Genomic DNA, 53,171 nt, shown 5'->3' on the forward strand with positions numbered 1-53,171 from the left:
CCCGTTCCCATTCCGAACACGGCAGTTAAGCTCTTCAGCGCCGATGGTAGTTGGGGGTTTCCCCCTGTGAGAGTAGGACGCCGCCAAGCCATTTCAAAGGTCAGCCATTAGGCTTGGCCTTTTTTTGTGTGCAGAAAGAACGAGTTGCATTATGGAATCTGATCATTGAACTTCAAATGAGAAATTGTTTTTTATGAAAACAATCTCGGAGACGGGGAATTTTTATATAGACATACACCTAATGTAAGCCATTATCATACATTATTAAAAGCAGCCCCGAGTTCTCTTAAACTATTTTAATTCTATGTATGCGGACAATGGTTTTTGGGGAGAATGCAGCTATGGAGGTGGAGATGTTGGGGAAAACAACAACCAAAACAACAGCAGGGGAATCGTGCGTGGTATGTGAACAAGTAAAAGGCATGGGGATACACCTATATACGACTTTCATCTGTGAAGAATGCGAAAGGGATATGATTGGGACGGATACGAATGACCCCAGGTATAAGTACTATTTGAAACAGTTAAGGAAAATTACGAATCCGGAAATTTGTTCATAATGTAAGTAGTTGTAGATAGTTGTAGAGTTAGAGAATAAAGAAATGGCGATTTCTTTATTCTCTAACTCTTTTTCCATGAGGAGGGAAATGAACCGCTTGATTGAACTTTTACCTTTTAGATAAGATAATCTTGGACAAATTTGATAAAATGAAGAACATTATGATGTTGAAGGAAGAGGGAAATGAATCAATTACATACGCCATTGTTCGATGCGATGAGCAATTTATATAAAAAGGGACCCATTTCATTACATGTCCCGGGCCATAAAAATGGTCAAGTGTTCAATGAAAAAGGTCGTGCACTCTATAAGCCCCTACTTGGAATAGACGCTACGGAAATAAGTGGCCTGGATGATTTACACGCTCCAGAAGGTGTCATATTGGAAGCTGAGAGACTACTTGCTGACTTATATGGAGTCCAGAAGAGTTATTTTTTGGTCAATGGAACAACTGTAGGTAACCTAGCCATGATCCTTGCGGCCTGTGGGGAGGGAGACAAGGTACTGGTTCAAAGGAATTGTCATAAATCCATCTTGCATGGCCTGATGTTGGCAAATGTACGGCCTGTTTTTTTACAACCTATATTTTATCGGGAATGGGAAGTAGCGGGTGGCATCAGTTCAGATCTATTGGGTGAGGCCTTGGATGTACATTCGGATGCCAAGGCTGTCATATTGACCAACCCGAATTACTATGGACTTGCTGAAAAAGGATTGTCTGGCCTTGTAAAAATGGCACATGAAAGAGGTATTCCCGTGTTGGTAGATGAGGCACATGGTGCTCACTTTCAATTGGGAAGCCTTTTTCCCGACTCCGCGATACTGGCGGGAGCCGATGCAGTTGTACACTCAGCCCATAAAACATTGCCAGCCATGACGATGGGGTCCTACCTTCATATTCATTCTGATTTGTTGGATTTGGACAAGATGACTTTCTATTTACAAATGCTACAATCGAGCAGTCCTTCTTATCCCATCATGGGGTCTCTTGACTTAGCGCGCGGATATCTAGCATCATTTACAATAGAAGACCAAAACCAGCTCATCAAAAGGATTTCAGACTTCAGAGGGGAGTTGGGCAAGCTCGGCACGATACGAGTGCTGGAGGCACCATTGGGAACGTCTGCCGACCCCTTGAAAGTCGTCATCCAGTCCACGACAGGCTTAAGTGGATTTCAGTTACAGAAGTTATTTGAAGGGGAAAACCTATATCCGGAACTTGCGGATCCCTACAATCTTTTGATGACTCTTCCTTTAGTAAAGGAAGAACAGGACTTTCCTTTTAAGGAAATCATCAAAAAAATCGAACGAGCATCAAGTGCGATGAAAGATAGATCAGGAGAACAAGATGAAGAAGTTGTTCCACAAAGTGCACTCGGTAAAAACGCCATGGCGAGCCTTGCCTATCCATACTCTGTCATGAAACAAAAAAGTACGGTCCAAGTTGAGTTTGGAAAAGCAATCGGTGCGGTATCTGCGGAAATGGTCATTCCTTATCCTCCTGGCATCCCCTTGATTATGACCGGGGAAATGATTACATCAGAGCATATCGATAATTTAGGGAGACTGTTAGCATTGGATTCAAGATTCCATGGAGGTTCTTTCCTTTCAAGCGGGAAGCTGATTGTTTATGAGGGCAGCCAGGTTGGATAAAATGATATACTACAAACAAAGAACCTTGGAGGTACACCAATGAATCGTGGGATTTTTATAACAATGGAAGGGCCTGAGGGAGCAGGGAAAACAACAATCATTCACATGCTCGGGTACGCCCTCCAACAAGAAGGTTATCAAGTTTTGCTAACACGGGAACCAGGTGGCATCCCGATATCCGAACAAATAAGAGAAGTTATCTTGAATAAAGACAATACAGCAATGGATTCAAGAACGGAGGCTTTACTATATGCTGCTGCAAGGCGGCAGCATTTGGTGGAAAAAGTCATCCCTGCACTAGAAAAGGGGACCATCGTCCTCTGTGACCGATTCATTGATAGCTCTTTGGCCTATCAAGGCTATGCAAGGGGCTTAGATATAGAAGATGTATACAATATTAATAAATTTGCAATTGGTGACATGATGCCTGATGCGACGTTCTTTTTCGATATAAAACCTGAAGAGGGTTTAAGACGGATACAGTCAAACGGGGACCGTGAAGTGAATCGACTGGATTTGGAGGCTCTGGAGTTTCATGAAAAGGTATATGAGGGTTATCAGCTAACCATTAGCAGATGGAAGGATCGTTACGTTATCATTGATGCCGATCAATCAATCGAGGAAGTTTTCCAAGAAGCGAAGAATCAATTAATGATAGCTTTGAAGAAGAGATAACGGTACGCTAGGATTTCCATATTATTCAACTGCACCCTATTCCATGTAAGCACAAATTGTTATAATGGGAGTAAGGTAGTGAAAATTCATAGTAAGCGGAGGATGATGAGAATGAAAATGATCATTGCTGTCGTTCAAGATAAGGATAGCCATCGGCTGCTTAATGAATTAGTGGATCATAATTTCAGGACAACCAAGCTCGCCAGTACGGGTGGGTTTTTAAAATCAGGGAATACAACCTTTATGATTGGCACGGAGGATACACGTGTCGATCAGGCGATTGAGATAATCAAGCGGAGTTGTCAGTCGCGTTCTCAATTAGTCTCCCCGGTCTCACCAATGGGTGGCAATGCCGAATCGTATGTACCATATCCGGTGGAAATTCAAGTAGGCGGTGCAACCATATTTGTCCTGCCGGTTGAAAATTTTCTGCAATTTTAACGGCTAGATATATGGAGGTTCTTTATGAAAATCAACCATGACATACCTATTAATTTGGATAAAGCCCGGCAGGATAATAAACAAATGCAATCAGGTAATGGAAGGTTTCAACAACTGGTTCAAACACAGGACCAGAAGATGCAGGTTCAAACTTTGAATCGTTTAATCGGGGACATTGAAGGGGCAGGTCAGCGCCTGGTCCGATCCCGGACCTTTAGGGAACTAGCCAAATATAAGGCATTAGTGAAGCGGTTTGTGCGCGAAGCTGTTGAGTATGGTCTTGAACTGAAGCAGTCCACGAGCTGGAATCAATACGGACAGAGTCGACCATTGAAGACCGTGGAAACGATTGATGCGAAACTGATCGAGTTAAGCGAGGAAATTTTAAATAAAGAGAAGAGTTCGCTTGAGATATTAGAAATGATAGGCGAAATTAAAGGACTGCTGATTAATTTATATACGTAAGTGAGTGATGATGTTGGATAAAACATGGCAGGAAATGAGACAAATTCAGCCGCAGGTTATGACGATGTTGCAAAATAGCATCACGAAGAACAGAGTGGCTCATGCGTATATATTTGAAGGGGATACAGGTACAGGTAAGAAAGAGGTAAGCAAAACTTTTGCAAAAAGCTTACTATGCGAGAACCCGGTCGAAGGCTTTGAGCCATGCGGACAGTGTAAGAACTGCAAACGAATTTCTAGTGGAAACCATCCGGATATCCATTTGATTGAAAAAGATGGACTGTCCATTAAAAAGGAACAAATTAAGAGTCTTCAAGAGGAATTCTCAAAGAAAAGTGTGGAAGCCAATCGGAAAGTGTACATGATTACCGATGCGGATAAGATGTCAGTCGGGGCAGCGAACAGTCTCTTGAAGTTTTTAGAAGAACCTGTAGGAGATACGGTAGCCATACTGATGACCGAACAAGTTCAGCGCATTCTACCGACCATTTTGTCGAGGTGCCAATTGATCTCGTTTAAACCGTTATCACCGGAGAATGTCAAACGAAAGCTGATGGAACAGGACGTGGACCCACAGATGGCCGCTGTCGTCGCTCATTTAACACAGAATGTGGTAGACGGAATTGACATGAGTCATGATGAATGGTTTGTACAAGGCCAAAAAATAGTGGTAAAATTGTATGAAGTGTTAAAACAGAATTCCCTGAAGGCCTTATTGTTCCTTCAGACGGATTGGTTTTCGCACTTTAAAGATAGAGAACAGGTAGACAGAGGCCTTGATTTGTTACTTCTTATTTATAAGGATTTATTATATATTCAGTTGGACAAGAAGGACCTGATTGTATTTCAAAATAAACTGAAGGAATTTGAAACTCACGCTCTTCATCTTTCTCCGAGACGACTCGCTGAACATATGGAGTTTATTTTGGAAGCGAAAAGGAAGTTGATGTCCAACACAAATCCACAGCTGTTGATGGAACAGCTTGTGCTGAATTTGCAGGAGGGATCATGATTTGTATGATGTTGTAGGTGTCCGTTTTAAAAAAGCGGGCAAAATATACTACTTTGATCCGGGCGAATTCGCCATTCCCAAGGACGATTTTGTTATAGTGGAGACTGTCCGCGGTGTTGAATTCGGTAAGGTTGTTACAGCCCGTAAACAAGTAGATGAAAATGATGTTGTCCTGCCATTGAAAAAAGTACTTCGGGTTGCAGATGCGAAAGATAAGCTAATTGTTGAGGAAAACAAGTCTGCTGCAGAAGAAGCTTATTATATATGTTGTCAAAAGGTCGATGAGCATAAGCTGGATATGAAGCTCGTTGACGTGTCCTATACCTTTGATAGAAATAAGGTAGTGTTTTACTTTACTGCGGATGGTCGCGTGGATTTCCGTGATTTAGTCAAAGATTTAGCAGCCATATTCAGAACCAGGATTGAACTTCGACAGATTGGAGTCAGGGATGAGGCTAAAATGCTTGGTGGCATTGGACCATGTGGCAGAATGCTTTGTTGCTCGACATTTCTGGGAGACTTTGAACCTGTTTCCATTAAAATGGCGAAAGATCAGAATTTATCACTAAATCCTACAAAAATCTCAGGATTATGTGGTCGATTGATGTGCTGTCTGAAATATGAAAATGACGAGTATGAGAGTGCGAAGGAAATGCTTCCTGATTTAGGTGAGATGATTGATACGCCTGGTGGCAAAGGCAAGGTAGTGGGGCTTAATATTCTAGAACGCGTACTTCAGATTGAACTAATCGAGCAGGAAAGAGTATTAGAGTATACTTTAGATGAGATTCTAAAAGAGGGAGCCGTTTCTATTCAAGCCACAGATTATTAAGGTGGTGGGAGAGCGTGGATAAGAAAGATATTTTTGAGTCGGTTACCAATATGGAAGCCCAGATAGGCCAATTATATAAACAGCTTGGAGAATTGAAGGAGAATCTTGCGGAAATCCTCGAAGGAAATCAATCGCTCAAGTTAGAAAATGAGCACTTGCGTCATCGATTGGGCCTTGCGGATGCCGAGAGTGAACCTGTTTCTATAAAAGAGAAACAAAAGACGAAGAACCGTACTGAGAGTACGAATAAGGTTATGGATATAGGGGAAGGCTATGATAATCTAGCCCGTATCTATCAAGAAGGCTTCCATATTTGTAATCTGCATTTTGGCAGTTTACGTAAAGAAGGAGATTGCCTGTTCTGTTTATCTTTTTTAAACAAGAAGTGAAAATGGAATAATATAAAAGAATGTTCCATCTCTTTTACGTGATAGATAGACCGTTTACAATATATAGTGATTCGGGGTCTGACGCATACTATGAGTCAGGCCCTTTTTGTTACGAGTGAGGGTTAAAGTAAGGGCTTAATCCTGCTTTTTCTACATATATAGGAGGGTTAATAGCAATGGTAGAACTAAAAGGGGATGAACGGCTGGATTACCTGTTGGCGGAGGATTTACGGATCATCCAGAGTCCATCGGTGTTTTCTTTTTCATTAGATGCCGTTTTATTATCCAGGTTTGTAAGCGTACCGATCCAAAAGGGAAGGCTAGTGGATCTTTGTTCAGGCAATGGCGTCATACCCTTGTTGCTAAGCACAAGGACTAAAGGGTCCATTACGGGCATCGAAATCCAGGATCGCCTATATGACATGGCTCAAAGAACCATGGAGTATAACGGGGTTTCCTCGCAGATTGAAATGGTCCATGCTGATATAAAAGAAATCCCAAAGCAAATAGGATACAGTAAATATGATGTGGTAACGTGTAACCCACCGTACTTCCCGACTCCGTCCATTGAGGAAATCAATAAAAATGAACACTTTGCGATTGCCCGTCATGAAATCATGTGCACATTGGAAGACGTCATGCGTGTTTCAAGTCAGTTACTTCGTCAGGGTGGAAAAGCGGCATTCGTCCATAGACCTGGTCGTTTGATGGATATCCTACGACTGATGAGGGAGTATCGGATTGAACCGAAGAGGTTGCAATTCGTTTATCCAAAAAGTACAAAAGAGGCCAATACGATTCTCATTGAAGGAATTAAAGACGGAAACCCGGATTTGAAAATCCTACCTCCACTCGTTGTGTACAATGAACAGAATGAATATAATCCTGAAATCAGAAAGATTTTATATGGAGACGAATAGGCACTATTTCTACGTCTTAAAATGCAGCGATGATAGTTATTACGCGGGATACACCAATAATTTAGAACGAAGGATCAATATGCATAATCAGGGGAAAGGCGCTAAATATACGCGTGGACGGACCCCTGTGGAACTGATTTATCATGAAACGTTTGAAAACCAGACTTTGGCCATGAAGGCAGAATACCAGTTCAAGCAACTAACCAGAAAACAAAAAGAAAAGTGGATGGCAAAGGAGGAGACATAATCTATGTGGCAGCAAAAGAGTTTTGAAAAAGAGGGGTTGGAACCGGCTTTATATCTAGTCCCTACTCCTATAGGCAATCTTGAAGATATGAGTTTCCGCGCTCTTAGGATTTTAAAGGAAGCAGATGTCATAGCTGCCGAGGATACGCGAAATACAAAAAAACTATGTAATTACTTTGAGATTTCTACACCTATCGTCAGTTATCATGAGCATAATAAGGAAAACAGCGGACGGCAAATGCTTGAGCGACTTCGTTCAGGCCAAGTGATCGCTCTCGTCAGTGATGCAGGTTTACCAACGATTTCCGATCCAGGCTATGAACTTGTGAGGGAAGCAATTGCTGAACAGTTTAAGGTTATCCCCTTGCCAGGAGCCAATGCGGCATTAACGGCGTTGATCGCCTCAGGGCTTTCCCCTCAACCCTTTTATTTCTATGGTTTCCTAAAGCGGGGAGCAAAAGAAAAGAAACAAGAGTTGGAAAAGTTAAAAAAAATGGAAGCTACTTGGATTGTATATGAATCGCCTCACCGCTTAAAGGAAACCTTGAAACATATGCATGAAATCCTAGGAGACCGACAAATAGTCCTATGTCGTGAATTAACCAAGAAGTTTGAAGAGTTTATTCGCGGTACATTAAGTGAGGCAATGAATTGGGCGGCTGAAAATGAGGTGCGCGGTGAGTTCTGTTTGATAATAGAGGGTGCTCAAGAACAGGAAGAAGACCCAGAAGAAGCATGGTGGTCAGCTTTCGACATTGTTGGGCATGTCAACTATTATATCGAAACGAAGAAAATGCCTTCAAAGGATGCCATAAAGCAAGTTGCAAAAGATCGAAATATGCAAAAACGCGACGTATACCAGGCATTTCATATAGATGCCAACTAAATGGACAAAAAAAAACTTCCGATATTCGGAAGTTTTTTATCTATATTAGTTAGAAGTTGCAAAGTTTTGTTGAATTTCTTTAATTAACATTTCTGCACCTTCACGGCTAAGAATTAACTTACCATTAGCAAGTGTAAGATTGTTATCAGAAACTTCACCAGTTACTTGACAAGTCATGTTAGGTTTATATTTTTTTAAGATAATGCGCTCATCATCCACATAGATTTCTAAAGCATCTTTCTCAGCGATGCCTAATGTACGGCGAAGCTCGATTGGAATAACTACCCGGCCTAACTCATCAACTTTACGAACGATTCCTGTAGATTTCATTGAAAATTCCCCTCTCAAAATACAATTTAGTACCTTTTTCTATTTTTTTCGTCATTATTCGACAATTTTTTTTATAAATTTATAATACCAGCCATTCCCATATTCGTCAATGATTTATTTTCATTTTTCTGTAAGAGCTCATTATCGCTTTTTATAAAGGATACGAAAAGTAATAAAGCAAAAAAGCCTTAGTCCTAGCTTGTCTGCGGAACCATTTACTTCACCAAGATTCGACAAACTATGATAATGGAGCTCTATCTCTTCCCTATTATAAGAGTAATGTTATTTTAGTTTCAAATCAAAAATTCGGAATATAGGATAATATTCCTGTAAAACGTCCAAATAGAATGGGAGATGTTGCGCAAAATATGAATAGTAAGGTATATTTTGTTGAGGTAAGAGGTAATGCTGAAAATAGGGTGAAGACAACCTTGCAAGCATTAAGCACTGATTAGAAATTCTTTGCCTTTCATTCGAATTTCAGGATGAAATGATTGTTGATTCTTGTCGCATAGAATGACAGATAGGGTTAAAATAGAGATAATAGTTTTACTGTGCTCTAATTGGCAGGGGCAAGTCCTTAGCCAGTTTTGCAAATGATGAGGAGGCAATAAAATGCAGGAAAAATCAAATACATTTTATATTACAACACCCATATATTATCCAAGTGGTAATTTACATATAGGGCATGCGTATACGACGGTGGCAGGAGATGCCATGGCTCGTTACAAAAGGATGCGTGGCTTTGACGTTATGTACTTAACGGGAACGGATGAACATGGTCAGAAAATCCAGCGCAAAGCAGCTGAACAGGGCATCACACCTAAACAGTATGTGGACAATATCGTGTCTGGAATAAAAGAGCTTTGGAATAAGCTTGATATATCTTATGATGACTTCATAAGGACGACAGAAGACCGCCATAAAGAGGTTGTGGCAAAAATATTCAAGAAGCTGCTGGATCAGGGCGACATATACTTGGATCAATATGAAGGATTATATTGTACACCATGTGAATCTTTCTTTACGGAACGCCAAGTCGAAGAAGGTAATGGGAAATGTCCAGATTGTGGCCGACCAGTCGAGAAGGTTAAGGAAGAGTCATATTTCTTCAAGATGAGTAAGTATGCTGACCGTTTATTGAAGTTCTATGAGGAAAACCCTGAGTTCATCCAGCCTGAATCAAGAAAAAATGAAATGATCAATAACTTTATCAAACCGGGATTAGAAGATTTGGCCGTTTCTCGTACAACTTTTGACTGGGGAATTAAAGTACCGGGAGATCCGAAGCATGTCATTTATGTCTGGATTGATGCGTTGACTAACTATATTACAGCTTTAGGGTATGGGACGGATGATGATTCTAAATACAGGAATTACTGGCCGGCGGACGTTCACCTAGTAGGGAAGGAAATCGTTCGTTTCCATACCATATACTGGCCGATCATGTTAATGGCTCTCGATATGCCGCTTCCGAAAAAGGTATTTGCCCACGGCTGGTTGCTTATGAAAGACGGCAAAATGTCGAAGTCAAAAGGGAACGTGGTCGATCCGGTTACATTGATTGATCGATACGGTTTGGATTCCTTACGTTATTACCTTCTTCGTGAAGTCCCATTCGGTTCTGACGGGGTATTTACTCCAGAGGGATTTGTAGAACGGGTTAACTTTGACTTAGCGAATGATCTAGGTAATTTATTGAACAGAACCGTAGCCATGGTCAATAAGTATTTCGACGGTGTGATTCCAAACTATCAAGGGTCGAATGGCGAATTTGAAACAAACTTGCTTGAAATGAATCAAGATACGGTACATAAATATGAAGAAGCCATGGAAAAAATGGAATTCTCCGTTGCCCTTACGTCCATTTGGCAGCTTGTGAGCAGGACCAATAAGTTCATCGATGAAACCCAACCGTGGATGTTGGCTAAAGATGAAGCCAAAAAAGGGGAACTTGCAAGTGTTATGGTCCATTTGGCTGAATCTTTACGCCGGACAGCCGTCCTATTGAAACCATTTTTAACGCAGGCACCGGAAAAAGTCTTTACTCAGCTAGGCATTCAGGATGAGAACTTGAAGACATGGGATAGTCTCAGCGAGTTTGGATTAATTCCTTCCGATACAAGAGTGTTAAAAGGGGACCCTATCTTCCCGCGTTTAGATATGGAAGAGGAAGTTCAATATATTAAAGAACAAATGCAGGGTGGCACGTCCAAAGAGGAAGAAAAGGAAGAAGTCGAAATTCCGGAAGTTGATGAAATCACAATCGATGATTTCACAAAGGTTGAGTTGCGTGTAGCGCAGGTAATGGAAGTCGAGCCCGTAAAAAAAGCCGACAAACTGCTTAAGCTACAGTTGGATCTTGGGTACGAGAAGCGGCAGGTCGTATCCGGGATTGCTCAGCACTACAAACCAGAAGAATTAGTAGGGAAAAAAGTGATATGCGTGACCAATCTTAAACCAGTGAAATTACGTGGGGAGCTTTCTCAAGGAATGATTTTGGCTGGCAGCCAAGATGGCGTCCTATCTGTTGCTACAATAGATGCTTCCATTCCTAATGGATCGAAAGTGAAATAACTCAAAAAAACATAAAAGTGTTTCATATGAAACACTTTTATGTTTTTTATTTATATGCCCCAGTGCAGCAGGCATCTACTGAGACCATTCTTTAGTCCCTGCCTTCAGGGAGGGACTATGTAATCTTTTTGTTACCTAATTGAGAAACATAAAACTCTCATTACGAAATAAAATAGTGCTAGAAAGGAAGAATAAACATGCTTTTCGATACACATGTACATGTAAATGCAGAGCAATTCAATGAAGATCTTGAAGAAGTCATAGAAAGAGCGCAGGAAGCGGGCGTAAAAAACATGGTTGTCGTCGGCTTTGACCGCCCTACCATCACTAGAGCAATGGAACTAGTGGAAATATATGATTTTATGTTTGCGGCAATCGGTTGGCATCCTGTTGATGCAATAGATATGACGGAAGAAGATCTCCAGTGGATTGAAGAACTCTCCGCACATCCTAAGATAGTTGCTATAGGGGAAATGGGCCTTGACTATCATTGGGACAAATCGCCGAAGGAAATTCAAAAGGAAGTTTTTAGAAAACAAATACGCCTAGCAAAAAAGGTAAAGTTGCCTATCATCATTCATAATCGTGAAGCAACCGCAGATATCGTGAGCATATTAAAGGAAGAAGGTGCTTCAGAAGTGGGAGGCATCATGCATTGCTTTAGTGGTAGTGCCGAAACAGCTTTGGAATGTATCGATATGAACTTTTATATTTCATTGGGGGGACCCGTTACCTTCAAGAATGCGAAGAAACCAAAAGAAGTAGCAGCAGCTGTGCCATTGGATCGTCTATTAATTGAGACGGATTGTCCTTACCTAGCACCCCATCCCTTTAGAGGAAAGCGTAATGAACCATCCTATGTGAAACTCGTCGCCGAGCAAATTGCAGACATCAAGCAACTTTCCGTGGAAGAAGTATCCCAGGCGACAACGAGTAATGCCAAGAAATTATTCGGCATTAATTGACATCATTTTGGGTCACGTTCTCCCGGGATTTGCTATTTAGAAAGCATTTTTTGAAGTTTCTACAAATCTCTCTCCCTACATAGGTGTTTTATGTCGAGAAGTCACCCTTTCCTTTTCTATGAGGAATATGCATAATAGGTAATAATTTCCTAAATGAGAAGTGGATGGGTTGACAGCTCGATAAGTATGTCTATATAATCACCGGGAGGAAGGAGGAGTTTTTCATTCTATCAAAAACTATGAAAAACCTTATTTCCAGACTTGTAGGTAAGAAGCGAATAGCGGTTGCGATATGCACGGCAATTCTCGTCACTACGGCGCTGGGAATACTGATCCATAAAGGAACAATGCATACAGTCACAATCATGCTTGACGGGAAAAAAGAGGTAGTGCGGACACACGCGGCTACTGTAAATGATATGTTAAAAGATTTAGAGATTACGGTTCAAGCCGCAGATTATGTACATCCTTCTGTTGACAGTGAAGTAGCTGATGATCTAGAGGTAGTGTACAAGCAGGCTCGAAAAATTGTCATGGTACAAGATGGTGAGCAAGAGGAAGTCTGGTCAACCGCCGATACCGTAGAGGAATTTATCAAGGAGCAGGAGCTCGGAGTAGATGAGAAGGATAAAGTTACTCCTTCAAAAGACACGAAGCTTAAAGCAGATATGGAAGTTAGCATCGATAGAGCCTTTTCACTGAACTTGGTGGTAGGTGGAAAAGAAAAGCAGGTTTGGTCAACTTCGACTACGGTCGCTGACTTTTTAAAGCAACAAGGTGTCAAACTCAATGATTTAGATCGAGTTGAATCAGGATTAGTGGAAAAAGTTGAAGCAAAGAATACGGTAAACGTTATTCGAATTGAAAAAGTCACCGATGTAGTGGAAGAACCTGTCGATTATGCTGTCATTACTAAAAATGATGATTCTTTATTAAAAGGGAAAGAAAAGATCGAAAAAGAAGGAAAAAAGGGTATCACTTCCAAGGAATACGAAGTGATCAAAGAAAATGGAAAAGAAGTCAAAAGGAAATTGCTTTCTGAAAAAGTTGTGAATAAAAAGCAGGATAAGGTTGTAGCGGTCGGAACTAAGAAGCTTGAAACCCAAGAATCACCGAGAGCAACGAATGTGAATTCTACCAGCGGAAAAGAAATTTACGTCTCATCAACGGCCTATACAGCAAGTTGCCACGGCTGTTCAGGTGTTACTTCAACAGGAGTCGATCTGAAAAGTAATCCTAATGCCAAAATCATAGCAGTCGATCCAAGCGTGATTCCCATGGGCTCGAAGGTCTATGTCGAGGGTTATGGCTATGCTACTGCTGCCGATAAGGGCGGAGCGATTAAGGGAAACAGAATAGATGTATTCTTTTCATCGAAAAACGACGCTTATCGTTGGGGTGTAAAGAAAGTGAAAATCCGAGTACTGGATTAATAAGTTTTCTCTCGCAGGAGATAAATTGTCTCCTGCTTTTTTGACGTTTTATTTTACCATTTGTTGAAACCAACAGTATAAACCTGCTTTAATAAAAGAGACGATTCAATAAGTCATAAAATTTCAGTGTAAACTAAAAGTGAATCGAGTGATGGCGTGAGAAGCCATCCCGATGGAAAAGTCGTGGCAAGGTCTGTTACATAGTAAGTCTTGCGCTTTTCTGTATGGAGGAAAACATGAAAAAGATTAAAGAAATCATTGTTGTTGAAGGTAAAGATGATACAGTAGCGATAAAAAGGGCGGTCAATGCGGATACCATAGAAACGAACGGTTCCGCCGTGAATCAATCCTGTATAGATCAGGTAAGGTTGGCACAAGTCACACGTGGTGTTATCATTTTTACGGATCCGGATTTTCCAGGACAAAAAATCAGAAATATCATTTCAGAACAAGTAAAGGGCTGTAAACATGCCTTTTTAACGAAGAAAGAGGCGTTGCCTAAGTCAGGCAGGGGAATAGGCGTGGAGCACGCTTCACCTGAAGCGATTCGTAATGCCTTGAAAGACGCACAACTCATGGATGAGGAAGCCCAAGAGGAAATATCCCAGCAGGATTTAATAGATGCAGGTTTAATCGGTGGTGCGGGAGCTAGAGAGCGAAGAGAAAGACTTGGTTCCATCTTAAAGATCGGTTTTACAAATGGTAAGCAATTATACAAGCGATTAAAAATGTTTCAAATATCAACTGAGGCTTTTAGCGAAGCGATTGTACAGATAAATCAGGAGGAAAATCATGAATAAAGATATAGCAACCCCTGTCAGAACGAAAGACATCCTAAAGAAGTACGGATTTTCGTTTAAAAAGAGCCTAGGGCAAAATTTCCTAATCGATACGAATATCCTGAAGCGGATTGTCGAGCATGCGGAGTTGACAGAGGAAAGTGGAGCGATTGAAATTGGGCCAGGTATAGGGGCGCTGACTGAACAATTAGCGAAAAGCAGCAAAAAGGTCACAGCCTTCGAAATAGATCAGCGCTTACTTCCGATACTAGCCGATACACTGTCTCCATACGACAATGTGAAAATCATCCATGGGGATGTCTTGAAAGCGGATGTCAAGCAGGCCATCGAGGAAGAGTTCAAGGATATCAAGGATATAATGGTCGTAGCCAACCTTCCTTACTATGTTACTACTCCCATCATTTTGAAGCTTTTGTCAGAGGACTTACCGATTAGAGGCATCGTATGTATGTTGCAAAAGGAAGTCGCCGATCGAATCGCAGCTAAGCCAGGCACGAAGGAATATGGTTCTTTATCGATTGCCATTCAATATTATACGGAAGCAGAGACGGTTATGATCGTTCCAAAAACGGTGTTCATGCCGCAACCGAATGTCGATTCGGCTGTTATTCGCCTCACAAGACGGGTTATACCGATTGTCGAAGTACAAGATGAGGACTTTTTGTTCGTCGTGACCCGGGCGAGCTTTGCACAGCGCCGAAAAACGATATTAAATAACTTAACAAGTCAGTTGCCGGAAGGAAAAGCGAAAAAGGAATTGATTCTTGCTGCTCTTAAGGCCGTAGAAGTCGACCCGACTAGGCGAGGGGAAACATTGAGCATTGAGGAATTTGGACGCTTGAGTGATGCATTACTGCCGAATTTTAAATAACCATTACCAATCTAACGTCGGAAAGGGGTTCTATTCTCCCTCATCCGGCTTTTTTTTTGGATTAGAGCGGGTAGTGAACTGATTCCCGCATATGAAATACCCCTATTTTCACTTTCACCATTCGTGGGGCGTTAGCATAACTTAAGAAAGAAAACAATCTAGGGTGGGCTTTAAAATAAGTCTTCTCATGGGGTGGAGCAATGAATGTTCAGATAAATGATATTGTCGGTCGGCTCTCTTATAAATGCGACGTACTATTTCGGGTAATTGATATCCGTGATAATTACGGCAAACGTGAAGCGGTTCTTTACGGGGAAGATATTCGGCTAATCGCAGATGCACCTTTTCAGGATTTGATGATCATAAACGATAATGAGCGAAGTGTCCGTCAAAAGTCCAATGAAGCACTCCAAGAACAATCCTACCGCCTATTAACGCAAGATTTAGAGCTTCAGCAGCAAAAAAGCGGATATCAATCAAGTAATGGGTACCGCTATAGCGGAGAATACTTTCAAATACCAGGCAGAGTGCTACATGTAGACGGGGATGCTTCCTATCTTCGAAAATGCCTGGACCTTTACCAGAAATTCGGCATACCGGTGAATGGCGTCTATTGTAACGAAAAAGAAATGCCCCAGAGAATTGGCAGCCTACTGGACCATTACCGTCCAGATATCCTTGTCGTCACGGGTCATGACGCCTATTCTAAATCAAATGGACCGATGTCCGATATCAACGCCTATCGTCACTCCAAGGATTTCGTGCAAACCGTCCGTGAGGCGAGAAAGAAGGTATCACATCTAGATCAACTAGTTATATTCGCTGGTGCTTGTCAATCCCACTTTGAATCGATCATCCAAGCAGGGGCTAATTATGCAAGTTCCCCTTCGCGCGTGAATATTCATGCGCTTGATCCCGTATATATTGTCGGTAAGGTAAGTTTCACGGCCTATATGGAGAATCTTCATGTTTGGGATGTTCTTCGCAATACGTTAACAGGCGAAAAAGGATTGGGCGGGATTGAAACAAAAGGCATGCTTCGAACAGGACTCCCCTTTAAACCTTTCCAGGAAGAATGATGAGCTGCATTTTGAAAGAATGCAGCTTAATTTATTGCTTGAAATTTCGGATATCAATAATTCTGAGGGGATTTTTTTAATCGAAAAAGGGAGCAGAGGACTCAGTAGCGAAAATTTTTCCTTTTTGATAATGAATAGTTCGCTTACATATATTTTCAATTACTAGGAGATAATAAAAATGTTAACGATTTTTGCGGAATTAAGGTAAAAATATATTGACTACATTTTTAACTGCTGATATAATTTATTATTTTGTTTGCGTATATTAACAATTTGTGATATACTATAATTAGTGAGGTGGACCGAAAATGCCAAAAACTCTAGCTGATATTAAAACTGCACTTGATTCAAACCTAGGTAAAAGATTGCTTTTGAAAGCAAACGGTGGAAGAAGAAAGACTGTAGAACGTTTTGGAATTTTGGCGGAAACTTATCCGGCTGTTTTTGTAATTGAACTCGACCAAGATGAAAATGCGTTTGAAAGAGTATCTTACAGCTATGCAGATGTATTAACGGAAGCCGTGGAACTAACCTTTTTAAACAAACAACAAGAGATTTAACTTAGAGGAAGTAGCAGACAATATGTTTGCTACTTTTTGATTTGTCCAAAATCCAGGTGTGACCAGTTCAGGGTGGAATAAGTAAGCATGAAATAGCGTATGTAACAAACAATAGGCATGTGACAGCATGTGAAAGGGGTTGTTTCGCTTGAGTAGAAAAAAAGGGATTATGTCCGAGGACTTTAAAGAGGAATTGGCAAAAGAACTTGGATTTTACGATGTTGTCCAAAAAGAGGGTTGGGGCGGAATTCGAGCCCGCGACGCAGGAAACATGGTAAAACTTGCAATCGAAAAAGCACAACGTCAAATGGTGGATAAAGAATAAAATCTCACTAAAATGAATCATGCTGTCCTTACGAAATGGGCCAGGCTCTTTCTTCAATGTATAGCGATATCCTTTTATGCTTACATTGTAGATACAGGAGTCTGGCCTTTTATTATAAAGAAACATAAGCGAATAACGGGCACTAAGTTGCATGGCAAGTCCTTCAAGAAGGAGCAACGGCCCCCTCTCCCCGCAGTCCTTTTCTCCCCTCTAAGGTATTCTCCACTTCAATACATTGTAAATACGATGAAAAAACCTTTAGAATAGAAACAAATATGATAGAATAGGACAAGAACTTTTAAGAACGTTAAAGTAGGTGGACATATTGAAGCTTATGGAAAAAGCCCCGGCTAAAATTAATTTAGCTTTGGATGTGCTTTTCAAACGGCCTGATGGGTATCACGAGGTGGAGATGATCATGACGACAGTCGATCTTGCCGATAGAATAGAGCTAAAAGAAATAAAAGGGAACCACATTCAAATTCTATCTCATAATCGATTCGTTCCGGATGATCATCGGAACTTGGCGTATCAAGCTGCATTCATTTTAAAGGAACGTTATGGAATTAATAAAGGTGTTTCTATTACAATAGAGAAAAATATTCCTGTAGCAGCCGGACTTGCAGGTGGAAGCAGTGATGCCGCTGCTACATTAAGAGGATTAAATAGACTATGGAAGTTAGGACTTTCCATGGATGAACTTGCTGAAATAGGGGCAGAAATCGGTTCTGATGTTTCGTTTTGTGTATATGGAGGGACGGCTTTGGCTACAGGACGTGGGGAAAAAATCATGCATCTTCCTACACCGCCCAAATGCTGGGTTATTTTAGCCAAACCGACTATTGGCGTCTCTACCGCTGATATATATAAACGATTGCAGGTTGCCAAAATGGATCATCCTGATATTCCCGGTATGATTTCGGCCATAAGGGATAATAGTTATGAACGTGTATGCGACGGTCTGGGAAATGTACTGGAGCAGGTTACATTGCAATTGTATCCAGAGGTGGCCAACATTAAAGACCAAATGAAGACGTTCGGCGCAGATGCTGTCTTGATGAGTGGAAGCGGACCGACAGTCTTTGGACTAGTGGAACATGACTCCCGTATGCAAAGGATCTATAACGGACTACGAGGATTTTGTGATCAAGTCTATGCTGTCCGCATGTTAGGTGACCGTAGCGACCTTGAATAAATGCGGACAATGATGTTATAGTTGCATTATAATATTCGGAAATGACAGAGGGTGTGTTACAAATGAAATTTCGTCGCAGCGAGAGGCTAGTCGATATGACCAATTATTTATTAGAACATCCAGGGGAACTCGTTTCACTGACCTATTTTGCTGAGAGGTACAGTTCTGCCAAGTCTTCAATAAGTGAGGATTTGACGATCATCAAGGATACCTTTGAGCAAAGAGGAATAGGTTCTTTGACGACCGTACCGGGTGCCGCGGGTGGCGTAAAGTATATCGTTTCCATTAAACGGGAGGAAGCCGATACCTTTATAGATGAGCTTTGTGAAACAATCGCTAGTCCTGAAAGACTATTACCGGGCGGCTACCTATATATGACCGATATCTTAGGTCACCCGCAAACTGTGAATAAGGTCGGCCGGATCATCGCTTCCATGTATGCCAAGAAAAATGTCTCGGTTATAATGACGATGGCTACTAAAGGGATATCATTAGCATACGCGGTGGCGAACTATTTGAATGTTCCCGTCGTCATAGTAAGAAGGAATAATAAGGTGACAGAAGGCTCTACCGTTAGTATCAACTATGTCTCTGGCTCGTCTAAAAGAATCCAGACAATGGTCCTTTCAAAGAGAAGCTTGGTTGAGGGATCGAATGTGCTGATTGTGGATGATTTCATGAAGGCAGGAGGGACAATCAACGGGATGGTAAGCCTTCTGGATGAATTTAAGGCGACTGTTGCCGGGATTGCTGTCCTCGTAGAGTCCGAACATACGGAAGAGTGTCTCGTGGAGGATTATGTGTCATTAATCAAGCTGACGCAGGTTGTTGAAAGAGATAAAAAGATAAACGTTAGTCGTGGAAACTATTTTACTAAAAGGGATTAAGGGGGATTTTTCATGAAAAAAGTACACACGAATGAAGCACCAGCAGCAATCGGTCCATATTCACAGGGTATCATTGTGGAAAGTTTATTCTATAGTTCGGGTCAAATTCCTCTTACTGCTTCCGGGGAAATGGTGAATGGAGACGTAAAAGAACAGACGCATCAGGTATTTAGGAATCTTCAGGCTGTATTGAAAGAGGCAGGTGCTACTTTAGACACAGTCATTAAAACGACGGTATTCATTAAAAGCATGGATGACTTCAGTTCGATTAATGAGGTATATGGAGAGTATTTTTCTACACATAAACCGGCGCGGTCTTGCGTAGAGGTCGCACGTTTGCCTAAGGATGCTCTTGTGGAAATAGAAGTGATTGCGCTCGTTAAATAAACGGGCTCTTTTTTTTTGCCTTTTCTAGGGGGATTGTAGTGGGTACTTTTCCAGTATTTTCAGGATGTTTTTAATGTTTTTTCAAAACTAGGCTTAATTTTCTAAAAAACTTACAGATAATAGAAGGATTTCCCGTTTATTTGTTGAATATGTACTTTAAGATTTAACAACTAAAAGGGATGGTGAGCTTAAATGGAAGTTACTGACGTAAGATTACGCCGTGTGAATACGGATGGTCGTATGAGAGCAATCGCATCAATTACACTCGATAATGAATTTGTGGTTCATGATATTCGAGTAATTGACGGAAATAATGGTTTATTTGTGGCTATGCCAAGTAAACGTACTCCAGATGGGGAATTCCGTGATATTGCGCATCCGATTAATTCTTCCACACGCGGGAAAATTCAAGAAGCTGTCTTGACAGAATATCATCGTTTAGGAGAACTTGAAACCGAATTAGAGGAAGCAGGAGCAGGAGCTTCTTAAGTGTTTTACATGGTCCATTATAAATAAGTGCAACCAGAGCCTACTTCTTAAGTAGTGCTCTTTTTTATTTTTATGACTTGTAAATATTGAATCTAGAAAAGTAACTGGTACTATCTTCAAAATTACAAATACCCCTTTTGTTTTATGTATAAACATTTTTTTTAGTAAATTTTATTTTTTATAAGAAAAATAATTACTTACCATTAAAGTAAAAATTGATCAATTGTGATTGATGGTCATTACAAGGGCATTCGCCGCATTGAAAGCATTACTTTTACATAGGGAAATAAGGAATGGAATCACTGTATAAACGCGGGTGTTATAGCATTTCAGGGAATGGACCTGCTACTTGATAGTCGCTTTTCACGTACATGGGTGAGAGAAATGCAGCTCATTTTGCAAAGGGGATTATAATGAATGGGGGAATTTTAATTAGTTTTTATTCCCATATTAAGGTCAAAGGTCTGATGGACAGAGGTTAACATTATCATCTACTTTCAAATGTTACCTTGAAAAGAATCCTTATTTAAGATAATATTTTTAATGGATAAAAAGGTGAAAATGGAGGCCTGTTATGAGTAATCGCTATGCAATAATTTTGGCCGCTGGGCAAGGCACTAGGATGAAATCTAAGCTTTACAAGGTTTTACACCCTGTTTGCGGAAAACCAATGGTACAACATGTTATCGATCAAGTCAATCAACTTCAAATAGAAGATATTGTAACAGTTATTGGGCATGGAGCAGAAAAAGTACAAGAACAACTTGGGGATTCATGCAAGTACGCCTTGCAAGAGCAACAATTAGGTACGGCACATGCTGTTATGCAGGCGGAAAGCGTATTAGCAGGTAAAAGTGGAATAACACTTGTTATTTGTGGGGATACGCCCTTAATCAAAGCAGAAACGATGGAAGCGCTTATCGCTTTACATGAAAAAAGCCAGGCGAAGGCAACCATTCTGACAGCGTATGCAGATCAGCCAGATGGATATGGCAGAGTCTTACGTAGTGAAAATGGACTTGTCGAAAAAATTGTCGAGCATAAGGATGCTTCTGTTGAAGAACGATATGTTAAGGAAATTAATACGGGAACATATTGTTTCGACAATCAGGCCTTATTTAGCGCACTGAAAAAAGTTTCAAATGAAAATGTCCAAGGTGAATACTATTTACCGGATGTTATTGAAATCTTAAAACAAGCAGGCGAAACAGTTACGGCCTTTCAATCAAGTAACTTCGACGAAACTTTAGGTGTAAACGACCGCGTCGCTTTATCACAGGCGGAACAAATATTACGGAAACGCATCAATGAGTTGCACATGAGAAATGGCGTCACAATCGTTGATCCGCTTACGACGTATATTGAATCCGATGTGAAAATTGGCCAGGATTCAATCATTTATCCTGGTACAATGATTAAAGGGCGAAGTGTTATCGGAACAGATTGCCAGGTTGGCCCACAATCGGAAATCATAAATTGTGTAATCGGGAATGGAACGGAAATTCGCCAATCGGTTGCACAGGATAGCCAAATTGGTAACACTGTGAAAGTCGGCCCGTTTGCGCATATCAGACCGGAATCGGATATACAAGATTCCGTGAAAATCGGAAATTTTGTCGAAATTAAAAAGTCCGTATTCGGAAAAGGAAGCAAAGCCTCTCATTTGAGTTATATAGGGGATGCTGAGGTTGGAGAGAATGTTAATATAGGCTGTGGATCTATTACCGTGAATTATGACGGTAAAAACAAATATTTGACGAAAATTGAAGACGATGTCTTTATTGGCTGCAATTCAAATCTCGTTGCGCCTGTAACGATTGCAAAAGGAGCATATGTTGCTGCGGGGTCAACAATCACCAAGGATGTACCGCAGGAAGCTCTGTCAGTTGCCCGGGCACGTCAAGTTAACAAAGAAGATTATGTGAAAAAATTAAAATTCAATAACTAACCCACGGAGGTCATCATGTCAAATCAGTATTTAGATCCTAATTTAAAAGTATTCTCTTTGAATTCAAACTTTGGTTTAGCCCAAGAAATTGCCGCAACAATTGGCGTTGAACTTGGAAAATGTACCGTAACGAGTTTCAGTGATGGTGAAGTTCAAATTAACATAGAAGAAAGTATTCGTGGGTGTGACGTTTATGTCATTCAATCAACGAGCCAGCCTGTAAATGAGAACTTGATGGAACTTTTAATCATGATTGATGCTTTAAAACGTGCTTCGGCAAAAACGATTAACATCGTTATGCCTTATTATGGATATGCACGCCAAGATCGTAAAGCACGCGCACGTGAGCCGATCACAGCTAAGCTAGTAGCAAATCTATTAGAAACAGCTGGCGCACACCGAGTTATTACATTAGATCTTCACGCACCGCAAATTCAAGGTTTCTTCGATATTTTAATTGATCACCTAGTAGCGGTTCCAATCTTGTCTGACTTCTTCAAAGAAAAAAATCTTGAAGATATCGTCATTGTTTCTCCTGACCATGGTGGTGTGACACGTGCCCGTAAAATGGCGGATCGTTTAAAAGCACCGATTGCTATTATCGATAAACGCCGTCCAAGACCAAATGTGGCTGAAGTAATGAACATCATCGGTAACATAGAAGGAAAAACAGCTATTCTGATTGATGACATCATCGATACAGCAGGAACCATTACACTTGCAGCGAATGCCCTTGTAGAGCATGGAGCTAAAGAAGTGTATGCATGTTGTACTCACCCGGTCCTTTCAGGTCCAGCTATTGAGCGCATTCAAAATTCATCAATCAAAGAATTAGTCATCACAAACTCAATTGTCCTTTCTGAAGAAAAGAAAATTGATAAAATTGTTGAATTGTCTGTGGCTCCATTGATTGCTGAGGCGATCATTCGTGTGCATGAAGAACAATCTGTTAGTACATTGTTCGATTAATAGTCAGTTTTAAAAAACATGGTGGGCCTTATGGTCCGCCATTTTTTTATTCTCTGGTTTTTAAAAAAGTTCTCCCTACTCCCCCTTATTCTTTTTTGGAGTCGTATTTCTAGCGTGCCAATATATGTTTAATCTTTCTCTGATAAGGGAAGATTTAAATATATAGTGAAACTGTAATATTTTATATTCAGGAAGGCGGAGGATGTATGAGTAATCTATTAGTAGCTAAAGAACGTAAGGGGACTAAACATTCTAATTTAAAGGACTTAAGGGAAAGCGGAGAAATTCCGGCCGTCGTATATGGGAATAAAAATGGCAGCACAGCCATTTCAGTCAACAACGCGGATTTCCAAAAAACAATAAAAGAAGTGGGCCGTAACGGAATTATTTCGTTAGATTTAGAAGGAACTAAACATCAGGTCATGCTTTCTGATTATCAGAAGGATCCGTTGAAAAACCATGTATTTCATGCCGATTTCTTAATCGTGGACATGAAAGCAGAACTACAAGCACAGGTACGCATCAATCTCGTAGGTACATCCAAAGGGGTTAAAGATGGTGGCGTCCTACAGCAGTCACTACATGAGGTAACTGTTTCAGCTAGACCTGATGATATCCCGGAATCAATCGACGTTGATGTCACAGAGCTTCAAGTAGGTGAAACAATCTACATATCTGACGTCCAATCAAACCAAAAAGTCACAATTGAAAACAGTGGGGAAGAAGTCATTGCTTCTGTATTACCACCTCGTCAAGAAGAGGAAATTAGTACAGGTGAACAGCAAGATGGTGGAATCCCAGAAAATGAGGAAGGCAGGGAGACTAAGCCTTCACCAGAGTCATGATGCCGGGATTATAGAAGTTAATCATGGTATAATAGGCGTAGCTCTTTATGAGTTGCGTCTTTTTTTGCTTCTCTGCATTCGTTAAGGAGTTATTGGTTTTAATTAGAAATAATTTCTAATTAGTTCTCCGGTCGCTTGCGGAAATACTTAAAATTAAGGTACTATTTTTCTAAGGTCACTTATGATTTTTAGAATCTTCGGTCAAACGTAACTCTCTAAATATCAGGAATGACGGAGTGTGAATCATGAAAATCTTTGTAGGGTTAGGAAACCCGGGTAAGCAATATGAAAAAACACGGCATAATGTCGGGTTTGAAGTGATAGATGAGTTAGCTAAAAATTGGTCCATTTCACTTGACCAAGCCAAGCATAAAGGCATTTATGGTGTGGGAATGGTGCGGGGCGAGAAGGTCTTACTACTTAAGCCTTTAACCTACATGAATTTGTCGGGAGAATCCATATCGGCCGTCATGCAATTTTTCAAAGTGGACGTATCGGATGTTATCATCATTTATGATGATCTTGACTTACCGCCCGGAAAAGTACGGCTTCGTCAAAAAGGAAGTGCAGGCGGACATAATGGGATTAAATCAACCATTGCCCATTTAGGTACCCAGGACTTCAATCGAATTAGAATAGGGATTGGCCGTCCAGTCGGTCGTATTCCAGTGCCTGATTATGTCTTGGGCCGTTTTTCTAAAGAAGATTGGGATCATGTCGGGGCTACAATCGAAAAAAGTGCAGCCGCCTGTGAAACATGGCTAGAAAAACCATTTACTCAGGTCATGAACGAATATAACCAATAAGGTTAGAGTAGATATAAGTTAAGGAGAAATTTCTTTCTGTTTCGCTGAATAAATCTCCCCTATTTTAGTACATACTAACGGTATTATTAAATAGGGGGTTATCGAATATGGCTCTCCATTATCGTTGCCGGCATTGCGGAACTAAATTAGGTTCACTTGAGCATGACGCATTGACCGCGGAGCAGTTGGGGTTTAATCAACTTACTGATGAAGACCGTCAAGAGATGATCGTTTATGATTCCGAAGGGGATATGCATGTGAAGGCAATATGTGAAGAATGTTATAATTCACTGCAAAATAACCCAGAATATTATGAAAGCGATTATATTATTCATTAGCGGGAGAGGGCTTTGGACAAAAATCCAAAGCATTTTTCCGTTCATTTTAGTATATATGGATTGAAAAATAGAGAATAGGTTTGATTCGGTTATAGAGAGAGTAAATACAATCAAAAGGATTTACGTATGATCAAGAGAGGAGGGACAGACTGTGGATGGATTACAACACTTGTTCTCTAAACAAGATGATGTTCATTCGTTAATAGCAGGCTTAGACGAAGGATTAAAAGAACAAATGGTATCTGGCTTGACAGGTTCTTCAAGATCACTTCTGCTGGCATCTGTATATGAGAAGACGAACAGACCAATCTTAGTAGTGACCCATAACCTACTACAAGCTCAAAAGTTCCAGGAGGATTTATCGAGTTTTATCCCGGAAGATGAGCTATTTATATATCCAGCCAATGAATTAATTGCTGCAGACATGAGTGTGGCCAGTCCTGAATTACGGGCACAACGCGTAGAAGCATTGAATTTCTGGGCAAAAGGTAAGAAAGGAATTGTCATTGCACCGATTCCAGGTGTCCGCAGAATACTTCCTCCGAAAGATGTTTGGAAGAAGCATCAGCTTTCCTTTACATTAGGTGAAGAAATCAATCTGGAATCCACATTGGGTAAATTCATCGCTATGGGGTACAATCGGGCTGAAATGGTGTCTTCCCCTGGGGAATTCAGCATCCGGGGCGGTATCATCGATATCTATCCGATAACGGACCCGGACCCTATTCGGATTGAGTTATTCGATACGGAGATTGATTCTATTAGAACGTTCTCATCAGAAGATCAGCGCTCCATTAAAAAGCTTCAGACCGTAACAATCGGCCCGGTTAGCGAAGCTCTATTGGAAACGATTCATATTGAATCCATTATTTCGAAACTTGAAAGCGGATTAAGTAAGAGCTTGAAAAAGGTAAAAGATGAAAAAACGAAAGAACAATTGGTCCAAACCATCAGCTATGAACTTGAGCAGCTTAAGGACGGTAATAAGCCTGATCAAATCTTCAAATACCTAAGTTTAGCATATGATAAACCAGCTAGTTTAATAGATTATCTTCCCGTAAATGGATTGGTGTTCCTGGATGAAATCAGTAGAATCCAAGAACTTAATGATTCTTTGGAAAAGGAAGAGGCAACATGGTATACAGACCTTATAAGTCGGGGGCAGATTATCCATGATATACAAATGGCCCATCCAATGCATGAATTAATTGCAAAATCAAATCGGCCGTTTGTGTACCTTTCATTGTTTTTACGTCATGTGCCGCATACGAACCCTCAAAACATCCTTAATTTTTCCAGTAAGCAAATGCAGAATTTCCATGGACAGATGAATGTATTCAAGGCAGAACTGGAACGTTGGAAAAAAGGGAATTTTACGGTGATCATTCTTGGGCAAGATGAGGAACGAGTAAAAAAGCTCCATTCCATATTAGCAGATTATGATATCGAAGCGGCAGAACTCCTGGATGCAAACAGCATCCTTCCTGGAAAGGTGCAGATATTACGCGGCAGCCTTAATAGCGGTTTTGAATTGCCAATGCAGAAATTCAGCATTATTACGGAAACTGAATTGTTTAATAAGAAGACAAAAAAGTCGATTCGCAGGCAAAAACTATCAAATGCGGAACGGATCAAAAGTTATTCCGAGTTGAAAATCGGTGATTACGTCGTTCATGTCAATCACGGGATTGGTAAATACTTAGGAATTGAAACGCTAACGATAAACGGGGTACATAAGGACTATCTGCATATCAAGTACCAAGCGGATGACAAATTATATGTTCCTGTTGATCAAATTAACCTTGTTCAAAAGTATGTTGGTTCAGAAGGTAAAGAACCGAAGCTTTATAAGTTAGGCGGAACAGAATGGAAACGTGTAAAAAGTAAGGTTCAGTCTTCTGTGGAGAACATTGCAGATGATCTAATTAAACTCTATGCAGAACGAGAAGCAGCAAAAGGCTATGCCTTTTCCCCTGACGGCGATATGCAGCGGCAATTCGAAACTTCATTCGCCTATAATGAAACGGAAGATCAACTGCGATCCATTACCGAGATTAAAAAGGATATGGAACGTGAAAGGCCGATGGACCGTTTGCTATGTGGTGATGTGGGTTATGGAAAAACGGAGGTGGCCATTCGTGCCGCTTTTAAAGCAATCATGGATGGTAAGCAGGTCGCTTTCCTTGTTCCGACCACGATTCTTGCTCAACAGCACTATGAAACATTGAGGGAGAGATTCCAGGAGTATCCAATATCCATAGGGCTAATGAGTCGCTTCCGTACAAAAAAACAGCAAACGGAAACGATAAAGGGAATAAAAGCTGGCACAGTGGACATCGTTGTCGGCACACACAGAATTCTATCTAAGGATTTGGTATATCGTGATTTAGGCTTGCTGGTGATTGATGAGGAACAACGCTTCGGTGTAACTCACAAAGAAAAAATAAAACGATTGAAAACCAATGTCGATGTATTGACTTTGACTGCTACGCCTATTCCAAGGACTCTTCATATGTCGATGCTGGGTGTTCGTGATTTATCCGTCATAGAGACACCTCCGGAAAATCGTTTTCCAATCCAGACCTATGTAATGGAGTATAACGGGGGCTTGGTCAAAGAAGCAATCGAACGTGAGTTAGCGAGAGATGGACAGGTTTATTTTTTATATAATAGGGTAGATGATATAGCAAGAAAAGCAGAAGAAATTTCCATGTTAGTACCGGATGCCCGCGTTACCTTTGCTCACGGACAAATGTCCGAGCAGGAGCTAGAAGCCGTCATGTTTGGTTTTCTAGAGGGAGAATATGATGTTTTAGTAAGCACAACCATCATAGAGACCGGTGTGGATATTCCCAATGTTAATACGCTCATCGTTAATGAAGCAGATAGAATGGGCCTTTCCCAGCTTTATCAGCTACGGGGACGAGTTGGACGTTCAAATCGGGTGGCCTATGCATTCTTTACTTATAGAAAAGATAAAGTGTTGACTGAAGTTGCCGAAAAACGTCTCCAATCTATTAAGGAATTCACCGAACTAGGATCAGGATTCAAAATTGCCATGCGGGATCTATCCATCAGGGGAGCAGGAAATATATTAGGTGCTCAACAGCATGGATTCATCGATTCAGTTGGTTTTGATTTATATTCTCAAATGTTACAAGAGGCTGTTGAGGCAAAACGTTCGGATAAACCAATCGAAGAAAAGTCTACACTTGAAATTGATGTTGAAATTGATGCATACATCCCAGATGCCTACATAATGGACGGACATCAGAAAATAGAAATGTATAAACGGTTCAGAGGCGTTGCTTCTCTAGAAGAAGTTGAGGAATTAAAAGAGGAGATGCTCGATCGATTTGGCGAGTACCCGGAAGAGGTTGCTTATCTATTTTTAATCGCTGAAATGAAGGTGTTTGCTAATACGGCTGGTATTGAGAGCATCAAACAGCTTAAACAGGAAATCACCATCCTCCTTAGGGAAGAAGTAAGCAGCATCGTGGACGGTCAAAAGGTCTTTGAGCTTGGCTCGAAATACGGCCGTATGGTTGGCTTCGGTATGGACGGTAATCGAATGAAACTTGTTCTGCACATAAAAGGTGTAGAACAAACCAAGTGGTTACCTATACTTTTCGAGATGACCAAAGGCCTCCAGTTCGTCAAAAAAGAAATACAAGCGACAAAAAATTAATGAGAAGATGGTTCTCTTGAAGAAGCCTTCTGGCACACTTATAAAAAATACATCAAAAAGAAATATTTTTTCAAAGTGTATAGAACTTACCATTAGAAAAATACTAAGTTCAATAGCTGGTGATGTTTTTGCTTTACAAAAGAGGATATATCAAATCAATTAGATGAAAGTGAGGCAACATTAGATGAAAGCAACTGGTATCGTTCGGCGAATTGATGATTTAGGTAGAGTTGTCATCCCAAAAGAAATTCGAAGGACTCTCCGCATCCGTGAAGGTGACCCATTAGAAATCTTCGTGGACAGAGATGGAGAAGTCATTCTAAAGAAATACTCCCCTATTAGTGAACTAGGTGATTTTGCAAGAGAATATGCAGAAGCAATATATGATAGCCTAGGAAATCCAGTTATGATATGTGATCGTGATACTTACATTGCTGTAGCGGGCGGGTCTAAAAAGGACTATTTAAATAAAAGCATCAGTGACTTGGTAGAAAAAATCATGGAGGAAAGAAATCCTGTCCTTGAATCACCGAATGGACAAATTTCCTTCGTGGATTCAAATGATGAAGAAGTTCAATCTTATGCAGCAGCTCCGATCATAGCCAGTGGTGACCCGATAGGTGCGGTTCTGATTTTCTCTAAAGATGGCGCATTAGGTGAAGTTGAACAGAAGTCGGTTGAAACAGCAGCTAGTTTCCTTGCAAGGCAAATGGAACAGTAAGTCAGGAAATGCAATTATATATATGGATGTGTAAAGGGCAGCGATCGCTGTCCTTTTTGTTCTTTTAAAAAAAGATCATAACAGGGAGTCCCATGAATAAATGGAGTCGTGCTTTTGCTGGAGGATCGTGTTAAGAGGAGGGGACCCTGTAAGTAAAATAACTTCTACAAATTGTGCTATAATAACAACCACATATAAGTGAAAAGGGGAAAAAGAATGGCTGAAAAGCCTTATAAAACTTCAAGGGACATCTTTCGAGGAGCCTTGATTTTAAGTGCTGCGGCCATTATCGTGAAAATTTTGAGTGCAGCCTATCGCATTCCATATCAAAATGTCGCCGGGGATATCGGGTTCTATATTTATCAACAGGTATATCCTTTTTACGGAGTGGCTTTGACACTCTCTACGCTTGGTTTTCCCGTTGTTATATCAAAACTCATTGCAGAACGGGGCTCTTCCGAAAATGACTACACGATAAAAGACATTCTGTCGACTGCTTTGGTTGTTTTAGGTTCCATCGGTTTATTGTTATTCATGGCTCTATTTCTCGGAGCGGATTGGATTGCGGGGATCATGAGAGACCCAGAGTTATCAGGGCTTTTGAAAATCATAGCATTTTCCTATTTACTCATGCCGTTTTCATCCGTTTTAAGAGGATTCTTTCAAGGGAAAAATGATATGATTCCAACGGCTGGCTCCCAGGTCGCTGAACAAAGTATCCGGGTTGTAACCATCCTTGTATTATCGACACTGTTTGTGCATATGGGCTATTCTCTGTATGATGTCGGTAAGGGCGCGGTCTTCGGTTCGATTACGGGAGGGATATCGGGGCTTGTTCTGTTGTTTGCCTTCGTGCTTTTGAGACGGGAGTGGAAGCTGTTTAAGCCAATGGGTGTTAAGAGGCCCCACTTCATTCGTATTTCCAGGAGCTTAATCTTTCAAGGTTTCGCCTTTTGTGTGACCGGGCTTATACTCATCCTGTTTCAATTTGTGGATTCCTTTCACCTCTACTCGCTATTGAGAGGGTCCGGGATGGGTGAAGGAGAAGCCAAAGGGTGGAAAGGGGTCTATGACCGGGGACAACCTTTGCTTCAGTTGGGGACCGTCGTGGCGAACTCTTTTGCATTGGCGCTTGTCCCTGTTATCTCCGGGTTTGTCCGGGACCGTAATGATCAAGAAATTCTAGGAAAGGTTAGATTGGTGTTGCGTGTGAGTGCAACGATTGGATTGGCTGCCGCCGTGGGTTTGATGGCAACGATGAGACCGGTCAATTACATGTTGTTCACAGACTCAAAAGGTACAGTCACCTTAGCCATCTATTCCATATCGATATTATTTACGTCACTAATCATGGCAAAAGCTGCGGTGATACAATGTCTGGGTCATTCGGTAGCCCCGGTAATCATCACGCTAATCGGGGTAGGGAGCAAGTGGCTATTAGATCTTGCCCTTATCCCTCGCTATCACATTGCAGGGGCGGCATGTGCTACCGTTCTGGCTTTCTTTATCATGACGATTTTGTTTTATATAGTAGTAAAGGTACATATCAAAAAGCCTTTATTTGAAAAGAGGCACCTGTATATTATTTTAGGAAGTACGGCTTGCATGGGATTGGCAGTCCTGCTATTCAATGAAGCATTCCGCTGGGTGATGCCACCTGAAGAAAGTAGGATGCTTGCTACATTCCAAGCATTAGGCGGAGTGGGCATGGGAGCGGTGATCTTCTTATTCATGATCATCCGTACTGGGTTGTTCACGGAAGAGGAGCTTGCCTTGATACCAGCAGGGTTAAAAGTTAAACGGCTTATTAAAAAGAAGAATCGAGGTACTGAAAATGTTGACGAATGAGATAACGATTATAGGTCTTGGTGCGGGCGATTTAGACCAGCTCCCATATGGAATCTATAAGAAACTGACTCAAACAAAGGAATGCTTCGTCCGGACAATGGACCACCCGGTCATCACGGATTTGACGGCGCTAGGAACTAAGTTCCTTTCTTTTGATTCAATATATGAAAAACATGACCAGTTCGAAGCTGTATACGAGGAAATATCAGAGACGTTATTAAGCGAAGCCATGAATGGTCCTGTTCTATACGCTGTACCAGGCCACCCGATGGTTGCCGAGAAGACGGTCCAGCTCTTACTGGAGAAAGGACCGGACCGTGGAGTTGCCATTAAGCTTGAAGGTGGTCAAAGCTTCCTTGATCCTCTATTCCAGGCCGTGAAGATTGACCCGATTGAAGGATTTCAACTTCTGGATGGAACGGATCTTTCCCCGGACGACTTACATATCCGGCAACACATGATCATCGGGCAGGTATACGATGCCTTCAGTGCTTCTAACGTGAAATTGACGCTGATGGAGAAGCTTCCTGATGACTATACAGTGTATATCGTAACAGCGGCAGGAAGTAGCGAGGAAAAGGTTACCCAATGTGCGCTTTATGAGTTAGATCGGCAAATGGAACTGAGCAACCTAACGAGTGTTTATGTACCGCCCGTTAAAGAAGAGGCCTTGCAGTACCGGGAATTTTCCAAGCTTCGTCAAATCATTGCGCAGCTTAGAGGACCTGATGGATGTCCGTGGGATAAGAAACAAACACATGATAGCCTAAAAAAATATTTAATAGAAGAGGCTTATGAACTGATAGACTCAATCGATGAAGAAGATGATGAAGGAATGATTGGGGAATTGGGGGACGTGCTGCTACAAGTGATGCTTCACGCGCAAATTGGTGAAGATGAAGGCATGTTCACTATAGATGATATAATTGGCGGGATTTCGGCTAAAATGGTCCGGCGCCATCCTCATGTGTTCGGAGATGTAGAAGTGAGTGGCGAGGAAGACGTTTTAGTGAACTGGCAGAAAATCAAAGAAGAAGAAAACGGACAAGACGCAGACAGGGATGTCTCCCTTTTAGATGGTGTGGAGAAATCACTGCCAAACTTGCTTCGTGCCGAGGATTATCAGAAAAGGGCAGCGAAGGTCGGGTTCGACTGGGGAGAGGTTTCCGAAGCATGGAAAAAGGTTATAGAAGAAGTGCAAGAATTTGAAGACGAAATGAAGGATCCTAACCCAAATAAAGATCGGATAAAGTCCGAATTGGGCGACCTCTTTTTTGCGCTTGTCAATGTTTCGCGCTATTATGACATACAAGCGGAAGAAGCTGTCCATAAGGCAAATCTTAAGTTTTATAAACGGTTTACATATATAGAAGAATGTATCAAAAAGGAGGAAAAGAATTTCTCTGATTATACACTGGAGGAATTGGATTCCTATTGGAATGAAGCCAAAGCAAAAGGACTTTAAATTATAAGGGGATGTAAACATGCCAATGAGATTAGATAAATTCCTTAAGGTATCAAGATTAATCAAGCGAAGGACCCTTGCGAAAGAAGTTGCGGATAAAGGTCGTATCACCATCAATGGGCAACAGGCAAAGGCGAGTTCAAATGTAAAAGAGGGTGACGAATTAACGGTGCGTTTTGGTCAAAAGTTGGTTACCGTCCGCGTAGAGAAAATCCAGGAAACGACGAAGAAAGAAGCAGCCGCCGAGATGTTTTCAATCATTAAGGAAGAAAAGCTGGCAGAAGAGTAGGGACAGGCTTGTTCTAATTCATCCCATCTGCACATACACTTGTACAAAATCAATGGTATTGTGAGGGATGGAAATGAGCCAATATATTGATCCAAATGCTGGTTATACAAAAGGAACGATTCAGGAACATGATGTCACGATGAAGGGCCGTCGTTTATTGGATATTACCGGGGTGAAACAAGTGGAAAGTTTCGATAACGAAGAGTTTCTGCTTGAAACATCCATGGGCTTCTTATCTATTCGTGGACAAAATTTACAAATGAAGAATCTAGATGTGGATAAAGGGATTGTTTCAATCAAGGGGAAGGTATTTGACCTCGTATACTTAGATGAACAATCTGGGGAGAAAGCTAAAGGCTTCTTTGGCAAATTGTTCAAATGACCCTGACGATTCAATTTTATACGTTGCTTGCGATGATTGGAATGGGCAGTTTGTTTGGTGCTGCCCTAGATACGTATAACCATTTCTTGAAGCGTTCAGAGAGGAATAAGTGGATTGTTTTCCTCCATGACTTTCTTTTCTGGATCATTCAAGGCCTAGTCATTTTTTATGTCCTGTTTTTAGTGAATGAGGGTGAGCTACGCCTCTATTTATTTTTGGCCTTATTATGCGGATTTTCTGCCTACCAAGCTCTTTTTAAAGATTTGTATCTTCGATTATTGTCATTTGTCATTTCTTTGGTGGTCAAGCTGTTTAGATTTCTAACAGAACTGGTCCGCCTGGTACTATTTGAGCCAATTAAATGGATCATCATGACCATATTTGTATTCATCATGGGGATAGGCAAGGGTGTCGGAACGCTTTTAAAAGGGATAGGTAAAGTGATTCTCTTTGTATTAAATATATTCTGGAAGCCTCTAAAATGGATATTTTTAAAAATGTGGAATTTATTTCCGGTTTTTGTTACAAAAAATGGCGAGAAGTTTTATAATAAAGGCAAAGGGATTTTATTGAAAATGAAGAATTCTATTAGTGAGACAATCCATAAATGGAGAAAAAGAAGAAAATGAGGAGTGATAGGACCATGAGCAGCCTCAAGAAAAGGAATGTAGCAAAAATCGAAAATCCTTATGTCGCTCAACAAGAGAAAAAGGTACAAACAGTCAAAAAAAAGAAACGTGGTTTAGTCCGCCGACTAACGCTATATTCCGTTTTCGCTGCTATCTTTTTGATTGTGGCTGTGTCCACTCTCGTTACGCAGAATATTGCCTTAGATGAAAAAGTACAGCAAAAGGAAGAACTAGAAGGAAAGTTAGCGAAAATGGAAAAGAAAGAGTCACTTCTTAAAGAAGAGATCGTAAAACTGAATGATGAGGAGTACATCGCAAAGATCGCGAGAAGGGATTACTTCCTATCAGATAAGGGTGAAGTCATCTTCAACCTTCCAAAGGCGAAGGAAGATAGCGACTAATATTGACACTATTTTTTTACTTTAGCTATAATATAAGTGAAGAGATTTTTTAACATTTCTAAGGAGGAACATTTTTTTTATGTCAATCGAAGTAGGCAGCAAGTTACAAGGAAAAGTAACGGGCATTACTAATTTTGGTGCATTTGTAGAGTTAGCCGAGGGTTCTACGGGTCTTGTCCATATCAGTGAAGTAGCGGATAATTATGTCAAAGATATTAATGACCATTTGAAGGTTGGGGACATAGTTGAAGTGAAAGTCATCAATGTGGAAAAGGACGGTAAAATTGGCTTATCCATAAAAAAAGCAATAGACCGACCTGAGGGAGAGAGAAAACCTGCGTATACACCACGTCCGCGCCAGGGAAGAGGGAATGATAATCGTTCGAAAGACTCTCGTTCTAAAGGGAATGGTTTTCAACCTAAGGAAAACTTTGAGCAAAAAATGGCTAAATTCTTAAAGGATAGCGAAGACCGCTTAACGACACTCAAGCGAAGCACCGAAACAAAGCGTGGAGGGCGCGGAGGAAGACGCGGATAAACTTGCTGCTGAAATGGATTAGCAACGTTTCTGTTAATAATTCATAGTATGAATACAAATATAGATCATGGATAAAGGCAAGCCTACTAGGCTTGCCTTCTTTTAATATAGTGATAGGTTCAAAAAACTGATCTTAGCTATGGCAAAAAGACTTATGCCAACTAAAAAGCGCCTCGGTTTACTCTCCTAATGAAGAGGGAACCGAGGCGCTTTTTTTTATGGGATGACCCGTACGGGAATCGAACCCGTGTTACCGCCGTGAAAGGGCGGTGTCTTAACCGCTTGACCAACGGGCCAGAATTAGTAAAAAGATAGCGGCAGAGGGGATCGAACCCCCGACCTCACGGGTATGAACCGTACGCTCTAGCCAGCTGAGCTACGCCGCCATAATGATAAGTGCTACTGAAGCACAAGTTATATCTTACAGTCGTGCTAGAGGATTGTCAACAGAAAAAAGAAAAAATGTCACTTTCCAAATTTAACTTAAATATTCAGGGCATTTTCCACAAAAATAACCTAAAAACTTTGCTTTTCTTCAGAAATAAACGAACACCTGTTTCTCTATTTAAGAAAAGCGTTTAAAAACCTGTATACAAATGAACGTTCAAGAAGAATTTCGTCGAACGTTTTTTAGTATGACTTATAAAATTATGACAAAAAAATAGAGATGTCCTCTATATAATAAAAATCAATAATACGAATGGGGTGTTGAAATGGAGAAAATCGAAAGACCTATGATGGAACCGCTTGGAGATGTTCAGTTAAAGGAAGCGAAGGATGGGGCGATCAATTGGATTCAGACGCTTCAGGCAAAAACGGATGACATATTTATAAAGAAGGGAATTTCATTAGCCATTATCGGTTTTTTATTAGGACGAGCCTTGATTCTTTCACAATTATCACCATTTGCCCTTCCGTTTTTCGCTGCTGTGTTTCTCATGCGTCGTGATCGAGCGCCACTTGCACTATTCGGTTTAATCGCAGGGGGGCTGACCATTCATTACTCCAATAGTTTAGTGATCTTTGCATCCGCGTTCCTGCTCCTTCTTTTTAATAAGATTAAGAGACCGGGAGTTGAAGGACAGTTCAAGACGATGTCGATGTATGTGTTCGCTTCACTCTTCCTGGTCAACCTGGCCCAGCAATATCTGGTCTTCCGAACGATTCAGCTATACGACATGATGATGATCGGGGTGGAGGCGGGACTCGCAATGATTCTTACCCTAATATTCATACAGTCCATCCCGCTGCTATCCATACGTAAAAAATCGCAATCATTAAGGACGGAGGAAATCGTCAGTATAATCATCCTGCTTGCATCAGTGATGACCGGGACAATAGGCTGGATGATTTATGATTTATCTCTCGACCATATATTTTCACGATATCTGGTCCTCCTATTCGGGCTGGCAGGAGGGGCCGCCATAGGCTCCACTGTCGGCGTCGTCACCGGTTTAATATTTAGCCTGGCAAGCATCGCGAGTCTCTATCAAATGAGCCTCCTTGCCTTTTCGGGCTTGCTTGGGGGATTACTGAAGGAGGGAAGAAAGGTCGGCGTTGCCGCAGGCCTATTAATTGCAACGCTATTAATAGGCCTGTACGGAGAAGGAACCAACAATATCATGGTCACACTATATGAATCGCTTATTGCCGTCTTATTATTCGTATTAACACCGTCATCCATCATAAATAAAATTGCCAAGCATATACCCGGAACCGCTGAAAATTCAGATGAACAGCAGCAGTATGCCCGGAAAGTGAGGGACGTGACCGCCCAAAGGGTAGAACAGTTCTCACATGTATTCGAGGCGCTTTCCAATAGTTTCTCACAAGTCGATGAAAGAGGAAGAGTGGAGGAGGATGAAAAAGAGTTTGATTACTTTTTAAGCAATGTTACTGAAAAGACCTGTCAGATCTGTTTTAAGAAGGATCAATGCTGGGCCAAGAACTTTAATACAACCTATGATGGAATGCAGGAAATTATGATTCAATTGAGTGAAAATGATGGACAGCTTCCCCAAAAAACGTCAAAGGAGTGGGATAAGTACTGTACGAGAGGTCCGCAGGTCGTAGGGGCGATAGCCCAGGAACTTAATTATTACGAAGCCAATCAAAAACTGAAAAGGCAGGTGAAAGAGAGTAGGAGACTAGTAGCTGATCAGTTACGGGGTGTATCAGCCGTAATGGAGGACTTCGCCAAGGAAATTCAAAGGGAAAGGAAAAATCATCATCTGCATGAGGAATCTATAATGGAGGCCATTCAGGATTTTGGTCTAAATATTGGGTATGTGGAGATTTACAGCCTTGAACAGGGAGGTGTCGATATAGAAATGAGCGTCCCTTACTGTCAAGGAAGGGGGGAATGCGAGAAATTGATTGCTCCTATGCTTTCCGATATTTTAGGGGAAACGATTGTTGTTCATTCTGAGGAATGTGCCAAGTATCCACAAGGCCAATGTGAGGTGATATTCAGGTCGGCAAAAAAATTCACGGTTGAAACGGGTGTAGCACATGCTGCAAAGGGAGGAGGGCTTGTATCAGGGGATAGTTATACGACAATGGAAATTGGCGCCGGGAAATATGCGATTGCCATAAGCGACGGGATGGGCAATGGGGAGAGGGCTCATTATGAAAGCACGGAAACATTGAAGTTACTTCAGAAATTTTTACAATCCGGAATAGAAGAAAAGATAGCCATAAAATCTGTAAACTCCGTATTATCTCTGCGAACGACTGATGAAATATTTTCTACTCTTGACCTAGTAATGATTGACCTTCAAGATGCAAAGGCTAGATTTTTAAAAATCTGTTCCATACCAAGCTTTATTAAGAGGGGGGATAAAATCATTAAAATAGAATCCAGTAACCTGCCAATGGGCATTATTCAAGAAGTTGATGTAGATGTCGTATCCGAGGAACTGAGGGATGGCGATATATTGATCATGATGAGTGATGGAGTGTTCGATGGCCCATCTCATGTGGAAAACATTGAGTTTTGGCTTAAACGGAAAATCAAGGAAATGGAAACGGACGACCCGCAGGAAATATCTGATCTAATCCTAGAAGAAGTCATACGGACAAAAGGAGTCATAGATGACGACATGACAGTGGTCACTTCGAAAATCAAGCATAATACACCGAAATGGGCTTCGATTCCCGTTTCGGCCAAACGAAAAAAAGCCCAATAGAGGAGGAGTGCCTATAAAAACCATAAGGAGGAATCAATGTGCCAAGTTGGTACCTTTTCACCCGATATAACAAGTTCGCAGGAACTAAGATTTACATAGGCAACCAGTCATAGAATGTTGACTGGTTGCCTATGTATTTTATTGTATAAATTCCTCCCTTTTAGTCAAGTATGGTAACAGATTGAAAGGAAGGGAGAGCCAAACATGAAAGCAGGTACATTAAGACAGGTTTTGCTTATAACGGACGGCTGCTCGAATCATGGTGAGGAGCCTGCTTCAGTAGCTGCACTAGCAAGGGAGCAGGGCGTCACCATCAATGTCATAGGAGTATTGGAAAACGATGTAATAGATGAAAAGGGCCTGAAAGAAATCGAGAAAATTGCGGGTGCCGGGGGCGGTGTCAGCCAAATCGTTTATGCTCAACAATTATCACAAACCGTTCAGATGGTGACTCAAAAAGCCATGACGCAAACTATACAAGGAGTTATTAATCGTGAACTTCAACAAATATTAGGTGACTCTAGAACGATGGAAGATCTCCCGCCAGATAAAAGAGGAGAAGTGATGGAGGTGGTCGACGAGCTAGGAGAAACGAGCGAGCTTGAGGTGCTAATCCTTGTCGATACAAGTGCGAGTATGAAACATAAGCTTCCGACCGTGAAGGATTCCTTGTTAGACCTTTCCCTCAGTATGAATGCAAGAATGGGCGATAGCCAGTTTTCCGTCTTTGCATTTCCCGGGAAAAGGAATGATGTGGAAAAACTGCTTGATTGGACGCCGAACTTGGAAGCGTTGACGAAAATATTTTCCAAGCTTAGTACGGGAGGGCTCACACCAACAGGACCAGCAATACGGGAAGCACTTTCTTATTTCAATAAAAAACGTTCGTTGAGGGGATTGTTATCGAATGATGATGAACAATACTTTGAGGAATCTATGTAAGCTCCCCCCTGGAAGTATCATTACTGGAAAGTGGAATAAGAACCATTACACAATTATCAAGGAGTTGGGCTGCGGTGCTAACGGATTTGTTTATCTAGTAGAGAGCAAAAACCGTCATTATGCTCTGAAGCTCAGTGATAATGGGACATCGATCATTTCAGAGATGAATATTCTAAAATCCTTTTCCAAGGTCCAGGGGTCTACCCTTGGACCTTCATTTTTGGAAGCGGATGATTTTATGACCAAAGGAAAGCAACTCCCGTTTTATGTAATGGAGTATATTCACGGTCATGATTTCTTGTATTTCATTGAGAAGAAAGGGTTCTCGTGGATTGGGGTCTTGGCCCTTCAATTATTGACTAGTTTATCTGCCTTGCATGCAAATGGGTGGGTCTTTGGCGATCTAAAGCCAGAGAATTTGATCGTGACTTCCCAGGACTATAAAGTGCGATGTGTAGATGTCGGCGGAACGACCTTGATTGGGAGATCGGTGAAGGAATTCACCGAATTCTTCGATAGGGGATACTGGGGGTTGGGGTCAAGAAAGGCTGACCTACAATATGATTTGTTCGCTGTTGCCATGATTATCATCAATTCGGCCTATCCAGCGCGTTTTCAGAAAAAAGGGGAAGGGTATAGTCAACTAACAGACGTGATTAAACAGAAAAAGGAATTACAACCATATAGAAAGATGCTGGATAAAGCGCTTCTCGGGAAGTATGACTCCGCCTTACGGATGCGTGAGGACCTAGTTGTCTTACTTAGTGACCAGAAGCATTCAAAGAAAAAGACGTCGAGTCAAGCTACTACGAGACAAGCAAGAAGAAGCCAGAGGCAGCCGAAGAAAAAGAAGGGGGGATTTGTAGAGACTTTTTTAGTGGTGGCCGTCATCTCGATAATCTATGTTCTTTACATATATGAACAGTTGTTATGATATAGTTAATAAAGTGTAGAGGTGGAATATTTGAAACCCATTACACTTTTTAAACGTAGAAACTAATACCTGTACATAAAGAAGGAAGATCCCATGTTAAAGGAAAAAGTTCTAAAGACCATTCATAGGAACCACTTGATTCAGGAAGGTTCGAAATTGCTCGTAGGTGTATCTGGAGGGCCTGACTCATTGGCACTTTTACATTTCCTTAAGGAAGCCCAACCTATTTTTCATTATGAGCTCATTGTTGCGAGTGTTGACCATATGTTTCGGGGCGACGAATCCCTTGCCGATTATCAGTATGTCAAACAAATGTGCGAACAGTGGGATATTGTTTTTGAAGGCAAAAGGATTGATGTGCCAGCATATATTGAAAAAACCGGTCAGAGTTCTCAATTGTCATCAAGAATGCTGCGTTTTGCTTTTTTTGAAGAAATGATGGATAAACATCAGGCAGATACGCTCGTTTTGGGACACCATGGCGATGATCAAGTCGAAACGATTCTCATGCGTTTGACTCGAGGGGCGACAGGTCAAGCGAGAGCAGGAATCTCCCTGAAAAGACCTTTCCATGGCGGTCAGCTAATCAGGCCTTTTTTGGAAGTTACCAAGGATGAAATCATCGAATACGCAACCATTCATCATCTTGAGCCTAGATACGACCCAAGTAATGAAAAGAATGATTACCTGAGAAATCGTTTCAGGCACGAAGTCCTTCCGTTCCTAAAGAAAGAAAATAGGCTTGTTCATGAACACTTCCAGCGCTTTAGTGAAGAGGTAATGGAAGATGAGAAGTTCTTACAGGATCTGGTCAGGAAAGAAATGTCCGAGATATGGGTTCAACAGGATAGGAAACATTCTGTAATTCGGATAGATAAGGTACTTGCGATGCCTAAACCTTTACAAAGAAGATCTATTCAACTAATATTAAACTATCTTTATTTGAAGAGACCTTCATCGCTTTCGGCATTACATATCGATCAACTTTTAGCTTTGTTTTTAAATCCTCAACCTTCAGCAGAACTGCATCTCCCGGAAGGCCTTATTGTAGAAAAATCCTATCAAACATGCATCTTTAGTTTTTTTCGCCAAGAAAGCCAAGAATATTCTATTATAGTACAAATTCCCGGTGAGACTATTCTTCCGAATGGATATAAAATTAAAGCACACTATATAAAAGATGAAATTCCCTATAGTAAAGGAAATGATTCTTTTATACTCCCTGAATCGGCTGTTCGACTCCCATTGATTGCCCGCACAAGGCAGGAAGGCGATAGAATGGATGTTAAGGGATTGGGTGGAACGAAAAAGTTGAAGGGGATTTTTATCAATGAGAAAGTCCCGATGCTAGAAAGAAATGCATGGCCGATTATCATCGATCAAGCAGGGATGGTCATTTGGCTTCCCGGTTTAAAGAAATCGGATGTTGAGGCGGACCAGGTTTCTGATGAATCATCTTTAATCTACTTAGAATATAATAAAGCTTAATCTTCTTGGGGGGCAATTAATTACAATGACCATGCAAAATGACATTGAAAAAGTGTTAATATCTGAGGAAGAACTTCAACAGAAAATCAGAGAAGTGGGAGCACAGCTTGAGGCTGATTACAAAGATAAGTTCCCACTGGCTATCGGTGTTTTAAAAGGCGCTATGCCATTTATGTCAGATTTATTGAAACGTGTTGATACACACCTTGAAATGGACTTCATGGATGTTTCGAGCTATGGAAACTCCACTGTATCATCTGGTGAAGTGAAAATCATCAAAGACCTTGATACATCAGTAGAAGGCCGTGACGTACTAATCATTGAGGATATCATCGACAGTGGTTTAACTCTAAGCTATCTTGCAGAGCTCTTCCGCTACCGCAAAGCAAAATCCATTAAAATCGTTACATTGTTAGACAAACCAACAGGCAGGAAGGCTGACATTACTCCGGATTACGTTGGATTTATCGTCCCTGATGCATTTGTTGTAGGATATGGCCTGGATTATGCGGAAAGATATCGTAATCTCCCATACATCGGCATATTGAAACCTGAGATTTACACGAAATAATAGTATTCAGTTAAAAGAGATGGCCAGATAAAAACAGCGGTGTTAAATTATTGTAATTCATTAATTTTGTATGATAATATTTACTATAGTTTGTTTACCCGTGGGAGGAGGTAAGGGATGAATCGGATCTTCCGTAATACCATATTTTATTTACTGATATTTTTAGTCATTATTGGGATTGTGAGCATCTTTAACAATAACAATGAACCTCAGGAAAAATTGACCCAAGATCAATTCTATAAGCATTTGGAGAGTGGGGACGTCAAGTCATTAACGATGCAACCCGAAGGCAGTGTTTTTGAAATTACAGGGAAGCTGAAGGAATATGATGAAAACAAGTATTTTGTTGCATACGTTCCATTTAGTGAGTATGCACAGAGTCGCATTGGCGAAGCTGTAGAAAAACAAGGTACTGAAGTTGTTGATGTTTTACCTCCAAAACAAACAAGTGGCTGGGTTACATTCTTTACTTCGATCATTCCATTTGTAATCATTTTCATACTATTCTTCTTTTTACTTAACCAAGCACAAGGCGGCGGTGGCGGCCGAGTGATGAACTTCGGGAAAAGTAAGGCGAAGCTGTATAACGATGATAAGAAGAAAGTTCGTTTCAATGATGTTGCCGGGGCAGACGAAGAAAAGCAAGAGCTTGTAGAGGTCGTGGAATTCTTAAAAGACCCTCGCAAATTTGCTGAGCTTGGTGCCCGTATTCCTAAAGGGGTCCTATTGGTGGGTCCTCCAGGTACAGGTAAAACCTTACTTGCACGAGCGGTAGCTGGTGAAGCAGGCACGCCTTTCTTCTCAATCAGTGGATCTGATTTCGTAGAAATGTTCGTTGGTGTCGGTGCATCTCGTGTTCGTGACTTATTTGAAAATGCAAAGAAAAACGCACCATGTATCATCTTCATTGATGAAATCGATGCAGTAGGTCGTCAAAGGGGCGCAGGCCTTGGCGGCGGTCATGATGAACGTGAACAAACGTTGAACCAATTGCTTGTTGAAATGGACGGTTTCGGTGGAAATGAAGGCATTATCATCATCGCCGCAACAAACCGTGCAGATGTATTGGATCCAGCATTGCTACGACCTGGCCGCTTCGACCGTCAAATTACAGTTGGGCGCCCAGATGTAAAAGGCCGTGAAGAAGTATTGAAAGTTCATGCTCGTAACAAGCCTTTGGCAGAAAGCGTGGATTTAAAAGCAATCGCTCAACGTACACCTGGATTCTCGGGTGCCGATCTTGAAAACTTACTGAATGAGGCGGCTCTTGTTGCAGCCCGTCAAGATAAGAAAAAAATCGATATGTCCGATTTGGATGAAGCGTCGGATCGGGTAATTGCAGGTCCTGCAAAGAAAAATCGCGTGATATCGAAAAAAGAACGGAATATTGTTGCCTGGCATGAAGCGGGTCATACAATTATCGGTCTGGTCCTCGATGATGCAGAAGTGGTTCATAAAGTTACGATTGTCCCTCGTGGTCAAGCTGGTGGATATGCCGTCATGCTTCCGAAAGAAGACCGTTTCTTCATGACCGAGCCTGAACTAAAAGATAAGATCGTTGGTCTTTTAGGTGGTAGGGTAGCCGAAGAAGTTACTTTTGGTGAAGTGAGTACGGGTGCTCATAATGACTTCCAACGTGCGACAGGCATTGCCCGTAGTATGGTTATGGAATATGGAATGAGTAAACTTGGACCTCTTCAGTTTGGAAATTCACAAGGACAGGTGTTCTTGGGCCGCGACTTCAATAATGACCAAAACTATTCCGATGCAATCGCTTATGAGATTGATTTGGAAATACAACGCATCATTAGAGAAGCTTACGAAAGATGTAAGAAAATCCTTACTGAAAATCGTGAAAAACTTGATTTGGTTGCCAAGACCCTGCTAGAAGTGGAAACGCTGGATGCAGAACAAATCAAAGGGCTTTTCCAAGATGGTAAATTACCAGAACGGGATTATACAGCTCTTAATGGGAATTTGACTACTGATGAAAACGTAAAAGTTAACATCAATACGAAAAAGGAAAAAGAGGCTCTTTTAGATCCATTAGATAAAAGAGAACCTGAGGACCTTGAGATAACGGAGGAAGGATTGAATACACCTCCGATTGAAGAAGGTACACCTCAAGATAAGCCACTTTCTTTCCCAAAAGAAGATGACAATAAAAAGTTGTAAGTTGACTTGAAACCAAAAGGGTATTTCCTCCTCGGAAATACCCTTTTCTTTACACTATAAATATGAGAAAGCCTACAAAATTTTCAGCTGGCATATTTTTACCTTTTGAGAAGCGCGACTAATAGCATCGAAAATAACAGTATGGTATGATGTGGGAGAATAATTTAGCGGAGTGGTGAAAACAATGATTTTTGTACTAGATGTTGGGAATACGAATACCGTATTAGGCGTATACGATGAAGAAATACTGAAATATCATTGGCGAATTGAAACAAGCCGCAATAAAACAGAAGATGAGTATGGAATGGTCATAAAGTCTTTACTGCAACATGAAGGTCTCTCATTCGACCAATTTGACGGCATCATTATATCATCGGTTGTACCGCCTATAATGTTTGCGCTTGAACGCATGTGCAAAAAATACTTTGGAATCAAACCACTTATCGTTGGACCTGGTATTAAAACGGGATTGAATATAAAGTATGAAAACCCTCGCGAAGTGGGAGCGGACAGAATTGTGAATGCTGTAGCAGGCATACAGGAATTTGGAAGCCCTCTCATCATCGTCGATTTTGGAACCGCAACGACATATTGTTATATAAATGAGGAAAAGCAGTACATGGGGGGAGCAATCGCCCCAGGGATCGGAATTTCTACAGAAGCGCTTTACTCGAAAGCATCCAAGCTACCGAGAATTGAAATTAGCCGTCCAGACGGAATAATAGGTAAAAATACGGTTTCGGCCATGCAGTCAGGTATTTTATACGGGTATGTAGGCCAAGTCGAAGGAATCGTAAACCGCATGAAAGCACAAAGTAATTTAGAGCCGACAGTCATTGCCACTGGTGGATTGGCCACGTTGATTGCCAATGAATCCACAGTTATCGATGTTGTGGAGCCCTTCTTAACATTAAAAGGCCTACAGCTAATTTACAAAAGGAACCGAGAGCAAGTAAAGAAGTAAACCTAAAAAAACAGCATGGGAGGACATATAAATGAAAGATTATTTAGTAAAGGCGTTAGGATATGAAGGTCAAGTGCGAGCGTATGCGGTCTCCACAACAGAAACTGTAGGGGAAGCGCAACGGAGGCATTATACCTGGCCGACAGCATCGGCTGCACTTGGGCGTGCTATGACTGCCGGAGTAATGATGGGTGCCATGTTGAAAGGTGAAGAAAAGCTTACGATTAAAATCGAGGGCGGAGGACCTATAGGTTCCATCCTTGTTGATAGTAATGCAAAGGGGGAAGTGCGTGGATATGTAACGAACCCACAAACTCACTTTGATTTAAATGAACAAGGAAAATTGGATGTCAGAAGAGCGGTTGGAACCGAGGGGTTATTAACCGTCGTGAAAGACATTGGTTTACGTGATAATTTTTCTGGGCAGGTTCCTCTAGTTTCGGGAGAATTAGGTGAAGACTTCACGTATTATTTTGCAACATCAGAGCAGGTACCTTCCTCGGTGGGAGTGGGCGTATTAGTGAATCCTGATAACTCGATTCTAGCCGCGGGTGGTTTCATCATCCAACTAATGCCCGGTACTTCTGACGAAACGATTACGAAAATCGAACAACGTCTAAGCACCATCGTTCCTGTTTCTAAAATGATTCAAAATGGTTTAACTCCGGAAGAAATCCTAACAGAACTATTAGGGGAAGGAAATGTACAGGTTCTAGAAAAAATAGATGTAGAATTCTCATGCCCATGTTCAAGGGAAAGGATTTCTAATGCCTTAATAAGCCTCGGGCAAGAGGAAATCAGGGATATCATCGAGACGGAAGGACAGGCTGAGGCCCAATGCCATTTCTGTAATGAGACATACCAATTTTCCAAAGAGGACCTTGAAGAACTAGAAAAGGAAACACAAAAATAAAAAAAAGACGGGAGAAAAGGGTTTTGTCTAAACAAAAGCTTAGGGCAATCATTGCTGGTCTTGCCTTGTTGAACCTATTGACAATCCTAATCTTTGTCATCTGGCCATTCATCGCTTCCAAAATCACTTTAGGAGAGGAAACGGCAGCGAAGATTGGCTCTAAAGATATTTCCCGGGAAGCATGGATCAATGAACTTGAAAAACGATATGGTAAAGACGTGCTTGAGGAAATGGTTGATAAAGAAGTAGTGGGACAAGCAGCGAAAAAATACAAAGTGACCATATCCGAAGATGAAGTGGATCGGGAACTGAAGATGATGAAAACGATGTATGGAACTGCTGGTCAGAATCTAAGTAAAAGCAAAGCCCAATGGAAGCAGGAAATTCAATCGAATCTCCTGCTCGAGAAGCTGCTTACAAAGGATGTCACAGTTTCCGAAGCGACCATGGAGGACTATTATGAGAATAATAAGGACATCTATCGAATACCCACTACCTATCATATTTCTCAAATAACTACATCGACTAAGGCTCAAGCAGAGCAAATAATAAAAGAACTGAATAAAGGCGTTTCATTTCCTGTGTTAGCCATGGAGAAATCTCTTGATGAATTCACAGCAAATCAAGGGGGAGACATGGGGTATATATCGCAGGATAATGAACAAATCTCGAAAGCATATATTTCCGCTGCCGAAAAGTTAAAGGTGGGAAATTGGAGCCAACCGGTTGAGACGGATGAAGGATGGGCTGTTCTCTATTTACATGAGAAAATTGACGGTAGGCAATACTCGTATAAGGAAGTAAAAGAGCAAATACGCCGCCAAAAAGCCTTGGAACAAATCCAGGCGCCGGTATCCGGTAAGATTTTCTGGGATGAGTTTGATGTAGATTGGGTATATGGATCAGAAGATCAAAAGTAGGTAAAAGGATATAAAAGAAAATTTAGAAAATTGCAGATAAACATTGACAACGAACTAGTGAAACTGGTAACTTTAAATTAATAAAACCAATAAACATACTCGGTATTAATAAAAGGAGTGGAGAACATGGCACGTATAGTTAATTCAGTAACGGAATTAATCGGGCAAACGCCTATAGTAAAATTAAACAAGCTTCAAAACGAAAATAGTGCAGATATTTATTTGAAACTTGAATATTTTAACCCAGGGAGCAGCGTTAAAGACAGAATCGCTCTTGCTATGATCGAAGCCGCAGAAAAAAGTGGAGATCTTAAACAAGGCGATACGATCATTGAGCCTACAAGTGGTAACACTGGGATTGGCCTTGCGATGGTAGCTGCAGCAAAAGGGTATAAATCAATCCTTGTAATGCCTGAAACGATGAGCTTGGAACGTCGCAACTTGCTTCGTGCTTATGGAGCTGATTTAGTTCTAACGCCTGGACCTGAAGGAATGAAGGGTGCCATTGCTAAAGCGACTGAGTTATCTAAAGAACACGGATACTTCATTCCACAACAATTCGAAAATAAAGCGAACCCTGAAGTTCACCGTAATACTACCGGTCCAGAAATCATTGAAGCGTTTGGTGAAGATGGCCTGGATGCATTTATCGCAGGAATTGGAACGGGCGGTACGATTACTGGTGCAGGTGAAGTACTTCGTGAAAAATATCCTGATATTAAGATCTACGCTGTAGAGCCTGCCGATTCACCTGTATTGTCAGGAGGAAACCCCGGCCCACATAAAATTCAAGGAATCGGTGCAGGATTCGTTCCTAGCATTTTAAACACAGATCTTTATGATGAAGTTATTCAAGTAAACACGGATGAATCTTTTGAATACGCCCGTCGTGCTGCAAAAGAAGAAGGTATCCTAGGTGGTATTTCATCCGGTGGGGCTATCGCTGCCGCTGTTAAAGTTGCTGAGAAACTAGGAAAAGGCAAGAAAGTCCTTGTAATCATTCCAAGTAATGGTGAGCGTTACCTAAGTACACCTTTGTATAACTTTGAATAAGAGTAAAAGTTAACCGAGAAGCAAAGCACCTCTAGGGTGCTTTGCTTCTCTTTTTTGTGTAGTAATGAGGTTCTGGATTTTAAGGTGCTTGCGCTTTGCCTGGGTATATAGGTAAACTCATATATATACGTAGATTTTTTAATGAAGGAGAACGTCCTATGTCATTAGCTAGTACATCGAAGATCAAATGCGGTTCATTAGAATTGGATTACGGCAAAAAGACTTTAATTATGGGGATTTTAAATGTTACGCCTGATTCATTTTCCGATGGAGGAAAATATAATCGGGTAGATGCTGCATTAAGACATGCTGAGCAGATGGTTGAAGATGGTGCGGATATCTTGGACATCGGTGGTGAGTCGACCCGGCCTAATTATGAACGGATAACGGATGAGGAAGAGATAGAACGTGTCGTACCTATCATTGAAGCGATTTCCCGTACTTTTGAAATTCCTATCTCCGTTGATACGTACAAGTCCAAAGTTGCAGAAGCGGCATTGAAAGCAGGAGCGCACATCCTGAACGATATTTGGGGAGCAAAAGCAGATACACATATGGCAAAGGTAGCGGCTATGTACCAAGTTCCGATTATTTTAATGCACAACCGAGACAATATGGAGTACCAACAATTTATCCGTGATTCTTTGCAAGATCTATTCGAAAGCATTAGGATTGTGAAGAAAGAGGGAGTCTTGGATGAGAATATCATTCTAGATCCAGGTATCGGGTTTGCAAAAGATTTGACACTGAATTTGGAAATGATGAGGAATCTTGATAAGCTGGTATCATTAGGGTATCCAGTACTGCTCGCTACATCGAAAAAATCCATGATCGGACAAGTTCTTAATCTACCGGCACATGAACGTTTGGAAGGGACGGCAGCAACGATATGTCATGGGATTCTTCAGGGCTGCCAAATGGTCCGGGTGCATGATGTAAAGGAAATGGGACGTACAGCTAAAATGATGGATGCTCTTATAGGAAAAGGTGAGTTTAATGGATAAGATATTTGTGAATAAGATGGAATTCTACGGATACCATGGTGTATTTCCGGAAGAAACAAAGCTTGGCCAGCGATTTAGGGTGGATCTGACTGTAGAAGCGAATTTGGCCAAAGCGGGCATGAGCGATAATCTCGAAGACTCCATTAATTATGGTGAATTATATGAAGTCTGTAAAGGTATTGTTGAAGGGGAACCGTACAAGCTGGTGGAAGCTGTTGCAGAAAGGATTGCATCGGAGTTACTCACCAAGTTTCCGAAGATCATGGTGTGTACAGTGAAGATATATAAACCAGACCCTCCTATAGCAGGACACTATGAATCGGTTGCCATAGAGATTGTAAGGGGACGCTAAAATGAAAAATATATCGTATCTATCAATTGGTTCGAACATGGGGGAGAGCTTCGATACATTTCAAAGGGCTTTCCAATTATTGAGTGAAGATCCACATATTAAACTTGTCTCTTGTTCATCATTATATGAAACGGACCCTGTCGGATATACTGACCAGGATTGTTTTTTGAATGCTGTCATTAAGGTGGAAACCGATTTAACACCAGAGGACTTATTGCGAGCATGCATGCAAGTTGAACAAGAATTAGGAAGAAAAAGGAATGTTAGATGGGGTCCTCGTACGTTAGACCTTGACATTTTGTTATATAATCATGAAAATGTTGAGACGGAGATTCTTTCAATCCCTCATCCTCGGATGCATGAAAGAGCATTTGTGATTATTCCTTTAATGGAATTGGAATCAGATATAATTCTTCCGAAAATGAATACATCCTTGAGCGACCTGCTTGAAAAGATTCCGGATAAAGAAGGAGTTCGATTATGGAAGCTGAAAAATGGGGAAGGCGTATTCGCGCTTTTCGAAAGTTAAAAGGTTTTACCCAAGAGGAGTTCGCAAAAGAGATGGGTGTTTCTGTTTCTTTGTTGGGTGAAGTTGAAAGAGGGAACCGAAATCCCACAGAGGAATTTTTACTAGAAGTGGTGGATGTTCTTAAAGTTTCAATTGAGGATCTGCAACCACTTGAGGATAAATGAAAGAGTGGTATAGGGGGTCACGATGTGTTAAAAATAGGCGATATTGAAATGAAGAACCGGGTAGTTCTGGCTCCGATGGCGGGGGTATGTAATTCGGCTTTTCGTTTGACTGTCAAAGAGTTCGGTGCAGGATTGGTATGCGCAGAGATGGTAAGTGACAAGGGAATCGTTCTTCAAAATGCCAAAACGCTGAATATGCTTTATATAGATGAAAGAGAAAAACCGCTAAGCTTGCAAATCTTTGGTGGTGAAAAGAAAAATCTAGTTGAGGCAGCGAAGTTTGTAGATAAAAATACAACGGCAGACATCATTGATATCAACATGGGATGCCCTGTCCCGAAAATCACTAAATGTGATGCCGGTGCAAGATGGTTACTTGACCCAAATAAGATATATGAGATGGTTTCGGCAGTTGTGGATGCCGTAGATAAACCTGTTACTGTTAAAATGCGCATTGGCTGGGATGATGAACATGTATTTGCTGTTGAGAATGCCAAAGCGGTAGAACGTGCAGGGGGCAAGGCAATTTCCCTTCATGGCAGAACCCGGGTTCAATTGTATGAAGGGAAAGCTAATTGGGACATTATTCGAGAAGTGAAAAATTCCATTAACATTCCCTTGATTGGAAACGGTGATGTGGAAACCCCGCAAGATGCTGAAAGAATGCTAAAGGAAACTGGCGTTGATGGAGTCATGATTGGTCGGGCGGCCTTAGGGAACCCGTGGATGATATACAGGACAGTGAAGTATTTGGAAACAGGACAATTGATGGATGAGCCGACAGTCCGTGAAAAGATGGATGTATGCATTCTGCATATGGATCGTCTGATAGCGTTGAAAAATGAGCATGTTGCTGTCCGTGAAATGCGCAAGCATGCTGCCTGGTACCTTAAAGGTGTCAAAGGCAATGCAAAAGCACGTAAAGGTATTAATGAATGTGAGACTAGAGAAGATGTTACGCGACTTCTGTATGGACTCGTTGATGAATGTGAAGCGAGGGAACAAAACATCCAAATGGTTTGATGTTTGACATTACCTTCCTGTTTTTCTATAATACGTTTATCGAAAACTGCCAGTGAACCTGGCAGTTTTTATCTGTCCATATATTAGAATTTAAGATAAAAAGCTGTTGAAATCCTTTACTTTATGTAAGAATAAATAGGTATGCAATTAGAAAGTTCAAATAGTTATATGAGGCTTTGATTAATAGAGATGGAGATGATTTTCGTGAGTCATGAAGAATTGAATGACCAACTGCAGGTAAGACGCGACAAAATGCAGGCTATGATTGACAATGGACAAGACCCGTTCGGCAGCAGGTTCGAGCGTTCCCATACTTCGCAGGAGATTGTTGATGCATATGGTGCATTGGAAAAAGAAGAGTTAGAGGAGAAAGAAATAGAAGTTACCATTGCAGGTCGTGTCATGACCAAACGTGGTAAAGGGAAAGCTGGTTTTGCCAATATACAAGATATAAGTGGCCAAATCCAAATATACGTCCGCTTAGATAAGGTTGGAGAAGAGTCATACCAAATTTTCAATCAAACGGATCTTGGTGATATCGTGGGAATCACGGGTGTCATCTTTAAAACGAAAGTCGGCGAACTTTCCATTAAAGCTAAAGAATATGTGTTCCTTTCTAAAGCATTGCGCCCACTTCCCGATAAGTTCCACGGTTTGAAGGATGTAGAGGAGCGTTACCGGAAACGCTATGTTGACTTAATTACAAATGAAGAAAGTAAAAACACTTTAATCATGCGCAGTCGTATTGTGCAGGCTATGAGACGTTACTTAGACGATCAAGGATATTTGGAAGTGGAAACACCGCTATTGCACTCTGTAGCAGGTGGAGCGGCTGCACGCCCATTCCTGACTCACCATAATGCATTGGATATGCCCTTAAACTTAAGGATTGCCATTGAACTTCACTTGAAACGCCTGATTGTCGGCGGCTTAGAGAAAGTCTATGAAATCGGTAGAGTATTTAGGAATGAAGGGGTCTCCACTAGACATAACCCGGAATTCACTCTTATTGAATTATACGAGGCGTACGCGGATTATAAGGATATCATGAGCTTGACAGAGAACTTGGTTGCCCATATTGCACAAGAGGTTCTTGGAACCACAACTATCCAGTACGGAGAATATGAAATCGATTTAAAACCAGAGTGGAAAAGACTCCATATGGTTGATGCTGTAAAAGAATATACTGGTGTAGACTTTTGGACTACTATGAGCAAAGAAGAAGCGCAACAACTTGCGAAGGAAAATGGGATTGAAGTGAAAGAGTCCATGGAATTTGGTCATATCGTTAACGAATTCTTCGAACAAAAAGTAGAAGATAAGTTAATCCAACCTACATTCATCTATGGACACCCAGTAGAAATTTCACCTTTAGCGAAGAAAAACCCAGAGGATGATCGATTTACTGATCGATTTGAATTGTTCATAGTGGGAAGAGAGCATGCGAATGCATTCACGGAATTAAACGATCCAATTGATCAACGCCAACGCTTTGAGGCACAATTGAAAGAGCGTGAGCAAGGAAATGACGAAGCTCATGAAATGGATGAGGACTTCTTGGAGGCTTTAGAATATGGTATGCCGCCAACCGGAGGATTGGGAATTGGGGTCGACCGTCTGGTTATGTTGCTGACGAATTCGCCTTCGATTCGTGATGTCCTGTTATTCCCGTTAATGAGACATCGTTAAGCCATAAGGAAAACCGGTGAATCAGAACCGATTTAGGAAGTGTGTATATGAGCAGCGACTCATGGCACACTGTTCTAAATCGGTTTTTTGTTTTTTGATTATAATTTTGTTAGGTTGTTAGGGTTTGATTTTTAGCTTTTAAATAAAAACTTTTGCTATTTCAAAAAAACTTTAAAAAAGGTATTGCGCAGTTTGCGTAATGATGTTATATTTATATCTGTTGTTACGAACGAGTTTCACACGGATTACAAACTTCGAAAAAGTTTTAAAAAGTTCTTGACTCTGAGTTAACAAGATGTTATAATAAATAAGCTGTCGTAAGGCATTGCTCTTTGAAAACTGAACAAAACAAAGCGCCAACGTAAATTTTGAGTGAGCACACACTATAAAAAAGCAAAATGAGCAAGTCAAACATTTCT

At 41.1% G+C, this 53,171-nt stretch carries 54 protein-coding genes, 2 tRNA genes and 1 rRNA gene; 54 read left to right on the forward strand and 3 right to left on the reverse strand.

The features are described 5' to 3' along the window. From rrf to rsmI, 12 genes are all read left to right on the forward strand, one after another. Positions 1-89, forward strand: a 5S ribosomal RNA gene (gene rrf / locus ACQKL6_RS19440); the annotation flags it as partial. A 252-nt stretch (positions 90-341) separates the two neighbouring features. Continuing rightward, positions 342-560 (forward strand): sigma factor G inhibitor Gin, encoded by a 219-nt coding sequence (locus ACQKL6_RS19445; protein ID WP_402875864.1) that lies wholly within the window; start codon positions 342-344, stop codon positions 558-560. A gap of 182 nt (positions 561-742) precedes the next feature. Next, on the forward strand, positions 743-2,212 hold the full coding sequence (locus ACQKL6_RS19450) for an aminotransferase class I/II-fold pyridoxal phosphate-dependent enzyme (RefSeq protein WP_427651771.1): 1,470 nt from the start codon (positions 743-745) through the stop codon (positions 2,210-2,212). Positions 2,213-2,251: 39 nt separating this feature from the next. Beyond that, positions 2,252-2,887, forward strand: a complete 636-nt coding sequence (tmk, locus tag ACQKL6_RS19455) for a dTMP kinase (RefSeq protein ID WP_402875868.1) — start codon at positions 2,252-2,254, stop codon at positions 2,885-2,887. Between the two features lie 111 nt (positions 2,888-2,998). Then, positions 2,999-3,328 carry a cyclic-di-AMP receptor gene (locus ACQKL6_RS19460; RefSeq protein ID WP_402875870.1) on the forward strand — a complete coding sequence of 110 codons (330 nt, stop codon included), beginning with the start codon at positions 2,999-3,001 and terminating at the stop codon, positions 3,326-3,328. Between the two features lie 24 nt (positions 3,329-3,352). Then, positions 3,353-3,793: a YaaR family protein gene (locus ACQKL6_RS19465; protein WP_402875872.1), complete on the forward strand. Its 441-nt coding sequence runs from the start codon at positions 3,353-3,355 to the stop codon at positions 3,791-3,793. Between the two features lie 13 nt (positions 3,794-3,806). Beyond that, positions 3,807-4,805, forward strand: a complete 999-nt coding sequence (gene holB / locus ACQKL6_RS19470; RefSeq protein WP_402875874.1) for a DNA polymerase III subunit delta' — start codon at positions 3,807-3,809, stop codon at positions 4,803-4,805. A 1-nt stretch (position 4,806) separates the two neighbouring features. Then, positions 4,807-5,637 (forward strand): PSP1 domain-containing protein, encoded by an 831-nt coding sequence (locus ACQKL6_RS19475; RefSeq protein ID WP_402875876.1) that lies wholly within the window; start codon positions 4,807-4,809, stop codon positions 5,635-5,637. Positions 5,638-5,651: 14 nt separating this feature from the next. Then, positions 5,652-6,026, forward strand: a complete 375-nt coding sequence (gene yabA, locus ACQKL6_RS19480) for a DNA replication initiation control protein YabA (RefSeq protein WP_402875877.1) — start codon at positions 5,652-5,654, stop codon at positions 6,024-6,026. 176 nt (positions 6,027-6,202) lie between these two features. Continuing rightward, positions 6,203-6,946, forward strand: coding sequence for a tRNA1(Val) (adenine(37)-N6)-methyltransferase (locus tag ACQKL6_RS19485; RefSeq protein WP_402875879.1), 744 nt, complete (start codon positions 6,203-6,205; stop codon positions 6,944-6,946). Then, on the forward strand, positions 6,933-7,193 hold the full coding sequence (locus tag ACQKL6_RS19490) for a GIY-YIG nuclease family protein (RefSeq protein WP_402875881.1): 261 nt from the start codon (positions 6,933-6,935) through the stop codon (positions 7,191-7,193). Before ACQKL6_RS19485 ends, ACQKL6_RS19490 begins: the two co-directional genes overlap by 14 nt. A 3-nt stretch (positions 7,194-7,196) precedes the next feature. Continuing rightward, positions 7,197-8,078, forward strand: a complete 882-nt coding sequence (gene rsmI / locus ACQKL6_RS19495) for a 16S rRNA (cytidine(1402)-2'-O)-methyltransferase (RefSeq protein WP_402959594.1) — start codon at positions 7,197-7,199, stop codon at positions 8,076-8,078. 45 nt (positions 8,079-8,123) lie between these two features. Here the strand turns inward: rsmI and ACQKL6_RS19500 are convergent, their stop codons facing one another. Beyond that, the gene (locus tag ACQKL6_RS19500) at positions 8,124-8,408 is read right to left on the reverse strand and encodes an AbrB/MazE/SpoVT family DNA-binding domain-containing protein (protein ID WP_402875885.1); all 285 of its coding nucleotides are present in this window, start codon (positions 8,406-8,408) and stop codon (positions 8,124-8,126) included. A gap of 615 nt (positions 8,409-9,023) precedes the next feature. Between ACQKL6_RS19500 and metG the strand changes: the two genes are divergently transcribed. The 26 genes from metG (at position 9,024) to ACQKL6_RS19630 (ending at position 34,843) form a co-directional block, all read left to right on the forward strand. Further along, positions 9,024-10,985: a methionine--tRNA ligase gene (gene metG / locus ACQKL6_RS19505; RefSeq protein ID WP_402875886.1), complete on the forward strand. Its 1,962-nt coding sequence runs from the start codon at positions 9,024-9,026 to the stop codon at positions 10,983-10,985. Positions 10,986-11,182: 197 nt separating this feature from the next. Then, entirely contained in the window at positions 11,183-11,950 is a 768-nt protein-coding gene (locus tag ACQKL6_RS19510) for a TatD family hydrolase (protein ID WP_402959597.1), read from the forward strand. Positions 11,951-12,189: 239 nt separating this feature from the next. After that, on the forward strand, positions 12,190-13,383 hold the full coding sequence (locus ACQKL6_RS19515; protein ID WP_427651772.1) for a ubiquitin-like domain-containing protein: 1,194 nt from the start codon (positions 12,190-12,192) through the stop codon (positions 13,381-13,383). A gap of 236 nt (positions 13,384-13,619) precedes the next feature. Beyond that, entirely contained in the window at positions 13,620-14,183 is a 564-nt protein-coding gene (gene rnmV / locus ACQKL6_RS19520) for a ribonuclease M5 (RefSeq protein WP_402875892.1), read from the forward strand. Beyond that, a complete protein-coding gene (gene rsmA / locus ACQKL6_RS19525; RefSeq protein WP_402991795.1) occupies positions 14,176-15,054 on the forward strand; it encodes a 16S rRNA (adenine(1518)-N(6)/adenine(1519)-N(6))-dimethyltransferase RsmA in 879 nt (292 codons plus the stop codon). Before rnmV ends, rsmA begins: the two co-directional genes overlap by 8 nt. Before the next feature lie 200 nt (positions 15,055-15,254). Then, entirely contained in the window at positions 15,255-16,133 is an 879-nt protein-coding gene (gene yabG / locus ACQKL6_RS19530; RefSeq protein WP_402875895.1) for a sporulation peptidase YabG, read from the forward strand. A gap of 308 nt (positions 16,134-16,441) precedes the next feature. Next, positions 16,442-16,693 (forward strand): biofilm formation stimulator Veg, encoded by a 252-nt coding sequence (gene veg, locus ACQKL6_RS19535; RefSeq protein ID WP_402875897.1) that lies wholly within the window; start codon positions 16,442-16,444, stop codon positions 16,691-16,693. Positions 16,694-16,841: 148 nt separating this feature from the next. Continuing rightward, positions 16,842-17,018 (forward strand): small, acid-soluble spore protein, alpha/beta type, encoded by a 177-nt coding sequence (locus tag ACQKL6_RS19540; protein ID WP_402875898.1) that lies wholly within the window; start codon positions 16,842-16,844, stop codon positions 17,016-17,018. A 325-nt stretch (positions 17,019-17,343) separates the two neighbouring features. Next, the gene (ispE, locus tag ACQKL6_RS19545) at positions 17,344-18,213 is read left to right on the forward strand and encodes a 4-(cytidine 5'-diphospho)-2-C-methyl-D-erythritol kinase (protein WP_402875900.1); all 870 of its coding nucleotides are present in this window, start codon (positions 17,344-17,346) and stop codon (positions 18,211-18,213) included. Between the two features lie 62 nt (positions 18,214-18,275). Next, a complete protein-coding gene (gene purR / locus ACQKL6_RS19550; protein WP_402875902.1) occupies positions 18,276-19,100 on the forward strand; it encodes a pur operon repressor in 825 nt (274 codons plus the stop codon). Positions 19,101-19,112: 12 nt separating this feature from the next. After that, on the forward strand, positions 19,113-19,487 hold the full coding sequence (locus ACQKL6_RS19555; protein WP_402875903.1) for a RidA family protein: 375 nt from the start codon (positions 19,113-19,115) through the stop codon (positions 19,485-19,487). A 192-nt stretch (positions 19,488-19,679) separates the two neighbouring features. Next, positions 19,680-19,976, forward strand: a complete 297-nt coding sequence (spoVG, locus tag ACQKL6_RS19560) for a septation regulator SpoVG (RefSeq protein ID WP_034316332.1) — start codon at positions 19,680-19,682, stop codon at positions 19,974-19,976. A 574-nt stretch (positions 19,977-20,550) separates the two neighbouring features. Then, the gene (gene glmU / locus ACQKL6_RS19565; protein WP_427651774.1) at positions 20,551-21,924 is read left to right on the forward strand and encodes a bifunctional UDP-N-acetylglucosamine diphosphorylase/glucosamine-1-phosphate N-acetyltransferase GlmU; all 1,374 of its coding nucleotides are present in this window, start codon (positions 20,551-20,553) and stop codon (positions 21,922-21,924) included. 15 nt (positions 21,925-21,939) lie between these two features. Further along, positions 21,940-22,893 carry a ribose-phosphate diphosphokinase gene (locus ACQKL6_RS19570; RefSeq protein ID WP_402875907.1) on the forward strand — a complete coding sequence of 318 codons (954 nt, stop codon included), beginning with the start codon at positions 21,940-21,942 and terminating at the stop codon, positions 22,891-22,893. A gap of 206 nt (positions 22,894-23,099) precedes the next feature. Further along, positions 23,100-23,738 carry a 50S ribosomal protein L25/general stress protein Ctc gene (locus ACQKL6_RS19575; protein WP_402875909.1) on the forward strand — a complete coding sequence of 213 codons (639 nt, stop codon included), beginning with the start codon at positions 23,100-23,102 and terminating at the stop codon, positions 23,736-23,738. A gap of 245 nt (positions 23,739-23,983) precedes the next feature. Beyond that, positions 23,984-24,544 carry an aminoacyl-tRNA hydrolase gene (gene pth, locus ACQKL6_RS19580; RefSeq protein ID WP_402875912.1) on the forward strand — a complete coding sequence of 187 codons (561 nt, stop codon included), beginning with the start codon at positions 23,984-23,986 and terminating at the stop codon, positions 24,542-24,544. Positions 24,545-24,651: 107 nt separating this feature from the next. Continuing rightward, the gene (locus tag ACQKL6_RS19585; protein WP_402875914.1) at positions 24,652-24,882 is read left to right on the forward strand and encodes an anti-sigma-F factor Fin; all 231 of its coding nucleotides are present in this window, start codon (positions 24,652-24,654) and stop codon (positions 24,880-24,882) included. 151 nt (positions 24,883-25,033) lie between these two features. Continuing rightward, positions 25,034-28,570, forward strand: a complete 3,537-nt coding sequence (gene mfd / locus ACQKL6_RS19590; RefSeq protein ID WP_427651775.1) for a transcription-repair coupling factor — start codon at positions 25,034-25,036, stop codon at positions 28,568-28,570. 184 nt (positions 28,571-28,754) lie between these two features. Further along, entirely contained in the window at positions 28,755-29,291 is a 537-nt protein-coding gene (spoVT, locus tag ACQKL6_RS19595; RefSeq protein WP_402875918.1) for a stage V sporulation protein T, read from the forward strand. Between the two features lie 216 nt (positions 29,292-29,507). Beyond that, entirely contained in the window at positions 29,508-31,139 is a 1,632-nt protein-coding gene (locus ACQKL6_RS19600) for a putative polysaccharide biosynthesis protein (RefSeq protein WP_402875920.1), read from the forward strand. Then, positions 31,126-32,604 carry a nucleoside triphosphate pyrophosphohydrolase gene (gene mazG, locus ACQKL6_RS19605; RefSeq protein WP_402875922.1) on the forward strand — a complete coding sequence of 493 codons (1,479 nt, stop codon included), beginning with the start codon at positions 31,126-31,128 and terminating at the stop codon, positions 32,602-32,604. Before ACQKL6_RS19600 ends, mazG begins: the two co-directional genes overlap by 14 nt. 25 nt (positions 32,605-32,629) lie before the next feature. Then, positions 32,630-32,893: an RNA-binding S4 domain-containing protein gene (locus ACQKL6_RS19610; protein ID WP_402875960.1), complete on the forward strand. Its 264-nt coding sequence runs from the start codon at positions 32,630-32,632 to the stop codon at positions 32,891-32,893. A gap of 73 nt (positions 32,894-32,966) precedes the next feature. Then, entirely contained in the window at positions 32,967-33,275 is a 309-nt protein-coding gene (gene yabP / locus ACQKL6_RS19615; RefSeq protein ID WP_402875924.1) for a sporulation protein YabP, read from the forward strand. Continuing rightward, positions 33,272-33,904 carry a spore cortex biosynthesis protein YabQ gene (yabQ, locus tag ACQKL6_RS19620; RefSeq protein ID WP_402875926.1) on the forward strand — a complete coding sequence of 211 codons (633 nt, stop codon included), beginning with the start codon at positions 33,272-33,274 and terminating at the stop codon, positions 33,902-33,904. Before yabP ends, yabQ begins: the two co-directional genes overlap by 4 nt. Before the next feature lie 14 nt (positions 33,905-33,918). Next, entirely contained in the window at positions 33,919-34,305 is a 387-nt protein-coding gene (locus ACQKL6_RS19625) for an FtsB family cell division protein (protein ID WP_402875928.1), read from the forward strand. Positions 34,306-34,384: 79 nt separating this feature from the next. Beyond that, positions 34,385-34,843 (forward strand): S1 domain-containing RNA-binding protein, encoded by a 459-nt coding sequence (locus ACQKL6_RS19630; protein ID WP_402875930.1) that lies wholly within the window; start codon positions 34,385-34,387, stop codon positions 34,841-34,843. 224 nt (positions 34,844-35,067) lie between these two features. Here the strand turns inward: ACQKL6_RS19630 and ACQKL6_RS19635 are convergent. Beyond that, positions 35,068-35,139: transfer RNA gene (locus ACQKL6_RS19635), tRNA-Glu, on the reverse strand. Between the two features lie 16 nt (positions 35,140-35,155). Then, positions 35,156-35,229: transfer RNA gene (locus tag ACQKL6_RS19640), tRNA-Met, on the reverse strand. A gap of 327 nt (positions 35,230-35,556) precedes the next feature. On the opposite strand from ACQKL6_RS19640, the gene spoIIE reads away from it, so the two are divergent. From spoIIE to lysS, 16 genes are all read left to right on the forward strand, one after another. Then, positions 35,557-38,031, forward strand: coding sequence for a stage II sporulation protein E (spoIIE, locus tag ACQKL6_RS19645; protein ID WP_402875932.1), 2,475 nt, complete (start codon positions 35,557-35,559; stop codon positions 38,029-38,031). 204 nt (positions 38,032-38,235) lie between these two features. Next, complete coding sequence (locus ACQKL6_RS19650) at positions 38,236-38,973, forward strand: VWA domain-containing protein (protein ID WP_427651777.1); 738 nt, start codon at positions 38,236-38,238, stop codon at positions 38,971-38,973. Then, on the forward strand, positions 38,939-39,907 hold the full coding sequence (locus tag ACQKL6_RS19655; RefSeq protein WP_402959606.1) for a protein kinase domain-containing protein: 969 nt from the start codon (positions 38,939-38,941) through the stop codon (positions 39,905-39,907). The genes ACQKL6_RS19650 and ACQKL6_RS19655 overlap by 35 nt, the downstream gene beginning before the upstream one ends. A gap of 93 nt (positions 39,908-40,000) precedes the next feature. Continuing rightward, positions 40,001-41,395, forward strand: a complete 1,395-nt coding sequence (gene tilS / locus ACQKL6_RS19660) for a tRNA lysidine(34) synthetase TilS (protein WP_402959608.1) — start codon at positions 40,001-40,003, stop codon at positions 41,393-41,395. 31 nt (positions 41,396-41,426) lie between these two features. Beyond that, entirely contained in the window at positions 41,427-41,966 is a 540-nt protein-coding gene (gene hpt / locus ACQKL6_RS19665; RefSeq protein ID WP_402875962.1) for a hypoxanthine phosphoribosyltransferase, read from the forward strand. A gap of 117 nt (positions 41,967-42,083) precedes the next feature. Next, positions 42,084-44,141: an ATP-dependent zinc metalloprotease FtsH gene (gene ftsH / locus ACQKL6_RS19670; protein ID WP_402875938.1), complete on the forward strand. Its 2,058-nt coding sequence runs from the start codon at positions 42,084-42,086 to the stop codon at positions 44,139-44,141. A 184-nt stretch (positions 44,142-44,325) separates the two neighbouring features. Beyond that, positions 44,326-45,105, forward strand: a complete 780-nt coding sequence (locus tag ACQKL6_RS19675) for a type III pantothenate kinase (RefSeq protein WP_402875963.1) — start codon at positions 44,326-44,328, stop codon at positions 45,103-45,105. Positions 45,106-45,136: 31 nt separating this feature from the next. After that, positions 45,137-46,018, forward strand: a complete 882-nt coding sequence (gene hslO / locus ACQKL6_RS19680) for an Hsp33 family molecular chaperone HslO (protein WP_402991769.1) — start codon at positions 45,137-45,139, stop codon at positions 46,016-46,018. Between the two features lie 23 nt (positions 46,019-46,041). Continuing rightward, entirely contained in the window at positions 46,042-46,938 is an 897-nt protein-coding gene (locus ACQKL6_RS19685; protein WP_402875944.1) for a peptidyl-prolyl cis-trans isomerase, read from the forward strand. A 126-nt stretch (positions 46,939-47,064) separates the two neighbouring features. Then, on the forward strand, positions 47,065-47,991 hold the full coding sequence (gene cysK / locus ACQKL6_RS19690) for a cysteine synthase A (protein ID WP_402875947.1): 927 nt from the start codon (positions 47,065-47,067) through the stop codon (positions 47,989-47,991). A gap of 158 nt (positions 47,992-48,149) precedes the next feature. After that, positions 48,150-48,995 (forward strand): dihydropteroate synthase, encoded by an 846-nt coding sequence (gene folP, locus ACQKL6_RS19695; RefSeq protein WP_402875949.1) that lies wholly within the window; start codon positions 48,150-48,152, stop codon positions 48,993-48,995. Beyond that, positions 48,988-49,347, forward strand: coding sequence for a dihydroneopterin aldolase (folB, locus tag ACQKL6_RS19700; RefSeq protein ID WP_402875951.1), 360 nt, complete (start codon positions 48,988-48,990; stop codon positions 49,345-49,347). Before folP ends, folB begins: the two co-directional genes overlap by 8 nt. Before the next feature lies 1 nt (position 49,348). Next, a complete protein-coding gene (gene folK, locus ACQKL6_RS19705) occupies positions 49,349-49,876 on the forward strand; it encodes a 2-amino-4-hydroxy-6-hydroxymethyldihydropteridine diphosphokinase (protein WP_402959614.1) in 528 nt (175 codons plus the stop codon). Then, complete coding sequence (locus ACQKL6_RS19710) at positions 49,828-50,040, forward strand: helix-turn-helix domain-containing protein (RefSeq protein WP_402875955.1); 213 nt, start codon at positions 49,828-49,830, stop codon at positions 50,038-50,040. Before folK ends, ACQKL6_RS19710 begins: the two co-directional genes overlap by 49 nt. Positions 50,041-50,064: 24 nt before the next feature. Continuing rightward, positions 50,065-51,063: a tRNA dihydrouridine synthase DusB gene (dusB, locus tag ACQKL6_RS19715; protein ID WP_402875956.1), complete on the forward strand. Its 999-nt coding sequence runs from the start codon at positions 50,065-50,067 to the stop codon at positions 51,061-51,063. A 195-nt stretch (positions 51,064-51,258) separates the two neighbouring features. Next, a complete protein-coding gene (gene lysS, locus ACQKL6_RS19720; RefSeq protein ID WP_402875958.1) occupies positions 51,259-52,752 on the forward strand; it encodes a lysine--tRNA ligase in 1,494 nt (497 codons plus the stop codon). Positions 52,753-53,171 lie beyond the last annotated feature (419 nt).

It is taken from the genome of Peribacillus sp. NPDC097197 (assembly GCF_050278025.1).
In the GTDB taxonomy this organism is placed as follows: Bacteria; Bacillota; Bacilli; order Bacillales; family DSM-1321; genus Peribacillus.

Excerpts from the sequence above, each read along its gene's own strand:
- ACQKL6_RS19445 (WP_402875864.1), top strand. The coding sequence starts at position 342 with ATGGAGGTGGAGATGTTGGGGAAAACAACAACCAAAACAACAGCAGGG.
- ACQKL6_RS19450 (WP_427651771.1), top strand. The coding sequence starts at position 743 with ATGAATCAATTACATACGCCATTGTTCGATGCGATGAGCAATTTATAT.
- tmk (WP_402875868.1), top strand. The coding sequence starts at position 2,252 with ATGAATCGTGGGATTTTTATAACAATGGAAGGGCCTGAGGGAGCAGGG.
- ACQKL6_RS19460 (WP_402875870.1), top strand. The coding sequence starts at position 2,999 with ATGAAAATGATCATTGCTGTCGTTCAAGATAAGGATAGCCATCGGCTG.
- ACQKL6_RS19465 (WP_402875872.1), top strand. The coding sequence starts at position 3,353 with ATGAAAATCAACCATGACATACCTATTAATTTGGATAAAGCCCGGCAG.
- ACQKL6_RS19485 (WP_402875879.1), top strand. The coding sequence starts at position 6,203 with ATGGTAGAACTAAAAGGGGATGAACGGCTGGATTACCTGTTGGCGGAG.
- ACQKL6_RS19490 (WP_402875881.1), top strand. The coding sequence starts at position 6,933 with ATGGAGACGAATAGGCACTATTTCTACGTCTTAAAATGCAGCGATGAT.
- rsmI (WP_402959594.1), top strand. The coding sequence starts at position 7,197 with ATGTGGCAGCAAAAGAGTTTTGAAAAAGAGGGGTTGGAACCGGCTTTA.
- ACQKL6_RS19500 (WP_402875885.1), bottom strand. The coding sequence starts at position 8,408 with ATGAAATCTACAGGAATCGTTCGTAAAGTTGATGAGTTAGGCCGGGTA.
- metG (WP_402875886.1), top strand. The coding sequence starts at position 9,024 with ATGCAGGAAAAATCAAATACATTTTATATTACAACACCCATATATTAT.
- ACQKL6_RS19510 (WP_402959597.1), top strand. The coding sequence starts at position 11,183 with ATGCTTTTCGATACACATGTACATGTAAATGCAGAGCAATTCAATGAA.
- ACQKL6_RS19515 (WP_427651772.1), top strand. The coding sequence starts at position 12,190 with ATGAAAAACCTTATTTCCAGACTTGTAGGTAAGAAGCGAATAGCGGTT.
- rnmV (WP_402875892.1), top strand. The coding sequence starts at position 13,620 with ATGAAAAAGATTAAAGAAATCATTGTTGTTGAAGGTAAAGATGATACA.
- rsmA (WP_402991795.1), top strand. The coding sequence starts at position 14,176 with ATGAATAAAGATATAGCAACCCCTGTCAGAACGAAAGACATCCTAAAG.
- yabG (WP_402875895.1), top strand. The coding sequence starts at position 15,255 with ATGAATGTTCAGATAAATGATATTGTCGGTCGGCTCTCTTATAAATGC.
- veg (WP_402875897.1), top strand. The coding sequence starts at position 16,442 with ATGCCAAAAACTCTAGCTGATATTAAAACTGCACTTGATTCAAACCTA.
- purR (WP_402875902.1), top strand. The coding sequence starts at position 18,276 with ATGAAATTTCGTCGCAGCGAGAGGCTAGTCGATATGACCAATTATTTA.
- ACQKL6_RS19555 (WP_402875903.1), top strand. The coding sequence starts at position 19,113 with ATGAAAAAAGTACACACGAATGAAGCACCAGCAGCAATCGGTCCATAT.
- spoVG (WP_034316332.1), top strand. The coding sequence starts at position 19,680 with ATGGAAGTTACTGACGTAAGATTACGCCGTGTGAATACGGATGGTCGT.
- glmU (WP_427651774.1), top strand. The coding sequence starts at position 20,551 with ATGAGTAATCGCTATGCAATAATTTTGGCCGCTGGGCAAGGCACTAGG.
- ACQKL6_RS19570 (WP_402875907.1), top strand. The coding sequence starts at position 21,940 with ATGTCAAATCAGTATTTAGATCCTAATTTAAAAGTATTCTCTTTGAAT.
- ACQKL6_RS19575 (WP_402875909.1), top strand. The coding sequence starts at position 23,100 with ATGAGTAATCTATTAGTAGCTAAAGAACGTAAGGGGACTAAACATTCT.
- pth (WP_402875912.1), top strand. The coding sequence starts at position 23,984 with ATGAAAATCTTTGTAGGGTTAGGAAACCCGGGTAAGCAATATGAAAAA.
- ACQKL6_RS19585 (WP_402875914.1), top strand. The coding sequence starts at position 24,652 with ATGGCTCTCCATTATCGTTGCCGGCATTGCGGAACTAAATTAGGTTCA.
- spoVT (WP_402875918.1), top strand. The coding sequence starts at position 28,755 with ATGAAAGCAACTGGTATCGTTCGGCGAATTGATGATTTAGGTAGAGTT.
- ACQKL6_RS19600 (WP_402875920.1), top strand. The coding sequence starts at position 29,508 with ATGGCTGAAAAGCCTTATAAAACTTCAAGGGACATCTTTCGAGGAGCC.
- mazG (WP_402875922.1), top strand. The coding sequence starts at position 31,126 with ATGTTGACGAATGAGATAACGATTATAGGTCTTGGTGCGGGCGATTTA.
- ACQKL6_RS19610 (WP_402875960.1), top strand. The coding sequence starts at position 32,630 with ATGAGATTAGATAAATTCCTTAAGGTATCAAGATTAATCAAGCGAAGG.
- yabP (WP_402875924.1), top strand. The coding sequence starts at position 32,967 with ATGAGCCAATATATTGATCCAAATGCTGGTTATACAAAAGGAACGATT.
- yabQ (WP_402875926.1), top strand. The coding sequence starts at position 33,272 with ATGACCCTGACGATTCAATTTTATACGTTGCTTGCGATGATTGGAATG.
- ACQKL6_RS19625 (WP_402875928.1), top strand. The coding sequence starts at position 33,919 with ATGAGCAGCCTCAAGAAAAGGAATGTAGCAAAAATCGAAAATCCTTAT.
- ACQKL6_RS19630 (WP_402875930.1), top strand. The coding sequence starts at position 34,385 with ATGTCAATCGAAGTAGGCAGCAAGTTACAAGGAAAAGTAACGGGCATT.
- spoIIE (WP_402875932.1), top strand. The coding sequence starts at position 35,557 with ATGGAGAAAATCGAAAGACCTATGATGGAACCGCTTGGAGATGTTCAG.
- ACQKL6_RS19650 (WP_427651777.1), top strand. The coding sequence starts at position 38,236 with ATGAAAGCAGGTACATTAAGACAGGTTTTGCTTATAACGGACGGCTGC.
- ACQKL6_RS19655 (WP_402959606.1), top strand. The coding sequence starts at position 38,939 with ATGATGATGAACAATACTTTGAGGAATCTATGTAAGCTCCCCCCTGGA.
- tilS (WP_402959608.1), top strand. The coding sequence starts at position 40,001 with ATGTTAAAGGAAAAAGTTCTAAAGACCATTCATAGGAACCACTTGATT.
- hpt (WP_402875962.1), top strand. The coding sequence starts at position 41,427 with ATGCAAAATGACATTGAAAAAGTGTTAATATCTGAGGAAGAACTTCAA.
- ftsH (WP_402875938.1), top strand. The coding sequence starts at position 42,084 with ATGAATCGGATCTTCCGTAATACCATATTTTATTTACTGATATTTTTA.
- ACQKL6_RS19675 (WP_402875963.1), top strand. The coding sequence starts at position 44,326 with ATGATTTTTGTACTAGATGTTGGGAATACGAATACCGTATTAGGCGTA.
- hslO (WP_402991769.1), top strand. The coding sequence starts at position 45,137 with ATGAAAGATTATTTAGTAAAGGCGTTAGGATATGAAGGTCAAGTGCGA.
- cysK (WP_402875947.1), top strand. The coding sequence starts at position 47,065 with ATGGCACGTATAGTTAATTCAGTAACGGAATTAATCGGGCAAACGCCT.
- folP (WP_402875949.1), top strand. The coding sequence starts at position 48,150 with ATGTCATTAGCTAGTACATCGAAGATCAAATGCGGTTCATTAGAATTG.
- folB (WP_402875951.1), top strand. The coding sequence starts at position 48,988 with ATGGATAAGATATTTGTGAATAAGATGGAATTCTACGGATACCATGGT.
- folK (WP_402959614.1), top strand. The coding sequence starts at position 49,349 with ATGAAAAATATATCGTATCTATCAATTGGTTCGAACATGGGGGAGAGC.
- ACQKL6_RS19710 (WP_402875955.1), top strand. The coding sequence starts at position 49,828 with ATGGAAGCTGAAAAATGGGGAAGGCGTATTCGCGCTTTTCGAAAGTTA.
- lysS (WP_402875958.1), top strand. The coding sequence starts at position 51,259 with ATGATTTTCGTGAGTCATGAAGAATTGAATGACCAACTGCAGGTAAGA.